The organism is Mycobacterium mantenii (assembly GCF_001667865.1).
Classification (GTDB): domain Bacteria; phylum Actinomycetota; class Actinomycetes; order Mycobacteriales; family Mycobacteriaceae; genus Mycobacterium; species Mycobacterium mantenii_A.
Window position 1 is genome coordinate 57337 of record NZ_LZJP01000102.1, and the last position, 55358, is coordinate 112694.

General features: G+C 68.7%; 62 protein-coding genes (2 of these 62 only partly in view). 37 read left to right on the top strand and 25 right to left on the bottom strand.

Translation table 11 applies throughout. From position 1 onward, the window contains the following. From thyX to A5688_RS19430, 3 genes are all read left to right on the top strand, one after another. On the top strand, positions 1-119 hold the 3' end of the coding sequence (gene thyX / locus A5688_RS19420) for an FAD-dependent thymidylate synthase (RefSeq protein WP_067839764.1). Its footprint begins 634 nt before the window's first position; the window shows 119 of its 753 coding nt (coding positions 635-753); its start codon lies beyond the left edge, outside the window; the stop codon is at positions 117-119. A 70-nt stretch (positions 120-189) separates the two neighbouring features. After that, a complete protein-coding gene (gene dapA, locus A5688_RS19425) occupies positions 190-1092 on the top strand; it encodes a 4-hydroxy-tetrahydrodipicolinate synthase (protein ID WP_067912975.1) in 903 nt (300 codons plus the stop codon). Between the two features lie 19 nt (positions 1093-1111). Next, on the top strand, positions 1112-2788 hold the full coding sequence (locus A5688_RS19430; protein WP_067839769.1) for a ribonuclease J: 1677 nt from the start codon (positions 1112-1114) through the stop codon (positions 2786-2788). A 5-nt stretch (positions 2789-2793) separates the two neighbouring features. On the opposite strand, the gene A5688_RS19435 is transcribed toward A5688_RS19430, so the two are convergent. The 3 genes from A5688_RS19435 to A5688_RS19445 are packed head-to-tail and all read right to left on the bottom strand — an operon-like array spanning position 2794 to position 4816. Beyond that, complete coding sequence (locus tag A5688_RS19435; RefSeq protein WP_082955161.1) at positions 2794-3666, bottom strand: SAM-dependent methyltransferase; 873 nt, start codon at positions 3664-3666, stop codon at positions 2794-2796. Positions 3667-3671: 5 nt separating this feature from the next. Beyond that, on the bottom strand, positions 3672-4502 hold the full coding sequence (locus A5688_RS19440) for a mycofactocin-coupled SDR family oxidoreductase (protein ID WP_067839774.1): 831 nt from the start codon (positions 4500-4502) through the stop codon (positions 3672-3674). After that, positions 4502-4816, bottom strand: a complete 315-nt coding sequence (locus A5688_RS19445; RefSeq protein ID WP_067839777.1) for a putative quinol monooxygenase — start codon at positions 4814-4816, stop codon at positions 4502-4504. The genes A5688_RS19440 and A5688_RS19445 overlap by 1 nt, the downstream gene beginning before the upstream one ends. Here A5688_RS19445 and A5688_RS19450 point away from each other — a divergent pair. Continuing rightward, positions 4791-7487, top strand: coding sequence for an FtsK/SpoIIIE family DNA translocase (locus A5688_RS19450; protein ID WP_120312567.1), 2697 nt, complete (start codon positions 4791-4793; stop codon positions 7485-7487). The genes A5688_RS19445 and A5688_RS19450 overlap by 26 nt on opposite strands. A 184-nt stretch (positions 7488-7671) precedes the next feature. Here the strand turns inward: A5688_RS19450 and A5688_RS19455 are convergent, their stop codons facing one another. Continuing rightward, a complete protein-coding gene (locus A5688_RS19455) occupies positions 7672-8205 on the bottom strand; it encodes an amino-acid N-acetyltransferase (RefSeq protein WP_067839780.1) in 534 nt (177 codons plus the stop codon). Between the two features lie 38 nt (positions 8206-8243). Here A5688_RS19455 and pgsA point away from each other — a divergent pair, with 38 nt between their 5' ends. The 4 genes from pgsA (at position 8244) to pspM (ending at position 11059) form a co-directional block, all read left to right on the top strand. Then, on the top strand, positions 8244-8834 hold the full coding sequence (gene pgsA / locus A5688_RS19460) for a CDP-diacylglycerol--glycerol-3-phosphate 3-phosphatidyltransferase (protein WP_082955162.1): 591 nt from the start codon (positions 8244-8246) through the stop codon (positions 8832-8834). Positions 8835-8950: 116 nt separating this feature from the next. Continuing rightward, positions 8951-9277: a transcriptional regulator ClgR gene (clgR, locus tag A5688_RS19465; protein ID WP_067839786.1), complete on the top strand. Its 327-nt coding sequence runs from the start codon at positions 8951-8953 to the stop codon at positions 9275-9277. A 134-nt stretch (positions 9278-9411) separates the two neighbouring features. Then, positions 9412-10239: a phage shock protein PspA gene (gene pspA / locus A5688_RS19470; protein WP_067839789.1), complete on the top strand. Its 828-nt coding sequence runs from the start codon at positions 9412-9414 to the stop codon at positions 10237-10239. A gap of 10 nt (positions 10240-10249) precedes the next feature. After that, entirely contained in the window at positions 10250-11059 is an 810-nt protein-coding gene (gene pspM / locus A5688_RS19475; RefSeq protein WP_067839792.1) for a phage shock envelope stress response protein PspM, read from the top strand. Between the two features lie 34 nt (positions 11060-11093). On the opposite strand, the gene A5688_RS19480 is transcribed toward pspM, so the two are convergent. Continuing rightward, complete coding sequence (locus tag A5688_RS19480; protein WP_067839795.1) at positions 11094-11525, bottom strand: limonene-1,2-epoxide hydrolase family protein; 432 nt, start codon at positions 11523-11525, stop codon at positions 11094-11096. A gap of 50 nt (positions 11526-11575) precedes the next feature. On the opposite strand from A5688_RS19480, the gene A5688_RS19485 reads away from it, so the two are divergent. Genes A5688_RS19485 through A5688_RS19495 form a run of 3 tightly spaced genes read left to right on the top strand, consistent with a single transcriptional unit; the run spans position 11576 to position 13301 of the window. After that, the gene (locus A5688_RS19485; RefSeq protein ID WP_067912985.1) at positions 11576-12742 is read left to right on the top strand and encodes a glycosyltransferase; all 1167 of its coding nucleotides are present in this window, start codon (positions 11576-11578) and stop codon (positions 12740-12742) included. A gap of 38 nt (positions 12743-12780) precedes the next feature. Continuing rightward, complete coding sequence (locus A5688_RS19490) at positions 12781-13053, top strand: hypothetical protein (RefSeq protein ID WP_067839801.1); 273 nt, start codon at positions 12781-12783, stop codon at positions 13051-13053. Positions 13054-13106: 53 nt separating this feature from the next. Beyond that, positions 13107-13301, top strand: coding sequence for a DUF3046 domain-containing protein (locus A5688_RS19495; protein ID WP_431602678.1), 195 nt, complete (start codon positions 13107-13109; stop codon positions 13299-13301). A 13-nt stretch (positions 13302-13314) separates the two neighbouring features. Here the strand turns inward: A5688_RS19495 and A5688_RS19500 are convergent, their stop codons facing one another. Beyond that, positions 13315-13965, bottom strand: coding sequence for a (2Fe-2S)-binding protein (locus A5688_RS19500; RefSeq protein ID WP_067839808.1), 651 nt, complete (start codon positions 13963-13965; stop codon positions 13315-13317). A gap of 179 nt (positions 13966-14144) precedes the next feature. On the opposite strand from A5688_RS19500, the gene recA reads away from it, so the two are divergent. The 4 genes from recA to A5688_RS19520 all read left to right on the top strand — a co-directional run bounded on the left by recA (position 14145) and on the right by A5688_RS19520 (position 17878). Further along, entirely contained in the window at positions 14145-15197 is a 1053-nt protein-coding gene (gene recA / locus A5688_RS19505) for a recombinase RecA (RefSeq protein ID WP_067839811.1), read from the top strand. Beyond that, on the top strand, positions 15163-15684 hold the full coding sequence (gene recX, locus A5688_RS19510) for a recombination regulator RecX (RefSeq protein ID WP_067912988.1): 522 nt from the start codon (positions 15163-15165) through the stop codon (positions 15682-15684). Before recA ends, recX begins: the two co-directional genes overlap by 35 nt. 77 nt (positions 15685-15761) lie before the next feature. Beyond that, positions 15762-17255 carry a tRNA (N6-isopentenyl adenosine(37)-C2)-methylthiotransferase MiaB gene (gene miaB / locus A5688_RS19515; protein WP_067913062.1) on the top strand — a complete coding sequence of 498 codons (1494 nt, stop codon included), beginning with the start codon at positions 15762-15764 and terminating at the stop codon, positions 17253-17255. Next, positions 17243-17878: an Rv2732c family membrane protein gene (locus A5688_RS19520; protein ID WP_067912992.1), complete on the top strand. Its 636-nt coding sequence runs from the start codon at positions 17243-17245 to the stop codon at positions 17876-17878. The genes miaB and A5688_RS19520 overlap by 13 nt, the downstream gene beginning before the upstream one ends. Here the strand turns inward: A5688_RS19520 and A5688_RS19525 are convergent. Next, positions 17875-19203 (bottom strand): DUF349 domain-containing protein, encoded by a 1329-nt coding sequence (locus A5688_RS19525; protein WP_067912995.1) that lies wholly within the window; start codon positions 19201-19203, stop codon positions 17875-17877. The two genes, A5688_RS19520 and A5688_RS19525, sit on opposite strands and share 4 nt — an antisense overlap. 590 nt (positions 19204-19793) lie before the next feature. On the opposite strand from A5688_RS19525, the gene A5688_RS19530 reads away from it, so the two are divergent. The 7 genes from A5688_RS19530 to A5688_RS19560 all read left to right on the top strand — a co-directional run bounded on the left by A5688_RS19530 (position 19794) and on the right by A5688_RS19560 (position 29050). Continuing rightward, entirely contained in the window at positions 19794-20771 is a 978-nt protein-coding gene (locus tag A5688_RS19530) for a DMT family transporter (RefSeq protein ID WP_067839823.1), read from the top strand. 63 nt (positions 20772-20834) lie between these two features. Further along, complete coding sequence (locus A5688_RS19535) at positions 20835-21527, top strand: hypothetical protein (protein ID WP_067912998.1); 693 nt, start codon at positions 20835-20837, stop codon at positions 21525-21527. 8 nt (positions 21528-21535) lie between these two features. Further along, the gene (gene miaA, locus A5688_RS19540; protein ID WP_067913065.1) at positions 21536-22495 is read left to right on the top strand and encodes a tRNA (adenosine(37)-N6)-dimethylallyltransferase MiaA; all 960 of its coding nucleotides are present in this window, start codon (positions 21536-21538) and stop codon (positions 22493-22495) included. 4 nt (positions 22496-22499) lie between these two features. After that, on the top strand, positions 22500-23372 hold the full coding sequence (gene dapF, locus A5688_RS19545; RefSeq protein WP_067913001.1) for a diaminopimelate epimerase: 873 nt from the start codon (positions 22500-22502) through the stop codon (positions 23370-23372). Positions 23373-23418: 46 nt separating this feature from the next. Then, positions 23419-24858: a GTPase HflX gene (gene hflX, locus A5688_RS19550; protein ID WP_067913005.1), complete on the top strand. Its 1440-nt coding sequence runs from the start codon at positions 23419-23421 to the stop codon at positions 24856-24858. A 153-nt stretch (positions 24859-25011) separates the two neighbouring features. Next, entirely contained in the window at positions 25012-26172 is a 1161-nt protein-coding gene (locus tag A5688_RS19555) for an acyl-CoA dehydrogenase family protein (protein WP_067839836.1), read from the top strand. Between the two features lie 667 nt (positions 26173-26839). Then, a complete protein-coding gene (locus A5688_RS19560; protein ID WP_067839839.1) occupies positions 26840-29050 on the top strand; it encodes an LGFP repeat-containing protein in 2211 nt (736 codons plus the stop codon). Positions 29051-29065: 15 nt separating this feature from the next. On the opposite strand, the gene lexA is transcribed toward A5688_RS19560, so the two are convergent. Then, positions 29066-29764, bottom strand: a complete 699-nt coding sequence (lexA, locus tag A5688_RS19565) for a transcriptional repressor LexA (protein WP_067839842.1) — start codon at positions 29762-29764, stop codon at positions 29066-29068. Between the two features lie 312 nt (positions 29765-30076). On the opposite strand from lexA, the gene A5688_RS19570 reads away from it, so the two are divergent. From A5688_RS19570 to A5688_RS19580, 3 genes are all read left to right on the top strand, one after another. Continuing rightward, positions 30077-30571, top strand: a complete 495-nt coding sequence (locus tag A5688_RS19570) for a hypothetical protein (RefSeq protein WP_067913007.1) — start codon at positions 30077-30079, stop codon at positions 30569-30571. Positions 30572-30718: 147 nt separating this feature from the next. After that, positions 30719-31183, top strand: a complete 465-nt coding sequence (nrdR, locus tag A5688_RS19575; RefSeq protein ID WP_067839848.1) for a transcriptional regulator NrdR — start codon at positions 30719-30721, stop codon at positions 31181-31183. Between the two features lie 124 nt (positions 31184-31307). Beyond that, positions 31308-31793, top strand: coding sequence for a peroxynitrite isomerase (locus A5688_RS19580; protein ID WP_067839851.1), 486 nt, complete (start codon positions 31308-31310; stop codon positions 31791-31793). A 25-nt stretch (positions 31794-31818) separates the two neighbouring features. Here the strand turns inward: A5688_RS19580 and A5688_RS19585 are convergent, their stop codons facing one another. The 3 genes from A5688_RS19585 to A5688_RS19595 form a co-directional block, all read right to left on the bottom strand. Beyond that, a complete protein-coding gene (locus tag A5688_RS19585) occupies positions 31819-32505 on the bottom strand; it encodes a PhzF family phenazine biosynthesis protein (protein ID WP_067839854.1) in 687 nt (228 codons plus the stop codon). A gap of 45 nt (positions 32506-32550) precedes the next feature. Then, positions 32551-33582, bottom strand: coding sequence for an alpha/beta fold hydrolase (locus tag A5688_RS19590; protein WP_067913010.1), 1032 nt, complete (start codon positions 33580-33582; stop codon positions 32551-32553). Positions 33583-33645: 63 nt separating this feature from the next. Further along, the gene (locus A5688_RS19595; protein WP_067839860.1) at positions 33646-34617 is read right to left on the bottom strand and encodes a proteasome assembly chaperone family protein; all 972 of its coding nucleotides are present in this window, start codon (positions 34615-34617) and stop codon (positions 33646-33648) included. A gap of 217 nt (positions 34618-34834) precedes the next feature. On the opposite strand from A5688_RS19595, the gene A5688_RS19600 reads away from it, so the two are divergent. Further along, positions 34835-35671 carry a trypsin-like serine peptidase gene (locus A5688_RS19600; RefSeq protein WP_067913013.1) on the top strand — a complete coding sequence of 279 codons (837 nt, stop codon included), beginning with the start codon at positions 34835-34837 and terminating at the stop codon, positions 35669-35671. Between the two features lie 51 nt (positions 35672-35722). Here the strand turns inward: A5688_RS19600 and sthA are convergent, their stop codons facing one another. After that, positions 35723-37138, bottom strand: a complete 1416-nt coding sequence (sthA, locus tag A5688_RS19605; protein ID WP_067839865.1) for a Si-specific NAD(P)(+) transhydrogenase — start codon at positions 37136-37138, stop codon at positions 35723-35725. A gap of 112 nt (positions 37139-37250) precedes the next feature. Between sthA and A5688_RS19610 the strand changes: the two genes are divergently transcribed. Further along, positions 37251-38309, top strand: a complete 1059-nt coding sequence (locus tag A5688_RS19610) for a DUF4192 domain-containing protein (RefSeq protein ID WP_067839868.1) — start codon at positions 37251-37253, stop codon at positions 38307-38309. A gap of 21 nt (positions 38310-38330) precedes the next feature. Here the strand turns inward: A5688_RS19610 and A5688_RS19615 are convergent, their stop codons facing one another. The 3 genes from A5688_RS19615 to A5688_RS19625 form a co-directional block, all read right to left on the bottom strand. Next, positions 38331-39020, bottom strand: a complete 690-nt coding sequence (locus A5688_RS19615) for a metal-dependent transcriptional regulator (RefSeq protein ID WP_067839871.1) — start codon at positions 39018-39020, stop codon at positions 38331-38333. 130 nt (positions 39021-39150) lie between these two features. Next, positions 39151-40110, bottom strand: coding sequence for a sigma-70 family RNA polymerase sigma factor SigB (gene sigB / locus A5688_RS19620; protein WP_067839874.1), 960 nt, complete (start codon positions 40108-40110; stop codon positions 39151-39153). Positions 40111-40277: 167 nt separating this feature from the next. After that, the gene (locus tag A5688_RS19625; protein WP_120312304.1) at positions 40278-40724 is read right to left on the bottom strand and encodes a DUF3099 domain-containing protein; all 447 of its coding nucleotides are present in this window, start codon (positions 40722-40724) and stop codon (positions 40278-40280) included. A 57-nt stretch (positions 40725-40781) separates the two neighbouring features. On the opposite strand from A5688_RS19625, the gene A5688_RS19630 reads away from it, so the two are divergent. Then, positions 40782-41021 carry a DUF3039 domain-containing protein gene (locus A5688_RS19630; protein ID WP_064879665.1) on the top strand — a complete coding sequence of 80 codons (240 nt, stop codon included), beginning with the start codon at positions 40782-40784 and terminating at the stop codon, positions 41019-41021. Here A5688_RS19630 and A5688_RS19635 read toward each other — a convergent pair whose 3' ends face one another. Beyond that, positions 41022-42026 carry a YihY/virulence factor BrkB family protein gene (locus A5688_RS19635; RefSeq protein WP_067839880.1) on the bottom strand — a complete coding sequence of 335 codons (1005 nt, stop codon included), beginning with the start codon at positions 42024-42026 and terminating at the stop codon, positions 41022-41024. A gap of 67 nt (positions 42027-42093) precedes the next feature. Beyond that, positions 42094-42279, bottom strand: coding sequence for a DUF7455 domain-containing protein (locus A5688_RS27005; RefSeq protein WP_007774888.1), 186 nt, complete (start codon positions 42277-42279; stop codon positions 42094-42096). A 131-nt stretch (positions 42280-42410) separates the two neighbouring features. Here A5688_RS27005 and A5688_RS19640 point away from each other — a divergent pair, with 131 nt between their 5' ends. Beyond that, positions 42411-42788 (top strand): DUF952 domain-containing protein, encoded by a 378-nt coding sequence (locus tag A5688_RS19640; RefSeq protein ID WP_067913017.1) that lies wholly within the window; start codon positions 42411-42413, stop codon positions 42786-42788. Here A5688_RS19640 and A5688_RS19645 read toward each other — a convergent pair. From A5688_RS19645 to ppgK, 3 genes are all read right to left on the bottom strand, one after another. Beyond that, positions 42722-43150, bottom strand: a complete 429-nt coding sequence (locus A5688_RS19645; RefSeq protein ID WP_067839886.1) for a RidA family protein — start codon at positions 43148-43150, stop codon at positions 42722-42724. The two genes, A5688_RS19640 and A5688_RS19645, sit on opposite strands and share 67 nt — an antisense overlap. A gap of 137 nt (positions 43151-43287) precedes the next feature. After that, positions 43288-44826, bottom strand: coding sequence for an RNA polymerase sigma factor (locus A5688_RS19650; protein ID WP_120312568.1), 1539 nt, complete (start codon positions 44824-44826; stop codon positions 43288-43290). A 176-nt stretch (positions 44827-45002) separates the two neighbouring features. Further along, the gene (gene ppgK, locus A5688_RS19655) at positions 45003-45812 is read right to left on the bottom strand and encodes a polyphosphate--glucose phosphotransferase (RefSeq protein ID WP_067839893.1); all 810 of its coding nucleotides are present in this window, start codon (positions 45810-45812) and stop codon (positions 45003-45005) included. 101 nt (positions 45813-45913) lie between these two features. Here ppgK and A5688_RS19660 point away from each other — a divergent pair, with 101 nt between their 5' ends. After that, a complete protein-coding gene (locus A5688_RS19660; protein WP_067913022.1) occupies positions 45914-46792 on the top strand; it encodes an inositol monophosphatase family protein in 879 nt (292 codons plus the stop codon). A gap of 9 nt (positions 46793-46801) precedes the next feature. Here the strand turns inward: A5688_RS19660 and cei are convergent, their stop codons facing one another. After that, a complete protein-coding gene (gene cei / locus A5688_RS19665) occupies positions 46802-47452 on the bottom strand; it encodes an envelope integrity protein Cei (protein WP_067839899.1) in 651 nt (216 codons plus the stop codon). A 181-nt stretch (positions 47453-47633) separates the two neighbouring features. Here cei and A5688_RS19670 point away from each other — a divergent pair, with 181 nt between their 5' ends. Further along, a complete protein-coding gene (locus tag A5688_RS19670; protein WP_067839902.1) occupies positions 47634-47936 on the top strand; it encodes a DUF4193 domain-containing protein in 303 nt (100 codons plus the stop codon). Positions 47937-47940: 4 nt separating this feature from the next. Here A5688_RS19670 and A5688_RS19675 read toward each other — a convergent pair whose 3' ends face one another. Further along, positions 47941-48426: a DUF3093 domain-containing protein gene (locus A5688_RS19675; protein WP_067913023.1), complete on the bottom strand. Its 486-nt coding sequence runs from the start codon at positions 48424-48426 to the stop codon at positions 47941-47943. A 25-nt stretch (positions 48427-48451) separates the two neighbouring features. Here A5688_RS19675 and dut point away from each other — a divergent pair, with 25 nt between their 5' ends. Together dut and A5688_RS19685 are read left to right on the top strand one after the other, a co-directional pair. After that, positions 48452-48916, top strand: coding sequence for a dUTP diphosphatase (gene dut, locus A5688_RS19680; protein ID WP_067839908.1), 465 nt, complete (start codon positions 48452-48454; stop codon positions 48914-48916). 71 nt (positions 48917-48987) lie between these two features. Further along, positions 48988-49770: a DUF3710 domain-containing protein gene (locus A5688_RS19685; RefSeq protein WP_067913026.1), complete on the top strand. Its 783-nt coding sequence runs from the start codon at positions 48988-48990 to the stop codon at positions 49768-49770. Between the two features lie 5 nt (positions 49771-49775). Here the strand turns inward: A5688_RS19685 and A5688_RS19690 are convergent, their stop codons facing one another. Next, positions 49776-50474, bottom strand: a complete 699-nt coding sequence (locus tag A5688_RS19690) for a hypothetical protein (protein WP_067913027.1) — start codon at positions 50472-50474, stop codon at positions 49776-49778. A gap of 137 nt (positions 50475-50611) precedes the next feature. Between A5688_RS19690 and A5688_RS19695 the strand changes: the two genes are divergently transcribed. Continuing rightward, positions 50612-50980: an OB-fold nucleic acid binding domain-containing protein gene (locus tag A5688_RS19695; protein ID WP_067346731.1), complete on the top strand. Its 369-nt coding sequence runs from the start codon at positions 50612-50614 to the stop codon at positions 50978-50980. A gap of 53 nt (positions 50981-51033) precedes the next feature. Further along, positions 51034-51690, top strand: a complete 657-nt coding sequence (locus tag A5688_RS19700) for a DUF3159 domain-containing protein (protein WP_067840043.1) — start codon at positions 51034-51036, stop codon at positions 51688-51690. On the opposite strand, the gene A5688_RS19705 is transcribed toward A5688_RS19700, so the two are convergent. Next, positions 51691-52368 carry a potassium channel family protein gene (locus A5688_RS19705; protein WP_067839917.1) on the bottom strand — a complete coding sequence of 226 codons (678 nt, stop codon included), beginning with the start codon at positions 52366-52368 and terminating at the stop codon, positions 51691-51693. A gap of 12 nt (positions 52369-52380) precedes the next feature. Then, positions 52381-53046, bottom strand: a complete 666-nt coding sequence (locus tag A5688_RS19710) for a potassium channel family protein (protein WP_120312186.1) — start codon at positions 53044-53046, stop codon at positions 52381-52383. Between the two features lie 126 nt (positions 53047-53172). On the opposite strand from A5688_RS19710, the gene A5688_RS19715 reads away from it, so the two are divergent. Both A5688_RS19715 and A5688_RS19720 read left to right on the top strand, forming a co-directional pair. After that, positions 53173-55167, top strand: coding sequence for an APC family permease (locus tag A5688_RS19715; RefSeq protein WP_067913030.1), 1995 nt, complete (start codon positions 53173-53175; stop codon positions 55165-55167). Continuing rightward, positions 55164-55358 carry the 5' portion of a class I SAM-dependent RNA methyltransferase gene (locus A5688_RS19720; RefSeq protein WP_067839922.1) on the top strand. The gene runs 1029 nt beyond the window's last position, so 195 of the gene's 1224 nt are visible here — the first part of the coding sequence; the start codon lies at positions 55164-55166; its stop codon lies beyond the right edge, outside the window. The genes A5688_RS19715 and A5688_RS19720 overlap by 4 nt, the downstream gene beginning before the upstream one ends.

Genomic DNA, 55358 nt, shown 5'->3' on the forward strand with positions numbered 1-55358 from the left:
CCATCGAATGCCTGCGCCAGCTGGCGGGTGTGGCGCCCGCGGTGTTCGCCGACTTCGAGATCTCCACCCTGGCCGACGGCACCGAGGTCGCGACCAGCCCGCTGGCGACCGAAGCCTGACCCGTCGTGGCAACGGCGCGCGCTTACGTGGATGCTAAATACCTTGCCGCCGCCAGGTAACCTGAACACCGTGAGCACGGTCGGATTCGACGCCCCAGCGCGGTTGGGAACCGTGCTGACCGCAATGGTCACACCGTTTGGCGCTGACGGCTCCGTCGACACCGCCGCGGCCGCCCAACTGGCCAATCACCTGATCGACGCGGGCTGCGACGGGCTGGTGGTCTCCGGAACCACCGGCGAGTCCCCGACCACCACCGACGATGAGAAGCGAGAGCTGCTGCGCGTGGTGCTGGAGGCGGTCGGCGACCGGGCCCGCGTCATCGCCGGCGCCGGCACCTATGACACCGCCCACAGCGTGCGGCTGGCCAAGGCCTGCGCGGCCGAGGGCGCCCACGGGCTGCTGGTGGTCACGCCGTACTACTCGAAGCCTCCCCAGAGCGGGCTGATCGCCCACTTCACCGCCGTCGCCGACGCGACCGAGCTGCCGGTGCTGCTCTACGACATCCCGCCCCGTTCGGTGATCCCGATCCAGCCCGAGACCATCCGTGCGCTGGCCGCCCACCCCAACATCGTCGGGATCAAGGATGCGAAGGCCGACCTGCACAGCGGTGGCCAGATCATCGCCGAGACCGGCCTGGCCTACTACTCCGGCGACGACGCGCTGAACCTGCCCTGGCTGGCGATGGGCGCGATCGGCTTCATCAGCGTGATCTCCCACGTGGCGGCGGGGCAGCTGCGGGAGATGTTGTCCGCCTTCAGCTCCGGGGACATCGCCACGGCCCGCAAGATCAATTCCACCGTCGCCCCGCTGTGCGACGCGATGGCCCGCCTGGGCGGGGTGACGATGTCCAAGGCCGGCCTGCGCCTGCAGGGCATCGACGTCGGCGATCCACGGTTGCCGCAAATGCCCGCAACGCCAGAACAACTCGACGCGTTGGCCGCGGACATGCGTGCGGCCTCGGTGCTGCGTTGACCCGAGGAGTTTCCGAGAAGTGGATGTAGACCTCGCCCCGCCAGGCCCTTTGGCCACGGGAGGGTTGCGGGTCACCGCTCTTGGCGGCATCAGCGAAATCGGCCGCAACATGACGGTTTTCGAGCACCTGGGCCGGCTGCTGATCATCGACTGCGGGGTGATGTTCCCCACCCACGACGAGCCCGGCGTCGACCTCATCCTGCCGGACCTGCGCCACATCGAAGACCGGCTCGAAGACATCGAGGCGCTGGTGCTCACCCACGCCCACGAGGACCACATCGGCGGCATCCCGTTCCTGCTCAAGCTGCGCCCCGACATCCCGGTCGTCGGTTCGAAGTTCACCCTGGCGCTGGTCGCCGCGAAGTGTCGCGAGCACCGTCTCAAGCCGGTTTTCGTCGAGGTGGCCGAGGGCCAGAAGAGCAGCCACGGCGTGTTCGAGTGCCAGTACTTCGCCGTCAACCACTCCATCCCCGACGCGCTGGCGATCGCCGTGCACACCGGTGCGGGAACGGTCCTGCACACCGGTGACATCAAGCTCGACCAGCTTCCCCTGGACGGCCGCCCCACCGACCTGCCCGGCATGTCGCGGCTCGGCGACGCGGGAGTGGACCTGTTCCTATGCGACTCAACCAATTCCGAGCACCCCGGCGTGGGGCCGTCGGAAAGCGAGGTCGGCCCGACGCTGCACCGGCTGATCCGCGGCGCCGACGGGCGCGTCATCATCGCGTGCTTCGCCTCCAACGTGGACCGGGTGCAGCAAATCATCGACGCCGCAGTCGCTTTGGGTCGGCGGGTATCGTTCGTCGGCCGATCCATGGTGCGCAACATGGGGATCGCCCGCGAGCTCGGCTTCCTGCGGGTGGCCGACTCGGACGTGATCGACATCGGCGCCGCCGAGATGATGCCGGCCGAGAAGGTGGTGCTGATCACCACCGGCACCCAGGGCGAACCCATGTCGGCGCTGTCGCGGATGTCGCGTGGGGAGCATCGCAGTATCACGCTGACCTCCGGTGACCTGGTGGTGTTGGCGTCGTCGCTGATCCCGGGCAACGAGGAAGCGGTCTACGGCGTCATCGACGAGCTCGCCAAGATCGGGGCCCGCGTCGTCACCAATGCCCAAGCGCGCGTCCATGTTTCGGGTCACGCCTACGCCGGTGAACTGTTGTTCCTGTACAACGGGATTCGGCCGCGCCACGTCATGCCCGTGCACGGGACGTGGCGCATGCTGCGCGCCAACTCAAAACTGGCGGCGAGCACGGGCGTACCGGAGGAGTCGATCCTGCTGGCCGAGAACGGGGTGAGCGTCGACCTGGTTGCGGGTAAGGCCACCATCGCCGGCGCGGTGCCGGTCGGCAAGATGTTCGTCGACGGCCTGATCAACGGCGACGTCGGCGACATCACCCTGGGTGAACGGCTGATTCTGTCGTCGGGTTTCGTGGCGGTGACCGTGGTGGTCGCGCGCGGCACCGGACGCCCGGTCGCCCCGCCGCAGCTGCATTCGCGCGGTTTCTCCGAGGATCCCAAGGCGCTCGAGCCCGCCGTGCGCAGGGTCGAGGCGGAACTGGAAGCGCTGCTCGCCGAGAACATCACCGATCCGGGTCGAATCGCCCAGGGCGTGCGGCGCACGGTCGGCAAGTGGGTGGGCGAAACCTACCGCCGGCAGCCGATGATCGTGCCGACCGTCATCGAGGTCTGACCCCGCTAGGTCTTCTCGGCGTAGGCCGACCACTCCAGTTGCGAGGCCTTGAGTTTGCGGCCGGTGGGCTCGACGTAACGATGGACGAGTTCGTCGGGGCCGGCCTGCTCCACCAGCCGCCAGCCGTACTCGTCGAGGAACGCGGCGACCTCGTCGGGCTGCAGGCCGAAATGCCACAGTTGCCGCCGCTGGCGCACGGTGCGATACAGCGTGCGGGTGCCGTAGCGATTGGTGCCATCGATGAAATCCCTACGGACGTAGGTGAATACCAGACGACTGCCGGGCGCGGCCGCGCGCAGCCCGTCCAGCGTCCGCCGGACGGTCGCCTCGGTGAGGTACTGGGTGACGCCTTCGCAGATGAAGAACACCCGGTAGTCGGTGCGATATCCGTGTTCGGCGAGCGAGGTGAGCAGGTCGTCGTGCTCGAGGTTCAACGCCACCAACCGAACCGACAGCGGCAGCTCGCCGAGCACCCGGCGGACCGTCTTGAATTTCCTGGCGACGTTCACCGGCAGGTCGACCTCGAACACCGGGATGCGGACGCGCCGGGTCAGCTGGTAGGCGCGGGTGTCCAGCCCTGCTCCCAGGATGACGACGGCGTTGATGTCGTCGAGCGACTCGGCGAGCTTGTCGGCGATGAAACGCTTGCGGCAGGCCAGATTCGCCCACAGTCCCGGACCGGTGAACTCCGAGCCGCGGATCATCAGCCGGCGCACCGGCGCCAACCGGGTCGCGCCGACGAGCCACCGCAGCGGGGCGGGCAAGAAGAGCTCGGCGAAGTCGTCGTCGACCAGGCGGCGTCCGGGCGGCTCGTTCTGCTCGACGGCGGCCAGCACCATCGGGCCAAATGCCGTCTGCGCAACCGAGTTTCGTGCCATGACGGCTACTTGTTCAAGAATCCCGCGTCGACCGGCAGGGTCACCCCGGTGATGTAGCGCGCCTGGTCGGACACCAGCCACGCCACCGCGTTGGCGATGTCCTCGACGTCCAGCACCTCCACCGGCATCGCGTTGCCCATGGCCCCCGGCGTGTCGGTCGCGGCGGCCATCTTGGCCAGCCACTCCCGGGTGAACTCGTTGTTGATCATCGGCGTCTCGACGCCGGACGGATGGATCGAATTGACCCGAATCATCTGCCCGGCAAGCAGATTCGCGTATACCCGCATCAGCCCGACCACCCCGTGCTTGGCGGCGGCGTAGCCCACCGACCCGGCGTCCGGGCTGCCGACACCGGCCAGCCCCGCGCTCGAACTGATCAACACGATCGAGCCGCCGGTGCCCTGCTTGACCATGGTGGGAATCGCGACCTTGATGGTGTGGTAGACGCCGGTGAGGTTGACGTCGATGACGTCGCGCCAGCCGTCGTCACCGGATTGCATGGGGGCGATCCCGGCGTTGGCCACCACGATGTCCAGCCGGCCGAACTCGGCCAGGCCGGCCTGCAACGCCGCGGACAGCGATTCGCGGTCGCGGACGTCGCCCTGAGAGGCCACGATGCGTGCGCCGGTGTCTTCCACCAGCTTCACCGTGGCCGCCAGGTCGTCGGCCGTGGCCAGCGAGTAGGGGACGCTGGCGATCTGATCGCACAGGTCGACGGCGATGATGTCCGCGCCGTCGGCGGCCAGCCGCACCGCGTGCGCGCGGCCCTGCCCGCGCGCGGCTCCGGTGATGAAGGCGACCTTGCCCGCAAGCGGGCCTTCCGACGAGCGGGCCATCAGGGCCGCAACTGCCCTTTGGCCGGGTCGCCCGCGGGAACCGGCTGCAGCATCTTGATGTCCGGCGCCCCGGCCAGGTGCTCGCCGGCGGCGGCGAACATGTTGGTGACCGCCGGCGCCGTGCTGTGCGCCTTGAGCGCCTCGGCGTCGGCCCACTGCTCGACGAAGACGAAGGTCTCGCCCGACTGGTGCAGCGAATACACCTGGCAGCCCGGCTCGTCGTGCACCTCTTCGACCGCCCGCGTGAGGATGTCGCGAACGGTGTCGACCGACTCAGGTTTGACGGTCATGGTGGCGACGACGACAACGGGCATTGATGGCCTCCTGGGCGCTCAGCGGATGGGTGACGAGCACGACTTCTCGCAACCGAATGTCACCCTACTCACGCGATTTGGGGCCCGATTCGCCACATGCCCGACAAGCCGGCCCGTTACCAGTGTGGCGGGTGGTGTAGATGATGTCGTTGCGACTACCCTTGCCGTCATGCCCAGTAAGACCGCCGCCCGCTCCGGAAGCCGAACGAGCAGGTCAAAGGCCCCTTCACGCGCCAACGGATCCCGGCGCGCGCGCCCGGCGGCGCCCCGCAAGAAGGTCAGCAAGCCCGCCAGGCGGCGTAACCACGCGCCGCTGGTCGGAGCCGGGCTGACCTGCGGTCGCGCTATGCGCGCCATCTGGATGATGGCCGCCCGCGGGACCGGCGGGGCGGCCCGATCGATCGGGCGGGCCCACGACATCGATCCCGGACACCGCCGCGACGGAATCGCCCTGCTATTGCTGGGCTTTTCCGTGGTGGTCGCGGCGAGCTCGTGGTTCCACGCCGCGGGGCCGGTCGGCACGTGGGTCGACACGCTGCTGCGGACCTTCATCGGCGCGGGTGTGCTGGCGCTGCCGGTCGTCACCGCCGCCGTGGCGGTGACCCTGATGCGCACCGAGCCCAACCCCGATGTGCGCCCCAGGCTGATCCTGGGCGCCAGCCTGATCTCGCTGTCGGTGCTCGGTCTGCGCCACCTGTGGTCCGGTTCGCCCGGAGACCCCGAAGCGCGCCGCCGCGCGGCCGGTTTCATCGGCTTCGCGATCGGCGGGCCGCTTTCGGACGGACTCACCCCCTGGATCGCGGCGCCCCTGTTGTTCATCGGCTTCATGTTCGGGTTGCTGCTGCTGACCGGCACCACCATCCGCGAGGTGCCCGTGGTGATGCGCAACCTGTTCCACACCCGGTTCGTCGACGAGGTGTACGACGACGAGCCCTACGACTACGCCGACGAATTCGACGACCCCGAGGCGGACCGCGACAACCGCTACGACGCCGCGCCTTCCGTGCCCGCCGACGAGCCCCCGGCGTGGTCGCCCGACGACGATGCCCAGGCCGCGCTGCAGGACGACATTCCCACCGTGCCCGAACCCGCCGTGCAGCCCTCGCGGGGCCGCAAGCGCGGACGGTCGGCGGACAAGCACGACACCGTGCAGCTCGACCGCGTCGTCGAGGGCCCCTACACGCTGCCCTCGCTGAACCTGCTGGTGCCGGGGGATCCGCCAAAGAAGCGCAGCGCCGCCAACAACGTCATGGCCGATGCCATCACCGAGGTGCTGACCCAGTTCAAGGTGGACGCCGCCGTCACCGGATGCACCCGCGGGCCGACCGTCACCCGGTACGAGGTCGAGCTGGGACCGGGCGTCAAGGTCGAGAAGATCACCGCGCTGCAGAAGAACATCGCCTACGCGGTGGCCACCGAGAGCGTGCGGATGCTGGCCCCGATCCCGGGCAAGTCGGCCGTGGGCATCGAGGTGCCCAACACCGACCGGGAGATGGTGCGGCTGGCCGACGTGCTCACCGCGCCGTCGACCCGGCGCGATCACCACCCGCTGGTGATCGGGCTCGGCAAGGACATCGAGGGCGACTTCATCTCGGCCAACCTGGCCAAGATGCCGCACCTGCTGGTGGCCGGCTCCACCGGATCCGGTAAGTCCAGCTTCGTCAACTCGATGCTGATATCGCTGCTGGCGCGCGCCACCCCCGAAGAGGTCAGGATGATCCTGATCGACCCGAAGATGGTGGAACTGACGCCTTATGAAGGCATTCCGCATCTGATCACCCCGATCATCACCCAGCCCAAGAAGGCGGCGGCCGCCCTGGCGTGGCTGGTCGAGGAGATGGAACAGCGCTACCAGGACATGCAGGCGTCCCGGGTGCGCCACATCGACGACTTCAACGAGAAGGTCCGGTCCGGGGCCATCACCGCGCCGCTGGGCAGCCAGCGCGAATACCGGCCCTACCCGTACGTGGTGGCGATCGTCGACGAGCTGGCCGACCTGATGATGACCGCCCCGCGCGACGTCGAGGACGCCATCGTGCGGATCACCCAGAAGGCCCGCGCCGCGGGCATCCACCTGGTGCTGGCCACCCAGCGCCCGTCGGTGGACGTGGTCACCGGTCTGATCAAGACCAACGTGCCCTCCCGGCTGGCGTTCGCCACGTCCTCGCTGACCGACAGCCGCGTCATCCTGGACCAGGCCGGCGCGGAGAAGCTGATCGGCATGGGCGACGGCCTGTTCCTGCCGATGGGTGCGGGCAAGCCGATCCGGCTGCAGGGCGCCTACATCACCGACGAGGAGATCCACGCCGTCGTCAGCGCCTGCAAGGACCAGGCCGAACCCGAGTACACCGAAGGCGTCACCACCGCCAAGCCCACCGGCGAGCGCACCGACGTCGACCCCGACATCGGCGACGACATGGACGTGTTCCTGCAGGCCGTCGAGCTCGTGGTGTCCAGCCAGTTCGGCTCGACGTCGATGCTGCAGCGCAAGCTGCGCGTCGGATTCGCCAAGGCCGGCCGGCTGATGGACCTGATGGAGACCCGCGGCATCGTCGGGCCGTCGGAGGGGTCCAAGGCGCGCGAAGTGCTGATCAAGCCCGACGAGCTGGCCGGCACGCTAGCGTTGATCCGTGGTGGCAGCGACGCCGACGGGGGGGACCCCGAGGACTAGCGCCGAGCGTGAACTCAGGGCGAAAAACGGCCCGAATCCCTCCATGAGTTCACGCTCGGCGCGTCTAGCCCGATGGCGGCGATGGCGGCGACCCGCCGCGCCCGGCTGCGCCGCGCTTGCGATCGCCGCTACAACCGATGGCGGCGACCCGCCGCGCCCGGCTTCGCCGCGCTTGCGATCGCCGCTACAACCTCAGCAGCATCCGCGAATTGCCCAGAATGTTCGGCTTGACGTAGCTGAGGTCCAGGAATTCGGCGACACCGATGTCGTAGGAGCGGCACATCTCCTCGAACACCTCGGCGGTGACCGGCGTGCCCTCGATCTCGGTGAACCCGTGCCGGGCGAAGAACTCGGTTTCGAACGTCAGCACGAACAGCCGCTTCAACTGCAGTTCGCGGGCGACCTCGAGCAGCCGATCCACGATCGCGTGGCCGATGCCGTGGCCGGTCATCGCCGGGTTGACCGCGACCGTACGAACCTCACCGAGGTCGGACCACATCACGTGCAGCGCGCCGCAACCGATCACCTGACCCTCGTGCTCGGCCACCCAGAACTCCTGGACGGCCTCGTAAAGCGTCACGAGGTTCTTCTCCAGCAGGATCTTCCCCGCGTAGGTGTCGACCAGATGCTTGATGGCCGGAACGTCGGACGTTCGCGCGCGCCGAACCAGCGGCCGATGGCGCTGCGGACTTTGGGTCACGGGTAACAGTATCGACATCCCGGACGGCTGCGCTGGTCAACCGTTATTCTGTTGCGGTGTCGGGGCAGCCGCAGACGGGTCCGGTGGCAGGCCGCGCAAACATCGCCAATCTCGCCAATACGCTGACTCTGCTGCGGCTGGTGCTGGTGCCGATCTTCCTGCTCGCCCTGTTCGCCGGCGACGGCCACGAAACCGGCTTCCGCGTGGTGGCTTTCGTCATTTTCGCGGCCGCCTGCATCACCGATCGGCTGGACGGCCTGCTGGCCCGCAACTACGGCATGGCGACCGAATTCGGCGCGTTCGTCGATCCGATCGCGGACAAGACGCTGGTGGGGTCGGCGCTGATCGGCCTCTCGATGCTCGGTGAGCTGCCGTGGTGGGTCACCTTGCTGATCCTGGCCCGCGAAGTCGCGGTCACCGTGCTCCGGTTGGCCGTCATCCGCCGCGGCGTCATACCGGCCAGCTGGGGCGGCAAACTCAAGACCGTCGTGCAGGTGCTGGCCATCGGGTTGTTCGTGCTGCCGCTGGCCGGGCCGTTCCGGGTTTTCGCGGCCGTCGTGATGGGCGTCGCGGTCGTGCTGACGGTGATCACCGGTGTCGACTACGTGGTGTCGACCGTCCGGGAAGTACGCCGCACGCCCGGCTGATTCCGCCGAGACCGAACGGGAACCAGACCACCGCCGGCGGCGTTCACCTAGTGAGCACCTGCCGGAGGCAAGCTGAGTTCGTGCCGCGCAGGGCCGACTGGACGAAGGAGGGCGGGATGCCGCCATTGGTGCGCGAGGTCATCGGCGACGTGCTGCGCGAGGCCCGCACGACACAGGGGCGGACGCTGCGCGAGGTGTCCGATTCGGCGCGGGTCAGCCTCGGATACCTGTCCGAGGTGGAGCGCGGCCGCAAGGAGCCCTCCAGCGAGCTGCTGAACGCGATCTGCGATGCGCTGGACGTCCCGCTATCGTCGGTTCTCACTTACGCCGGCGAGCGGATGGCCAGCGAGGAGCGGGCCGCCGTCGGCGCGCCCGCGGACGGGGGGAGCGGCACCAGCATCAAGGTCGTCATCCCGCCGGTGGCGTCGTTGGCGCTGGCCTGAGCATCGGGGACCGATCCCGCGTAAGGGGTGGGGCGATCGGCGCCGACCCACTAAATTGAGCCACAGGCGCCGAGCCCGTTCAGGCCCGTCCGGGGACCATCCGGATCCTCAAGAAGCGAAGGTGGAGCTAACTCATGGCCAATCCGTTCGTCAAGGCGTGGAAGTACCTTGCGGCGCTGTTCAACGCCAAGATCGACGAGCACGCCGACCCCAAAGTGCAGATTCAGCAGGCCATCGAGGAAGCGCAGCGCACGCATCAGGCGCTGACCCAACAGGCCGCGCAGGTCATCGGCAACCAGCGCCAACTGGAGATGCGGCTTAACCGTCAGCTCGCCGATATCGAAAAGCTGCAGGTCAACGTGCGTCAGGCGCTGACGCTGGCCGACCAGGCCACCGCGTCGGGCGACGCCGCCAAGGCCACCGAGTACAACAACGCCGCCGAGGCGTTCGCCGCGCAGCTGGTGACCGCCGAGCAGAGCGTCGAAGACCTGAAAACCCTGCACGACCAGGCGCTCAGCGCGGCCGCGCAGGCCAAGAAGGCCGTCGAGCAGAACGCCATGGTGTTGCAGCAGAAGATCGCCGAGCGCACCAAGCTGCTCAGCCAGCTCGAGCAGGCCAAGATGCAGGAGCAGGTGAGCGCCTCGCTGCGATCGATGAGCGATCTCGCCGCCCCGGGCAACGTCCCCAGCCTGGACGAGGTGCGCGACAAGATCGAGCGACGGTACGCCAACGCGATCGGGGCCGCCGAGCTCGCACAGGGTTCGGTGCAGGGCAGGATGCTCGAGGTCGAGCAGGCCGGGGTGCAGATGGCCGGACACTCCCGGCTGGAACAGATCCGCGCCTCGATGCGCGGCGAGGCCCTGCCGACCGGCGCGACGCCGGCCGCCGGGACCACCCCGGCCACGCCCGCGTCCGCGGAGGGCGCCGGCGGCTCGGTCACCGAGAAGCCGCTTGGTCAGTAGCCCGAGTGTCATGGCGGTGAAAGCGACGCAGCCCGGCCCGTGGCGCGCATTGTTGCACCGGGGACTGGCGACCGCAGCCGACCTTTCCGACCTGGTGGCCCGCAGGATCAGCGCGGCCGCGGATCCCCGCGCACGTCAGCTGCGCCGCCGTCGACGCGCACTGCGCTGGGGCCTGATTTTCAGCGCCGGGTGTGTGTTCTGGGCCGCGGTGACGATGCTGCTCGCGGCCTGGGGCTGGTTCGCGCTGCTGCTGGAAATCACCGGGGGCGTCTCGGTTTTCATGGCGATCCCGGCGACGTTGTTGCTGCTTCGCTATCGCTGGCTGCGGTCCGAGCCACTGCCGGCGCCCCGGACCACCAACGTGCGCAGGCTGCCGCCCCCGGGCTCGGCGGCGCGCCCCGCGATGTACGCGCTGGGCGCCTCGGAGCGCGGATTTTCTTCGTTGGTGGCCGTGATCGAGCGGGGTGCGATGTTGCCGACGGCCGAGATCCGCGATGTCACCGCCGCCGCCACCAGGACGTCGGCCGCCATGGCGTCCACCGCCGCGCAGGTGGTGTCAATGGAGCGGGCGGCGCAGGCCAGCGAGGAATCGCGGTCGTATCTGGTGCCCACCATCAACGCGTTCACCGCGCAGCTCAGCGCCGGCGTTCGCCAATACAACGAAATGGTCACCGCGGCAGCGCAATTGGTGTCCTCGGCGAACGGCGACGGATCGGCCGCGTCGCAGCACTACCGCGCCGAGCTGGCCGGGGCGACGGATCGCCTGGTCGGTTGGGCGCAGGCGTTCGACGAGCTCGGCGGACTGCGCGGGACCGGCTAGCCGCCCGGTCTCCGCGCCCACCCCGGCCCCGGCCCTACAACGTCGCTTTCAGCGACGGCACCACCAGCGCCGCCAGACCCCGCGCGGTGGCCTTGAGCATGTCGAAAAAGTCGAAGTAGTCCCGCCACAACGTGATTCGCCCGTTGTGGACTTCGAATACGCCGCACACCCAGAACTGCAGCCGCAGCGGGCCGAAGATCAGCGCGTCGGTGCGTTCGGTGAGCACCGCGCCGCCGTCGGACGCGATGCGATGGATCTTCACCTCGAAGGCGGCGCGGCCCTCCATCCGGCGAAACAGCTTCATGGCCCTGGCCCGGCCATGGATCGTGGGCAGGCCGACGTTTTCGTAGACGAGATCGTCGGCCAGCGCGGCGTCCGCGGCCTCGTAATCCGCGTCTTGCAGCGCGTTCAGGAATCCTTCGACCGTGCGGGTGTTCGCAACGGTTGTCCCAGTCAGCTCGGTCATCTTGCCAGCGTAGGCGCGTGGCAACCGGGCGCTGTGGCAGGGTAAGCACGATGCGCGTCGCCGTGGTCGCCGGGCCAGATCCCGGGCACTCGTTCCCGGCGATCGCGCTGTGCCGGCGCTTCGCCGAAGCCGGCGATGAGCCCACGCTTTTCACCGGGGCCGAATGGCTTGACACCGCCCGCGGCGCGGGCATCGACGCGGTCGCCCTGGACGGGCTGGCGGCCACCGACGACGACGTCGACGCCGGAGCCAGGATCCACCGCCGCGCCGCGCGGATGGCCGTGCTCAACGTGCCCGCGCTGCGCGAACTGGCGCCCGACCTGGTGGTGTCCGACGTCATCACCGCCGGCGGCGGTATGGCCGCCGAGCTGTTGGGCATTCCGTGGATCGAACTCAATCCGCATCCGCTGTACCTGCCGTCGAAGGGATTGCCGCCGATAGGCAGCGGCCTGGCGCCGGGCACCGGCATCCGGGGCCGGCTGCGCGATGCCACGATGCGCGCGCTGACGGCGCGGTCCTGGCGCGCGGGCCTGCAGCAGCGGGCGAACTCCCGAGTCGAGATCGGCCTGCCCGCGCGCGATCCGGGGCCGCTGCGGCGGCTGATCGCGACGCTGCCCGCGCTGGAAGTGCCCCGCCCGGACTGGCCCGCCGAGGCCGTCGTGGTCGGGCCGTTGCACTTCGAACCGACCGATCGGATCCTCGAGGTCCCGGCCGGTTCCGGGCCGGTGGTGGTCATCGCGCCGTCGACCGCGCTGATCGGGACCGGAGGTCTGGCCGAAGTCGCGCTGGGGTGTTTGACACCGGGGGAGACCCTGCCGGCGGGGTCGCGCCTGCTGGTGTCGCGGCTGGACGGACCGGAACTGACGGTGCCGCCGTGGGCGGCCGTCGGGCTGGGACGTCAGGACGAGCTGCTGGCGCACGCCGATGTGGTGATCTGCGGCGGCGGCCACGGCATGGTGGCCAAGACGCTGCTGGCCGGGGTGCCGCTGGTGGTGGTTCCCGGCGGCGGCGACCAATGGGAGATCGCCAACCGGGTGCTGCGCCAGGGCAGCGCGCGGCTGATCCGGCCGCTGAACCGCGACGCCCTGGTGGCCGCGGTCAACGAGGTGCTGTCGTCGCCCCGCTACCGGGCGGCGGCGCAGGCGGCGGCCGCCGGCATCGCCGACGTCGCCGATCCGGTCCGGGTGTGCCGCGACGCGCTGGCGGTGGCCGGATGATCCGCTGCGCGCCCTTATGCTTCGGCGGGAGGGACCCGATGAGGATCAGGACGACAATCGCCGCCGGCGCCGTGCTGGCGGGCTCGCTGGCCGGTGCGGCAGTCGCGCACGCCGACAGCCCCGAGGAACAGCAGGCATGCCAGTTGATGGACGATCCGGCCGCCGCCCAACAGGGACTCGCGCCGGCCGAATACGCCTTCATGCAGTTGCGCGCCACCATGTCGGCCCAACGCGCGCGCGACGTGATGTCCATTGCGGTTCAAGAGGACTGCCCCAATCACATCATCGATCTGCCGGCCAGCTGGCGATAGGCGGGCGGCCCGCTCCGGTGTCCGATCCATGCGGTCTGGGTATGTTGGCTGACGTGCGGCTAACGGAGTTTCACGAACGGGTGGTCCTGCGCTTCGGCACCACCTACGGGTCCTCGGTCCTGGTGGATCACGTGCTGACCGGCTTCGACGGACGCACGGCCGCCCAAGCCATCGAGGCGGGCATCGAGCCCCGCGACGTCTGGCGCGCGTTATGTGTGGACTTCGACGTGCCTCGGGATCAGTGGTGAGCTCGCCGGCGCGTCACAGCCCGCAGTCCCCGCACTTGGCTCCGGCGGGTGTTCGGTAGAGCAGGCAACAGCTGCGCCGCCGGAATCCGAGACCGATGCCGGTCATCGTGCCGGCGAGCGCGCCGGTGTTCAGCAGCGAACCGGTGAGCGCGACGATCGGCTCGCGTAGGTCGGGCCGCATCGCGAGCAACGCCCGCGCGGTTCCGGCGAGGGCGGACGCGATGTTGCCCGCCAGCAGGTCGGGTGCCACCTTGACTCGCAATCCGGCCGCGAGCGGTTCCATGTGCTGCCGCACGACGACCCGGTACAGCTGCTCCGGCAACGACGAGTCGCGCTCGACCGGGTCTCCGACGGGTTCGGGCAGCCGCAGTTGTGCCCCGTCGTCGGCCCGCTGCAGGTGCGTCAGGTCCGGGACGACGCCGTGTCCCAGGGCGCAGGCCAGGACGGGGGACCACAGCCGGGCGGCGTGGCCGAGCTGAACCAGGGACGCCCCGATCCGGCGCTCCGACGTGCGATAACGCGCGACGGTGGCCTCGATCAGATCGGTGTAGCCGGTGTCGTAGGACCGGCCGACCGGATGCCATCCGGCGGGGTCGCCGCCGACGGTCACCGCGAAGAATCCGCCGTAGGACGATATTTCCGACAGCTCCGCGGAGATGTCCATCTGTTCTGAGGACCGGCCTTTCGCGATGTTGGCATTTCGCGGCGTGTCGAACTTGAATCGAACACCTGTTCGGCTACTGTGGTGGGCGTTCGGCCAGTCAACTTGTCGGTGGCCTTCTCTAGTGTCACCGCCAACCGACCGATACCGGTCAGACGAACACCGACTATAGGAGAGACACCATGGCGCAAGCCCCCGACCGCGAGAAGGCTCTCGAACTGGCGATGGCCCAGATCGAAAAGAGCTACGGCAAAGGCTCGGTGATGCGTCTCGGCGACGAGACGCGGCAGCCGATCTCGATCATCCCGACCGGATCCATCGCGCTGGACGTGGCCCTGGGCATCGGCGGGCTGCCCCGCGGCCGGGTCGTGGAGATCTACGGCCCGGAATCCTCGGGTAAGACCACCGTCGCCCTGCACGCGGTGGCCAACGCCCAGGCCGCCGGCGGCGTCGCCGCCTTCATCGACGCCGAGCACGCTCTGGACCCGGAGTACGCCAAGAAGCTCGGCGTGGACACCGATTCCCTGCTGGTCAGCCAGCCCGACACGGGGGAGCAGGCCCTCGAGATCGCCGACATGCTGATCCGCTCCGGCGCCCTGGACATCCTGGTCATCGACTCGGTGGCCGCGCTGGTTCCGCGCGCCGAGCTCGAAGGCGAGATGGGCGACAGCCACGTCGGGCTGCAGGCCCGGCTGATGAGCCAGGCCCTGCGGAAAATGACTGGCGCGCTGAACAATTCGGGCACCACCGCGATCTTCATCAACCAGCTGCGCGAGAAGATCGGGGTGATGTTCGGCAGCCCCGAAACCACCACGGGTGGAAAGGCTTTGAAGTTCTACGCGTCGGTGCGCATGGACGTGCGCCGGATCGAGACGCTCAAGGACGGCACCAACGCGGTCGGCAACCGCACCCGGGTCAAGATCGTCAAGAACAAGGTGGCGCCGCCCTTCAAGCAGGCCGAGTTCGACATCCTCTACGGCCAGGGGGTCAGCCGGGAAGGCTCGCTGATCGACATGGGGGTGGAGCAGGGCTTCATCCGCAAGTCCGGCTCCTGGTTCACCTATGAGGGCGAGCAGCTCGGCCAGGGCAAGGAGAACGCCCGCACCTTCCTGAAGGAAAACGACGAAGTCGCCAACGAGATCGAGAAGAAGATCAAGGAAAAGCTCGGCATTGGCGCGGTCGTGACCGATGACTTGTCCGATGACGGCGTCCTGCCCGCCCCCGTCGACTTCTGAGCCCTCCCGCGAGGAGCAGGCGCGAGCGCTGTGCCTGCGCCTGCTCACCGCGAGAGCGCGCACCCGGGCAGAGCTGCACGGCCGGCTGGCCAAACGCGGCTATCCCGACGATGTCAGTGAGCGGGTGCTGGACCGGCTGGCCACCGTCGGCTTGATCGACGACGCCGACTTCGCCCAGCAGTGGGTGCAGTCCCGCCGGGCGCACGCCGGCAAGAGCAAGCGTGCGTTGGCCGCCGAGCTGCACACCAAGGGCGTCGACAACGACGTGATCACCGCGACGCTCGCCGGGATCGACGCCGGCGCCGAGCGGGACCGGGCCGAGCAGTTGGTCCGGTCCAAGCTGCGTCGGGAGACGCTCAACGACGACGACGCGCGGGTGACCCGCAGGCTGGTGGGGATGCTGGCGCGCCGGGGCTATAGCCAGAACATGGCGTGCGAGGTCGTTTTCGCCGAGTTGGCCGCCGAGCGGGACCGCCGCCGGGTCTAGTCCGCCCGGCGGCGACCCTGCTAGCTGCGGGTTAATCCGGTGGGCCCCGCTCGCCGTACCATGGCCCCGTGACTTCGATGGTGGCCCGAGATGTTTCGGGGGCGCGTACCTACCAGGTGCGCACCTACGGCTGCCAGATGAACGTGCACGATTCCGAGCGGTTGGCGGGCCTGCTGGAGGCGGCCGGCTACCGGCGGGCAATCGAGGGTGCCGACGCCGACGTGGTGGTGTTCAACACCTGCGCCGTCCGGGAGAACGCCGACAACAAGCTGTACGGCAACCTCAGCCACCTGGCCCCACGCAAGCGCGGTAATCCCGAGATGCAGATCGCCGTCGGTGGCTGCCTGGCCCAAAAAGACCGGGACTCGTTGCTGCGCAAGGCGCCCTGGGTCGACGTCATCTTCGGCACCCACAACATCGGATCGCTGCCCGCGCTGCTGGAGCGCGCCCGGCACAACAAGGTCGCCCAGGTGGAAATCGCCGAGGCGCTGCAGGAGTTCCCGTCGTCACTGCCCAGCGCACGCGAATCCGCTTATGCCGCTTGGGTTTCCATCTCAGTTGGATGCAACAACAGCTGTACGTTCTGCATCGTCCCGTCGCTGCGGGGCAAAGAGGTTGACCGCAGCCCGGACGACATCCTGGCCGAAGTCCGGTCGCTGGTGGACGACGGCGTGCTCGAGGTCACGCTGCTGGGCCAGAACGTCAACGCCTACGGGGTGTCCTTCGCCGACCCGGCGCTGCCCCGCGACCGTGGCGCCTTCGCCCGGCTGCTGCGGGCCTGCGGCGACATCGACGGGCTGGAACGTGTGCGTTTCACCTCACCGCATCCGGCCGAATTCACCGACGACGTCATCGAGGCCATGGCGCAGACGCCCAATGTCTGCCCCGCCCTGCACATGCCGCTGCAATCCGGATCCGACCGGGTGCTGCGCGCGATGCGGCGGTCCTATCGCGCCGAGCGCTACCTCGGCATCATCGACCGGGTCCGGGCCGCCATGCCGCACGCCGCCATCACCACCGACCTGATCGTCGGATTCCCCGGTGAGACCGAAGAGGACTTCGCCGCCACGCTGGACGTGGTTCGCCAGGCCCGCTTCTCCGCCGCGTTCACCTTCCAGTACTCCAAGCGGCCCGGCACGCCGGCCGCCGAACTCGACGGGCAGATACCGAAAGCCGTTGTGCAGGAACGCTATGAGCGGCTCGTCGAACTGCAGGAGGCGATCTCGCTGGAGGGCAATCAGGCCCTGATCGGACAGCCGGTCGAACTGCTGGTCGCCACGGGTGAAGGCCGCAAGGACAACCGCACGGCGCGGATGACCGGGCGGGCCCGCGACGGCAGGCTGGTGCACTTCGCCGCGAACGATCAAGTCAGGCCCGGGGACATCGTGACCACGGTGCTCACCGGGGCCGCACCCCACCACCTCATCGCCGACGCGGGCATCGTCACCCATCGCCGCACCCGGGCGGGTGATGCGCAGGCCGCCGGGCAGCGCCCGCGTGGCATCGGTCTTGGCATGCCCGCCGTCGGGCCGCCCGCCGGCCCGGCCGAACCCCTTGGATGTGCGCTGTGAAAAAAGAGATCAACAACGACGACGTACAACTCGGCGCCCTGCGCACCGAGATCGAGGCCGCCGAACGCCGGGTGGCACGCGGCATCGATCCCGGCCCCCGGGCCTTCTTCGTGTCCATCCTGGTGTTCGTCCTGCTCGCGTCGTTCATCCTGCCCCACACCGGCAACGTCCGCGGCTGGGACGTGCTGTTCGGCAGCCACGGCGCGGGCGCGGCCGCCGTCGCCCTGCCGTCGCGGGTGTTCGCCTGGCTGGCGCTGGTGTTCGGCGTGGGGTTCTCGATGCTGGCGTTGGTGACGCGGCGCTGGGCGCTGGCCTGGATTGCGTTGGCGGGGACGGCCATTGCGGGCGCCGCGGGCATGCTGGCAATCTGGTCACGCCAGACCGTCGCGGCCGGGCACCCGGGGCCGGGCTGGGGCCTGATCGTCGCCTGGCTCACCGTGCTCGCACTCACCTACCACTGGGCCCGCGTGGTCTGGTCGCGCACCATCGTGCAACTCGCCGCCGAGGAGCAGCGTCGCCGCGTCGCGGCGGCCCAGCAGTCGGTCACGCTGCTGGACGGCCTGGACGCCCCGCCCGCGCAGGACACCCCCGACGAGCCGGGCGCCGCCAAGGGATCCGGCTAGGGCTTGCGGGTCAGGGCGTCGACGGCCGCCTGCGCCCACTGCCGCCACTGCTCGGCGTTGGCTTTGGCCTCTTCGGCTTCCTTGGTCCGGCCCGCCGCCGCGGCCTTCTGAGCCTGCTGTTCGTATTGCTCGGCGCGGGCCTGGAACTGCTCGGCCCGGGCCTGCGCCTGCGGGTCCGACCAGCCCACGTCGCCGGCGTCGCGCACCTTCTTCTCGACCGCGCGCAGCCGGCGCTCCAACTCGGCGGACCGCTCGCGCGGGACCTTGCCGATCGCATCCCACTTCTCGGTGATCGAGCGCAGCGCCGCGCGGGCGGCGTCGTGGTTGCTGGTGTCCAGCTTCTCCGCCTCGGCAAGCAGCGCCTCCTTGGCGGTCGCGTTGGCGTGGAACTCCGCGTCCTTTTCCGCCGTCACCGCGTTGCGCGCGGTGAAGAACACGTCCTGGGCCGCCTTGAAACGCCGCCACAGGGCGTCATCGACCTCCCTGGTCGCCCGTCCGGCCGCCTTCCACTCGGTGAGTAGCTTGCGGAATTCCGCGCTGGTCGCGGCCCAGTCGGTCGAGTCGGACAACGCTTCGGCCCGCTCGCACAGGCGTTCCTTGGCTTGCCGGATGCCCGATCGCTCCCGGTCCAACTCGGCGAAATGGGCGCCCCGCCGCCGGTTGAACGCCTCGCGGGCCGCGGAGTAGCGCTTCCACAGTGCGTCGTCGACCTTGCGGTCCACACCGCTGATCGTCTTCCACTCATCGAGGATCGCGCGGAAGCGGTCGCCGGCCGCCTTCCATTGCGTCGAGTTGGCGGCCAAGTCCTCGGCCTCTGCGGCCAGCGCCTCCTTGCGCGCGGTCTGGGTGGCCCGATGTTCGTCGCGCCGGGAGCGCTCCGCGGCGACGGCCGCCTCGGCGTGTTCGGCGATGCTGGTCAACCGGCCCGCGAGCGCGTCGACATCGCCCAGGACGGCGGCCGTCGGCAACGCTTCGGCCAGCTCGGCCGCGTGCCCCTTGATCTTGCGCGCGTCACCGGTCCCGGACGTCAGGCGCTCCTCCATGAGCGTGACCTCGGTGGCCAGGTCATCGAAGCGCCGGCCGAAATGGGCGAACGCGGCTTCACGATCGCCGGCCTGCCAGGAGCCGATGATGCGCTCGCCGGCCGCGCTGATCAGCCATACGGTGCCATCGTCGTCGACGCGCCCGAACTGGTGCGGATCGCTGGGCGGCGGCATCACCAGCGGGTGAGCGGTGGTGGGCCGCGGTGTCGGCCGGGGACCGGGCCGCGGTCCCGGACGCGGCGCGGGCCGAGCTGAATCGTCGCGAGGCTCGTCAGCCGTCATGCGCTCGTCACTACCCTTTCCAGCCCTCCGCGCGGTCCGTGTCCCGCGCGCCTGCCGCGCGAAGCGGCACCGTCTCCTGCCGCTGCCGGACGCCCCGGGGCCGGGTTGTGCCAACAGCTGCTTTAACAGTATTCAAGCAGCTTGCTCCGCCACCTTGCTATTCCCAACCGGTCCGGCGGCCGGGCGGCGCCGTTGCGGTGTCCGCGCGGACGAGCACCGGCGCGTCGCCGCGTCGCCGCGTCGGGGTCGGCCCGGCCCGCGGTGGGCCCGCATCGGTAGCCGAGGCCGGCGGCGCGGTGGTCGATCGGACGGGGTTGTGACGCTGATCTCAGTGAGCGCGGTGGCCGACGTGGAAGATGCTGGCCGCGACGGGCTTCGCCAGCGCCCCCAGCTAGCTGTGTGTACTTCTCTTAGAGTTATCCCACGCGTTACATAGGTTGCTGCCGTAGTACTTGAACGGTTACCAGCGGCGCTATTGGCAACGTGTGCAACGTCATAGATTTGTAGTTGAACTGAACGCAAATTGTGCGTGTATTTGCTTGCGCCGCGGGGAAAGCTGGGTCGAACGGGCGTGAGGCGGAGGGGTCGTTATGTCGAAGGTTGATGTCGCAGCGTTACTCGCGGTGTGCGCCGCGCTGGCATCGGCTGTCGGCGATGTGATCCGCCAGCGATCCGCGCACGAGATCACCGACCGGCCAGTGGGCCACCTGGAACTGTTCCGCATGTCGCTGCGGGACACCCGGTGGTGGCTGGGCGGCCTGGCCGCGATCACCAACTACAGCCTGCAGGCCGCCGCCCTGGCCTGGGGCTCGGTGGTGCTGGTGACCGCATTGCAGGTGACCGCGTTGCTGTTCGCCCTGCCCATCTACGCGCGGCTCGCTCATCACCGGGTCAAGCCCCGCGAGTGGATGTGGGCGCTCATACTGGCCGCCGCGCTGGCGGTGGTCATCATCGTCGGTGACCCGGCGGCCGGTCATCAGCGCGCGCCGCTGCGAACCTGGATGGTCGTGGCCGTGATCATCGTGCCGCTGCTGGTGGCCTGCGTGGCGGTGGCACGGCTGCGGGCCGGCAGCCCGTTCTCGGCCGTGCTGCTCGCCGTGGTGGCGGGATCCTCGCTGGCGCTGTTCGCGGTGCTGACCAAGGGCGTCGTCGAGATGTCCGAGTACGGCCCGGTGGCCGTGCTGACCTCGCCGGAGTTCGTGCCGTGGATCCTGGTGGCCCTGTGCGGGATGATCTTCCAGCAATCGGCGTTCCGGGCCGGCGGGCTGACCGCATCCCTGCCGACGATGACGGTGGCCAAGCCGGTGGTCGCCGGCCTGCTCGGGGTTCTGGTGCTGGGTGAGACGCTGAACGCCACCGGCCCCGAGGCGTTTGTACTGATCGGGGCGGTGGCCGTGGTCATCGTCGCGACGATAGCGCTGGCCCGCGGCGAGGCCGCCACGATCGACCAGGCCGAGCAGGGGCCGGGTGGTGCCCCGCGAGAAATACCGGCCCAAGAAATAACCGAAGACGACGACTTCGGCCCCTTCAGCGGCCGCCTGGCTGTGGCGGACAGCTTCCCCCGGTGACTTCCGGCGCGCGGGCGCCGAGCACACCGAACCAGCGCCGGGCCGCCGGGTTAGTTTGGTGGCGTGCTGAGCGCCATTGCGATCGTCCCGTCGGCACCGGTCCTCGTGCCCGAACTGGCCGGAGCGGCCGCCGCCGAGGTGGCCGACCTGGCCGCGGCCACCATCGCCGCGGCCGCACTGCTGCCCGAACGCTGGGTGGTGATCGGCACGGGCTCCGCCGACCAGGTGTTCGGTCCGGACGTGGTGGGCACCTTCGCGGGTTTCGGTGCTGACGTCCGCGTCCGGTTCTCCCCGCAGGCGGACGAGGCCGCGGCGCCGGCCGCACTCCCCGTCTGCGCGCTGCTGGCCGGCTGGGTGCGCGGCCAGGCACAGCCGGACGCCAGCGCCCAGGTCCGGGTCTACCGCGCCGACCACGTGGCCGGTGCCGCGCTGCGCCGCGGCGGACACCTGCGCGCCGAGATCGATCGACTGCCCGAGCCGGTCGGGGTGCTGGTGGTGGCCGACGGCGCTAACACCCTGACACCGTCCGCGCCGGGCGGATACGACCCGGACAACGCCGCCGCCCAGGAGGCCCTGGACGACGCGCTGGCCGGCGGCGATGTCGCCGCGCTGAGCCACCTGCCACACCAGATCCTGGGGCGGGTCGCATTTCAGGTGCTGGCCGGGTTGGCCGGACCCGGACCCCGATCGGCCAAGGAGCTGTACCGCGGAGCGCCCTACGGGGTGGGCTACTTCGCCGGCGCCTGGCAGCCGTGACGGACGCCGTGCGGCCCCTGGCGATCATCGGTCCCACCGGCACCGGCAAGTCGCAGCTGGCCCTCGACGTCGCCGAACGGGTCGAACGGCTCGGCGTCCGCGCCGAGATCGTCAACGCCGACGCGATGCAGCTCTACCGCGGCATGGACATCGGCACCGCCAAGCTGCCCGTCGAGGCCCGCCGCGGCATCCCGCATCACCAGCTCGACGTCCTCGAGGTCACCGAGACCGCGACCGTCGCCCGCTACCAGGGCGCCGCCGCGGCCGACGTCGAAGCGATCGCGGCCCGGGGGGCGCTGCCGATCATCGTGGGCGGCTCCATGCTCTACATCCAGTCGCTGCTCGACGACTGGTCGTTTCCCGCCACCGATCCCGCGGTGCGCGCACGCTGGGAGCGTCGACTCGCCGAGATCGGGGTGGGCGAGCTGCACGCCGAACTGGCCCGTCGCGATCCCGCCGCGGCCGCATCCATCCTGCCCACCGACGCCCGGCGCACGGTGCGTGCCCTGGAGGTGGTCGAGCTGACCGGGCAGCCGTTCGCCGCGTCCGCACCACAGATCGGCGCCCCGAGGTGGGACACCGCCATCGTCGGATTGGACTGCGACACAACCATTCTCGATGAGCGGCTGGCCCGGCGCACCGACGCGATGTTCGAGCAGGGTCTGGTCGGTGAGGTGATCGCGCTGCTGGACAAGGGCTTGCGTGACGGCGTCACCGCCTCGCGCGCGCTGGGCTATGCGCAGGTGCTCGCGGCGCTGGACGCGGGCGGTCCGGCGGGCCCCAGCGCCGAGCAGCTGCGGGACGCCCACGAGCAGACGTTCTTCGGCACCCGGCGCTATGTGCGACGCCAGCGGTCCTGGTTCCGCCGCGATCACCGCGTGCAGTGGCTCGACGTCGGCGCGGCGACCCCGGCCGAGGGCGCCGACGTCGTCGACGCCGCCGTGCGGGCGTGGCGCCACGTATCCTGAGCAGGTGCATTTCGCAAAGGGCCACGGCACCCAGAACGACTTCGTGGTGCTGCCGGACCCGCAGGCCGAGCTGTGTCTGACCGAGCCGGCGGTGGCCGCGCTCTGCGACCGGCGGCGCGGCCTGGGCGCCGACGGGGTGCTGCGGGTGACCACCGCCGGTGCGGCGCTGGCGGCCGGCGTGCTCGACCGGGCGCCCGACGGTGTGGCCGCCGACGACTGGTACATGGATTACCGCAACGCCGACGGGTCCGTCGCCCAGATGTGCGGCAACGGCGTGCGGGTCTTCGCGCACTACTTGCGGGTCAGCGGCATGGAGTCCCGCGACGAATTCGTGGTCGGGTCGCTGGCCGGTCCGCGGCCGGTCGCCGTGCATCGCGTCGACGCGACCACCGCCGACGTCAGCGTCGACATGGGCAAGGCCAACACGCTGGGCCCCGGTGACGCCGTCGTCGGGGGCCGGCGGTTTTCCGGCCTGGCCGTCGATGTGGGCAACCCCCACCTGGCCTGTGTCGACCCGCGCCTGACCGTCGAGGCGTTGGCGGCGCTGGACGTGGCCGGGCCGGTGAGCTTCGATGCCGCCCAATTCCCGGACGGGGTGAACGTCGAGGTTCTCACCGCACCGGCCGGCGGGACGGTGCACATGCGTGTCCACGAGCGCGGAGTCGGCGAGACACGCTCGTGCGGCACCGGGACGGTCGCGGCCGCGGTCGCCGCGCTGACCGGCGCCGGTGCGGCCACCGGCACCCTGACCGTGTGCGTGCCCGGTGGCGAGGTCGTCGTCACCATCACCGACGCCACCAGCTTCCTGCGCGGACCGTCGGTGCTGGTGGCCCAAGGAGAACTCAGCGAGGAATGGTGGCGCGAGCAGCAGCGTTAAATCAGGTGCACGACGCCGATTTGCCGTGCATCATCTTGTATTGCCTATGACAGAACCTGAATTTCGCGACCACGCTCCGGCAATCCCGGAGCCCAGCACGGGCGAACTCGCCCTCGAAGACCGGTCGGCGCTGCGCCGCGTCGCCGGTCTCTCCACCGAACTCACCGACGTCTCCGAAGTCGAATACCGCCAGCTGCGGCTCGAGCGGGTCGTCCTGGTGGGCGTGTGGACCGACGGCACCGCCGCGGACAGCGAAGCCAGCATGGCCGAGCTGGCCGCGCTGGCCGAGACCGCGGGCTCGCAGGTGCTCGAGGGGCTGATCCAGCGCCGCGACAAGCCCGACCCGTCGACCTACATCGGCTCGGGTAAAGCCCAGGAACTGCGCGAAGTGGTGCTGGCGACCGGCGCCGACACCGTCATCTGCGACGGTGAGCTGTCCCCGGCGCAGCTGACCGCACTGGAAAAGGCGGTGAAAGTCAAGGTCATCGACCGGACCGCGCTGATCCTGGACATCTTCGCCCAGCACGCCACCAGCCGGGAAGGCAAGGCGCAGGTATCGCTGGCCCAGATGGAATACATGCTGCCGCGGCTGCGCGGCTGGGGTGAGTCGATGTCGCGGCAGGCCGGTGGCCGGGCCGGCGGTAGCGGGGGAGGCGTGGGCCTGCGCGGTCCCGGTGAAACCAAGATCGAGACCGACCGGCGGCGCATCCGCGAGCGCATGTCCAAGCTGCGCCGCGAGATCAAAGAGATGAAGCAGGGCCGCGACACCCAGCGCAGCCGCCGGCTGCACAGCGACCTGTCCTCGGTCGCCATCGTCGGCTACACCAACGCCGGCAAGTCGAGCCTGCTCAACGCGCTGACCGGGGCCGGGGTGCTGGTGCAGGACGCGTTGTTCGCCACCCTGGAACCCACCACCCGGCGCGCCGAGTTCGAGGACGGCCGGCCGTACGTGGTCACCGACACCGTCGGGTTCGTCCGGCACCTGCCCACCCAGCTGGTCGAGGCCTTCCGCTCCACGCTGGAGGAGGTCGTCGACGCCGACCTGTTGGTCCACGTAGTCGACGGCTCCGACGTCAATCCCGTGGCGCAGATCAACGCGGTCCGCCAGGTGGTCTCCGAAGTCTTCGCCGATTACGGGGCCGACCACGACGGTGCGCCGCCGCCCGAGCTGTTGGTGGTGAACAAGGTCGACGCCGCAAGCGATCTGACGCTGGCCAAGCTTCGTCACGCCCTGCCCGGGGCCATGTTCGTCTCGGCGCGCACCGGCGACGGTATCGATGCCCTGCGCCGCCGGATCGCCGAGCTCGCCGTTCCCGCCGACACGGCCGTCGATGTGGTGATCCCATACCACCGCGGCGATCTGGTGGCCCGCCTGCACGCCGATGGGCGAGTCCAGCAGGAGGAGCACAACGCCGAGGGCACCCGCATCAGGGCTCGGGTCCCGGTGGCCCTGGCCGGTCGGCTGCGCGAGTTCGCGGCTCGCTGAACGGGCATTCGCGCCGCGTAACCGGGGGATCGGTGCGGCGCACGACCGCTTGCGACGGCGAAGCACGACGGTAGCCGACCCCCGCCAGCTGCCTACCAACCGTCCGGTTGGTATATGTTGGGCTGCAGAAATCCCAGCCGCCGGAGGTCTTCCATGAGCAGCGCCATCAAATACCAGCGCACTCTTTTCGAGTCAGAGCACGACCTGTTCCGGGAGTCCTACCGGGGCTTCCTCGAGCGCCACGTCGCGCCGTACCACGACGAGTGGGAGAAGGCGAAGATCGTCGACCGCGGTGTCTGGCTGGAGGCGGGTAAGCAGGGCTTTTTGGGGATGGCGGTGCCCGAGGAGTACGGGGGCGGCGGCAACCCCGATTTCCGGTACAACACGATCATCACCGAGGAGACCACGGCCGGCCGCTACAGCGGCATCGGCTTCGGCCTGCACAACGACATCGTGGCGCCCTACCTGTTGGCCCTGACCACCGAGGAGCAGAAACAGCGCTGGCTGCCGAAATTCTGTACGGGAGAGCTGATTACGGCGATCGCGATGACCGAGCCGGGAACCGGCAGCGACCTGCAGGGCATCAAGACCCGCGCGGTCAAGCAGGGTGACCACTATGTGCTCAACGGATCAAAGACGTTCATCACCAACGGAATCAACTCCGACCTGGTGATCGTGGTCGCGCAGACCGACCCGGAGAAGGGTGCGCAGGGCTTCTCGCTGCTCGCCGTCGAGCGGGGCATGGAGGGCTTCGAGCGCGGGCGCCACTTGGACAAGATCGGGCTCGACGCGCAGGACACGGCCGAGCTGTCGTTCACCGACGTCAAGGTGCCGGCCGAAAACCTGCTGGGCCAAGAGGGTATGGGCTTCATCTACCTGATGCAGAACCTGCCGCAGGAACGGATCTCGATCGCCATCATGGCGGCCGCGGCGATGGAGCAGGTGCTCGAGCAGACCCTGCAATACACCAAGGAACGCAAGGCATTTGGCAAGCCGATCGGCAGCTTCCAGAACAGCCGCTTCGTGCTCGCCGAGCTGGCGACGGAAGCGACCGTGGTGCGGATGATGGTCGACGAGTTCGTTCGCCTGCACCTGGACCACAAGCTCACGGCCGAACAGGCCGCGATGGCCAAGTGGTACTGCACCGAAAAGCAGGTGCACCTGATCGATCGCTGCCTGCAACTGCACGGTGGCTACGGCTACATGCGTGAATACCCCGTTGCCCGTGCCTATTTGGATGCGCGGGTGCAAACGATCTACGGCGGCACGACCGAGATCATGAAGGAAATCATCGGCCGCAGCCTCGGCGTATAGCGTTTCGTTTGCTGGACAGCGGTCCGCGACCGCTAACGCCCGCGGGCGACAACGGCACGGGAATGTCCGGCAATCACAGGGCGCGACGGACATTCGGCGGTCGACTGGCGCCGCGCTATTGCCGGTGAGCGACAAACCGGCCGGTGCGCGTGATTGGTCCGTCGCGCCGGGGTAGGGCGTGAATGCGTCGACCGCTGACGTACCGTCGGCACATGTGTTTCGGGTGTGCCGACCGCGCCATCGCGCATAGTCAGGCCCGTGATCGCGTCGCCGGTGGCGGCGTGCGCGCCCCGCGCCACCGCGACCGGCGCAATTCTGCTGTGCGAGTCGGCAGTCCGGCGGCGCGCCCCGATCCCGCGTTGCCCTCCCCTTTCTCTGTGACACCCGCAACCTCGGGTGAACGGTGGCACCGTTGGTCGCAATTGGGCCGTGGCCCGGCATCATTTCGACATCGGTGTGGTATCCGTTTTTGTAAAATTTGTAATTTGAGTTCGCATTTCTTGTTGGCTGGAGCAAAGTTATGCGAGCCCGGCGATAAGGCTGATCGCGTGCGGGTCTCTTTCCCGCGCACACCCGGCCCGCTCGCCGGCTATGCAGGTAAGGGCATAGCCGCAGATAGAGCCATATCCGCCGGCTGGGAGGCTTGGTGAAGGTGCAGAGAGGTCACATGCGCAGGCTGATCGGAAGCGCGCTGGTCAGCTTGACGACCACCGCACTGGCCGCCGTATTGCTGGCCCCCACGGCGGTAGCGAGTCCGATCGGCGACGCCGAGGCGGCGATGATGGCCGCATGGGACAAGGCCGGCGGTGACACGTCGCCACTGGGCGCCCGCAAGGGCGATGTCTACCCCGTCGGCGACGGTTTCGCCCTGGACTTCGACGGCGGCAAGATGTTCTTCACCCCGGCCACCGGGGCCAAATTCGCCTACGGGCCCGTCCTGGACAAGTACGAGTCGCTCGGTGGGCCGGCGGGCAGCGATCTGGGCTTCCCGGCCATCAACGAGGTGCCCGGCCTCTCCGGTCCGGACAGCCGGGTAATCACCTTCTCGGCCAGCGACAAGCCGGTCATTTTCTGGACGCCCGAGCACGGCCCGCACGTGGTGCGCGGCGCCCTCAACACCGCCTGGGACAAGCTCGGCAGCTCCGGCGGGGTGCTCGGGGTGCCCGTCGGCGACGAAACCTACTCCGGCGAGGTGTCCTCGCAGAAATTCAGCGGCGGCCAGGTGTCGTGGAACCGGCAGACGAAGCAGTTCACCACCGAACCTCCGGGGCTGGCCGACCAGTTGAAGGGCCTGCAGGTGGCGATAGATCCCACCGCGGCGATCAACACGGCCTGGCGCGCGGCCGGCGGACCCACCGGACCGCTCGGCGCCAAGCAGGGCGGGCAATATCCCGTCGGCGGCGACGGCATCGCCCAGAACTTCGCCGGCGGCAAGGTGTTCTTCACCCCGGCCACCGGCGCAAACGCCGTCGAGAGCGACATCCTGGCCAAATACGAGTCGCTCGGCGGACCGATCGGCAGCGACCTGGGATTCCCCACCACCAACGAAACCGACGGCGGCATCGGGCCCTCCAGCCGGATCTGCACTTTCTCCGCCGCCGACAAGCCGGTCATCTTCTGGACCTCCGACCACGGCGCGTTCGTCGTGCGCGGGGCGATGAGGGCGGCGTGGGACAAGCTGCGCGCCCCCGCCGGCAAACTGGGTGCGCCGGTCGGCGACCAGGCCGTGAACGGCGACGTGATCTCGCAGCAGTTCACCGGCGGCAAGATTTCGTGGAACCGTGCGAAGAACACGTTCAGCACGGAACCGGCCAACCTGGCGCCGTTGCTGTCGGGCCTGCAGGTGTCGGGTCAGAATCAGCCGAGCACTTCGGCCGTGCCGGCGCATCCCAAGAAATTCACCTGGCACTGGTGGTGGCTGATGGCCGCGATTCCGGTGCTGGCGCTGCTCGTGGTGTTGGTGTGGGTGCTGTTCGTCTGGCGCCGGCGCCGGCCCGGGCACGAGGAGGCCGCCGGCTACGCGCCCGAGCACGGCGGGGACTTCGGCTATGACGCCGAAGGGCCCTGGGGGCGGGACGATTCCGACCTCGACGCCGAGCCGCTCCGGCTGAGCGCGCCGCAGCAGCCCGAGCCGGAACCGGAGGCCGCGCGGGTCAGCTGGCAACGTCAGGCTCCGGCCGAGAGTGATTACGGGTTCACCGACGATGATCCCGACGCGATCGACACCGACTCCATCCCGGTCGTCTCCGAGGAGATGCTGTCGGAGGCCGACTATGCCGATGCCGAAGCCGACTACACCGACTACACCGACGCCGTTCCCGAGGTCGCCGAGTCCGAGACGGCCGACGACGCCGCTTACGTCGACGCGGATGAATACGACGCCGGCTACGCGGACACGGAGTATGCCGACGACGAGTATGCCGACGTCGCCGTTCCCCACACCCCGCCGGACACCGAAGCGGTGACCGCCGCCCTGGAAACCGCCGAGCCCGAGGACGAATACCTCGAGCTCGCAACGCCGGAGCAGGACGTCGAGCCCCGGGAGGAGACCCCCGCGGACGCCGGGACGGGAGCCGGCGTGGCCGCGGCCGTGGCCGCCGGTGCGGTCGCGGCCGGGACACCGGCACGCGGCGGCCGGCACGCCGCGGACGACGAGGACGGCTCGGAAAGCGGTTTGGCGGGCCCGGACGGGCGCCCCACGATTCACCTGCCGCTCGACGACCCGTACCAGGCGCCCGAGGGGTACCCGATCAAGGCCAGCGCTCGTTACGGCCTGTATTACACGCCGGGCAGCGACCTGTATCAGGACACGCTCGCCGAGATCTGGCTGTCGAGCGAAGAGGTCGCTTTGGCCAACGGCTTCACCAGGGCCGACTGACTCGGCCCTGGCGCGTCACACCTTGCGGATGACCGTGACAACCTTGCCCAGCAAGCTCGCGTCGTTGCCGGGGATGGGGTCGAACGCCGGGTTGTGCGGCATCAGCCACACCTGACCGCCGGCGCGTTTGAACGTCTTGACGGTGGCCTCGCCGTCGAGCATCGCCGCGACGATGTCGCCGTTGTCGGCGACGTTCTGCTGACGCACCACCACCCAGTCGCCGTCACAGATCGCGGCCTCGACCATCGAGTCGCCGACCACCTTGAGCAGGAAAAGCGTTCCCTCGCCGACCAATTCGCGCGGCAGGGGAAAGACATCTTCGACGGCCTCTTCGGCGAGGATGGGGCCGCCGGCCGCGATGCGCCCGAGCACAGGGACAAACGTGGGTTCCGGCAGGGCGTCCGACCCGGCCACCTCGGTGGCGGGCGTCGTCACGTCGTCGTCGGCCCCGCGGACGTCGACCGCACGCGGGCGGTTCGGGTCGCGGCGCAGGTACCCCTTGCGCTCCAGGGTGCGCAGCTGGTGGGCCACCGAGGACGTCGACGTCAGACCGACGGCGTCGCCGATCTCCCTGATGCTCGGCGGGTAGCCGCGGCTGGTGACCGAGGCGCGGATGACATTCAGAATGGTGCGCTGCCGTTCGGTCAGCGAGGTATCGACGGAGTGCAACCGACCGTCGGGGTCGGCCGATGAAATGTCGTTGCTGTCGCCCATGGCACTGAATGTAGCGGTACCGCGAACAAGAATCAAACATGTGTTCGAGTAGCGTGTCGCGCGGGGCGCATGAGGGCCGAAAGTCCCTGCCGCTGGTGGATCAAGACCCTATAGCCGGTGAATCACACGTGTGTAACTTTTGCGGATATCGGGTATTTGAGCTGCATGCCCAACAGTGACCGGCGAAGTTTGTCGGTGGTGTGATCTAGCGTTTGCTCGTGCGACACGCTTCGCTCAAATGTTCGGGTTTCGAACATACAAGCGATTAGAGTCGAACACACGAGCGAGAGTTAGTTGACCGGAGGAACGAAGATGACAGTCATCCACACGCCTGCGCCGCGTACCAGCAGTCTTCGGCGCCCGATCAACGGACCCGTCCAGGGTGGTCGATATGGGCGGGACGGCCTGACCCGGCCCCGCAGGCCCGCGCCGGCGCGGCCGGCGGGTGCGGCGACGCGCTACCACGGCACCGGGGTGGCAATGTCCGTCGCTCCCCACCGCAGGCGTTCGGCCACCTGGGCGTCGACCATCGGGTTGGCACTGGCCGCCGGGGCGATCACGCTGTGGCTGGGTCTCGTCGCGAACGTCGGCCAGGCGCTCAACGGCGACTCCACGACGTCGGCGGCGCACGTCCCGGACCGGCTCGCCGTCGTCCGTGTCGACGCGGGGGAGTCGCTTCAGGAGTTCGCGCACCGGGTGGCGCCCGACGCGCCGACCACTCAGGTCGCCGACCGCATCCGTGAACTCAACGATTTGCACTCGCCCACCCTGTTGGCGGGTCAGGCGCTGATCGCCCCGGTCGGCTGACAACCGGTGTGCGAAAGCGGCTCTGGACCGGCGTCCCCTGGACGCGACTGGTGAGGCCGTGGGCCGGGCGGCTCCATTAGCCGTGCAGGTCAGCGCGCGGGTACGCTCAGAGTCCTGCGGTACCTCGTCACGGTGTAAGGAGCGGTCATGCATTGTCCGTTCTGCCGTCATCCCGACTCCCGGGTGATCGACTCGCGCGAAACCGATGAAGGGCAGGCCATCCGGCGCCGCCGATCCTGTCCCGAGTGCGGACGACGTTTCACCACCGTGGAGACCGCCGTCCTGGCGGTGGTGAAGCGCAGCGGCGTCACCGAACCGTTCAGCAGGGAGAAGGTCATCAGCGGCGTCCGCCGGGCTTGCCAGGGCCGTCAGGTCGATGACGACGCGCTGAATCTGCTGGCCCAGCAGGTCGAAGACACCGTGCGTGCCGCGGGCTCGCCGGAGATCCCCAGCCATGAGGTCGGCCTGGCCATTCTGGGGCCGCTGCGCGACCTGGACGAGGTGGCGTACCTGCGGTTCGCCTCGGTGTATCGGTCCTTTGAGTCCGCGGACGATTTCGAGCGCGAGATCCAGGCGCTGCGCGAGCACCGGGGAGTGGCAACCCCGGGCTGACGAAAATGCGGGCCCGGCTCCTCAGCGGGCCGTCGGGCCCGCATCGTCACCGGGCTAGGTCAGAATTGCCCGGCTCCTCAGCGGGCCGTCGGGCCCGCATCGTCACCGGGCTAGGCTCGGTTCCATGCCCACTGACTTGCATCCCGACCTCGCGGCGCTGGCCCCGCTGCTTGGGACCTGGTCCGGCCAGGGCGCGGGTAAGTATCCGACGATCCCGCCCTTCGACTACCTCGAAGAAGTCGTGTTCTCCCATGTCGGCAAACCGTTTCTGGCGTACGGGCAGAAAACCAAGGCGGTAGCCGACGGCAAGCCGTTGCACGCCGAAACCGGCTACCTTCGGGTGCCCCAGCCGGGCCACGTCGAACTGGTTCTGGCGCACCCCAGCGGCATCACCGAAATCGAGGTCGGCACCTACTCGGTCACCGGTGATCGCATCGAAATGCAGATGTCGACCACGACCGTCGGGTTGACTCCCAGCGCCAAAGAGGTGACGGCGCTGGGTCGTTCCTTCCGCGTGGACGGCGACGAGCTCTCCTACACGGTGCAGATGGGTGCGGTCGGGCAACCGTTGCAGGACCACCTCGCCGCGGTGCTGCACCGGCAGCGCTGAGCCCTCGCGAGGGCGTGCCACCCCGTCAGTCCAGGTGTCTCACACCGTCATTGACGACCCGCCCGGCCACCCGGACCCAGCCTTCGGCGCTCCACGTCGTGTCGATGACCGAGCCCCTGCCCTGGGTGATCCGCAGGCTCTGGCTCAGGTAATCGGTGATCCGCATCGCCGCCGAACCGGTCGCCTCGTCCTCGACCACACCGAGGTTGGCGGCGAACATGCGCACCCGCAGCGACCCGGCCGCGCGGTCGGCCCAAGCCCACAGGTAGTGGGAGGCATCGTCGGGAAAGTCCGCCGGGTCGGCGGCGAGAACCTCGTCGGGCGAAGCGAATTCGTGCAGGGCGAAGTCGGGTGCCCACTGTGCGCGGGCGTTGATGCTGGCGCGGTGTTCGTCGTAACCTACCTGCACGAGCCCGGCCGGCACCTGCAGCGTGTTGATCGGCGAACCGACCTCGCGCAGCCACCACGCCGCCCCGACGGTCGGGTGTCCGGCGAACGGCAGTTCGGTTCGCGGCGTGTAAATGGTGGCGTGCGCGGTGGCGGAGCCGGCCCGCGGCAGGTCGACGAAAACCGTCTCGCTGTAGCCCAATTGGGTCGCGAGCCGCTGTCGGAGCGCCGGCTCGACCTGGCGGGCGTCCACCACGCCCAGGGGGTTACCGAAGTTGCCGTCCGAATCGGTGAACACCCGCAACGCCGTCACGTCGATCCCCATGGCCCGACTGTACGTCGCCGAAGCCGGTTGCCCCGATCGAGGTGATCAGGTGGCGCTGCGCTCGTCGGATCCCATGGCGTTCAGCACGGCGACGCGAGTGGGAGCGGGGCCCGAGACGGCCCGCTCGCCGCCGCCGGTGCGCAGCAACCCGCGAAGGTTGGCCTGGTCGTATTCGGCGGGATCGGTGGAGTCGATGAAGCGCTCGACGACGTCGATGAAGCGTGCCGGGTCGTCGTGAAAGGGGAAGTGGCCCGAGCCTTCGAAGATTTCGAGGCGGGAGCCGGGCATCGCGGCATGCGCCATCCACGCGTGCCGGACCGGAACCACCACATCCTTTGTGCCCCAGACGATCTGTACCGGGATGGCCTCGGTCAAATAGCAGCGGTCGAGCATGGTGACGATTTGTCCGCGCCAGTCCACCACCGCGCGCAGCGTCCGGCTGAATGCCGCGGACGCCGTCGGTTCGGGCAAATCGTCGAGGATCCGCAGTACGTTGGGCAGGTCGCGGCCCAGCCCGCTGCTACCCAACGCCATACCCAGGACGCGTCCCATGAGCTGAACCGCGGGCAGCACCAGCGGCAACCGCAGCAGGGCGATCGCCTCGCTGCCCATCGGCAGCGAGGCCCAGCGCAGAACGAAGTTGACGTCCTTGGTCACGCCGCCGGCACCGACCAAAATCAGCCGTTCCACCAAATGCGGGAATTGGTACGCGAATTGCATGGCCACGCCGCCGCCCAGCGAGTGACCGATGAGGGTGACCCGCTCGATGTCGAGCACGCTGAGCAGGTCACGCATCCCGTTCGCATAGGCCGCGATCGAGTAGTCGGCGCGTGGCTTGTCGGATCGCCCGTGGCCCAGCAGATCCGGGGCGATCACCGTGAAACGCTGGGCGAGCTTGGCCTGCACGGTGTTCCACGTGGTGGAGTTGTCGCCGATGCCGTGGATCAGCAGGATCGCCGGCCCGGAGCCGGCGATGCGGTAGGCCCGCTTGTAGCCGTGGATGGTGCGGAACTCGAGTTTGGGTGCGGTCACTTCACGCACCGGGCGGAGCGTGTTTTTGCGCTTCCGCTCGGTCATATCGCCAACCTTGGTGTCGGGCCGGGGTAGGGGCGGTGTGGCTAGGGACTGTTGCTTAGTCGGTCAGGCATGATCGTCGTCGTCGAACTTCTTCTCCGCCTGCTGGGCCAGAAATCGCTCAAACTCTGCGCCTAGCTCGTCGCCGCTAGGCAGATCCTCGTCGCGAGCTAGTAACGATCTGTTCTCCTGAGCGTCGATGAAGGCATCGTACTGGCGCTCAAGCGCGGCCACCACTTGAGCGACCTCCGCGCTCGCTTCGACCTGCTCGTCGATCTTGGCCCGAATCACCTCGGCCGCCTCCGTCAGCGCCGTCAGCGGCAGCTCCAGCGACGCGGTCTTGGCGACTTGCTCGAGCAGCGCCTGCGCGGCGGCGGGGTAATCGGTCTGCGTGAGGTAGTGCGGGACGTGCACGGTATACCCGACGACCTCATGGCCGTGCTGGCCCATTCGGTACTCCAAAAGGTTGGACGCGCTGCCCGGGACTTGGATCTCCGAGATCCACGGCTGGAAGTTAGCGATCAGCTCGGGGTTGTTCGAGTGCGCGGTCATGGTGGTCGGCCGGGTGTGCGGGACAGCCATCGGGACGGTGCCCAGGCCGATGGTCTGGCGCACGCCGAGGCGCTCGGCCAGCAGCCGCACCGCGGTGATGAAGCGCTCCCACTTGAGGTCCGGTTCCATGCCGGACAGCAACAGGAACGGCGTGCCGACCGTGTCGCGCATCGCGTACAGGCTCAGCTCGGGATCCTCGTAGTGCGTGAAGTGGTCGGTCTTGAACGTCATCAGCGGGCGCCGCGAGCGGTAGTCCAGCAATTCGTCGATCGCGAAGGACGCGACCAGCTCGGTGTCCAGCACCGCCTTGAGATGCGTGGCCGCCAGCTTGATGGCATGACCGGCGTCGGAAAACCCCTCGAGGGCATGCACCAGTACGGGACCGCGGCCGTCGGACGTCGACAACTGCGGCGCCGGCAGCTCGAGCTCGTACATGCCAGCCTGCCCCGGCTGGTACTGATCACCTGGGTCTTGATGGTGAGCCATCTCCGATCGCCTCCTCTCGGCAATCTCTTCAGGGTGCCCTACCAAGTGTCCCCCGAATCAGGCGGCACCAATATCTATCAGCAAATTTCGTGCCCACGCTGTTAGCTGAAACGCGATGACTCCCGGGCGTAATCCGGGATCACCGCACCGGGTGCGCCGGCCACCGCGGTGGCGCACCGCGACGCATGGAAGTCGGCTTGCCGGCGGCCGGTCAGGCATGATGAAGGCGATGCGCATTCGGATCCTGATGCTGTGCTCGGTGGTGGGGGTGGCGACGTCGTTGACGTCGTGTCACCGTCCCATCGAGCAGGTGACGGGTGCTCCGGTGTCCGCTCCGCGCGTCGGTGGCCCGGTGCAGCGGCTCAGCCAGCCCGAGCAGAAGGCCGTCGCGGGCCCGGTCGAGCCGGACCGGCGCATCGGCGCGATCTTCATCGACGGCGGGCCGCTGCACGTCTGCACCGGATCGGTGGTGCATTCGACGGGCGGCAACCTGATCATGACCGCCGCGCACTGCCTGGCTGGAGCCTCGCTGATCACCTTCGTTCCCGGTTTCGCCGGGGACGCCGCACCCGGCCCCGCCGATGTGTGGAAGGCCGACGCGGTCTATCTCGATCCACGCTGGACGGCCAGCAAGGACCCGCACGCCGACTACGCGATCGCGCGGGTCAGCAACGAATCCGGCGCTCCCGTCGAGTCCCGGGTCGGCCTGGCGCTGACGCTGGGTGTGACGCCTCCGCCGGGCAGCCGCGTCACCGTGCTGGGCTATCCCGCGGGCGTGGGCGGCTCGCCCATCGGGTGTCAGGCCAACACGTCGGTCACCGACACCGGCTTCCCCGCATTGGCGTGCGAAGGGATGGTGGACGGCACCAGCGGCGCGCCCTGGGTCAGCGGCACCACGCTCATCGGCCTGATCGGCGGTCTCGAGCGGGGCGGATGCGCCGCGAACATGTCGTATTCGGCACCGTTCGACGCGCACACCGCGGAGCTGCTGATCCGTGCCGAGGCCGGCGGGCCCGGCGATCCGGTCTCGGGCGACCTCCAAGACGCCTGCTAGTGGCGATCGCCAGCGCGGCGGAGCCGGGCGCAGCGGGTCGCCACAATCGGGTTAGTGGCGGAACTGGTTGAGCGCCCGGACTTTGTTCATCACGTCCAGCGCCGCCACCTTGTAGGCCTCGGAGAACGTTGGGTAGTTGAACACCGCGTCCACCAGGTACTCCACCGTGCCGCCGCAGCCCATCACGGCCTGCCCGATGTGCACCATCTCGGTGGCGCTGGTGCCGAAGATGTGCACGCCGAGCACCTTGAGGTCCTCGGTGGACACCAGCAGCTTGAGCATGCCGTAGGAGTCGCCGGCGATCTGGCCGCGGGCCAGTTCCCGGTACCTGGCCACGCCGACCTCGTAGGGGATCGCGTTCTTCGTCAGCTCGACCTCGGTGGCTCCGACGTAGGAGACCTCGGGGATGGAGTAGATGCCGATCGGCTGCAGCTCGGTAATGCCGTCGCACGCTTCCCCGAACGCGTGGTAGGCGGCCAGCCGGCCCTGCTCCATCGACGTCGCGGCCAGCGCGGGGAAGCCGATCACGTCGCCGACGGCATAGATATGGGGCACCTTGGTCTGGAAATTGTCGTCGACAAAGATCCGCCCGCGGTTGTCGGCTTCCAGCTCGGCGTTGTGCAGATCGAGGTGATCGGTCTGGCCCTGCCGCCCTGCCGAATACATCACCGTCTCGGCGGGAATCTGCTTGCCGCTGGCCAGGGTGGTGACGGTGCCCGCCGACCCGACGTCGACCGCGGTCACCTCCTCGCCGAACCGGAACGTCACCGCCAGGTCGCGCAGGTGGAACTTCAGCGCCTCGACGACCTCGGGGTCGCAGAAGTCGAGCATGTCGTTGCGCTTTTCCACGACGGTGACCTTGGTGCCCAGCGCGGCGAACATCGAGGCGTACTCGATGCCGATGACGCCGGCGCCGACCACCACCATCGAGGCAGGCAGCGACTTGAGATCGAGAATGCCGTCGGAGTCGAGCACGCGGTGTTCGTCGAACTCGACGCCGGAGGGCCGCGCCGGGCGGGTACCCGTGGCGATGACGACGTATTTGCCACTGATGGTTATCTTTTCGCGCCGCGACGGGTCTTCGACCTCGATGGTGTGCGGGTCGACGAAACGGCCGTGGCCGATCAACAGGTCGATGCGGTTGCGCATCAGCTGGCTGCGCACCACGTCGACCTCCTTGCCGATCACGTGCTGGGTGCGGGCCAGCAGATCGGCCGGGGTGATCTTCTCCTTGACGCGGTAGCTCGCGCCGTAGAGTTCGCGCTGGCTCATCCCGGTGAGGTAGAGGACCGCCTCGCGCAACGTCTTTGACGGGATGGTGCCGGTCTGGACGCACACGCCGCCGAGCATCTGGCCGCGTTCGACGACGGCGACCGACTTACCGAGCTTGGCCGAGGCGATGGCGGCCTTCTGTCCGCCGGGCCCGGACCCGATGACCACCATGTCGTACTCTTGCGCCGAACTCATGGCTTAAACAGTAAGGCAGCACAACGCACAGTGCTGGGTTCATGCACAGGTCGGCCGCGGCACCCGTTCTCGTGCGCACCGGCTGACGGTGGGGCCCGTCAGCGTGGTGCCCATGACCACGCATCGACCCGACTTCAAACTGAACCGACCCGGCGCACTCATCGCCGCGCTGCCAGCCGTTCTCGGCTTCGTTCCCGAAAATTCATTGGTACTGGTGTCTTTGGAGGGTGGCGACCTCGGCGCGGTGATGCGGGTCGACCTCTCCGCTGAGCTCGCCGCGCGGGTCGGACACCTCGCGGAGGTCGCCGCCGCGGCCCGGCCCGACGCCGCGATCGCGGTGATCGTCGACGCGGAGGGGGCGCACTGCCCATGCTGCAACGAGGATTACCGGCTGGTGTGCGACGCGCTCGCAAAGTCGTTGTCCGAGCACGACATCGAGCTATGGGCCGCACACGTGGTCGACCGGGTTGCCCTGGGTGGGCGCTGGCACTGCGTGGACGGTTGCGGTTCGAGCGGGCTCGTCGACGACCCGTCGGCGTCACCGTTGGCGGCCGCGGCGGTGCTCGACGGCAGGCGGCTGTACGCGCGCCGGGCCGACCTGCAGGCTCTCATCGCGGTTGAGGACATGGCGCGCAGCGCGAAATTGACCGCCGTGATCGAACGGCAGGAGGCCAGGCGCCGGGCCGCCCACCGGGCGGATCCGGCTCGCTGCGCCCGCGCCGACGTGAAGCACGCGATGGCGGCCGCGTCCCGAGTTGCCGCGGGCCAGGCGCTGACCACGGCCCAGCTGGCCAAGCTGGGCTGCGCGCTCAGCGACGCGCAGGTGCGCGACATCCTGTACGCACTGGCGGTCGGTGAGCGCGCCGATGAGGCGGAGTCGTTGTGGGCGCTACTGGCTCGCACCCTGCCCGCGCCCTGGCGGGCAGAGGCGCTGGTGTTGCTCGCGTTCAGCGCCTACGCGCGGGGCGACGGGCCGCTGGCCGGGGTGTCGCTGGAGGCAGCGCTGCGCTGCGAGCCCGGGCATCGGATGGCGGGCATGCTGGACACCGCTCTGCAATCGGGTCTGCGGCCCGAGGACATCCGGGACCTGGCGCTCACCGGGTACCGGCTGGCCGAGCGGTTCGGTGTGCGGCTACCACCGCGAAGGCCGTTCGGCCGCAGGGCGGGATAGGCGGGTGGGAACGGGCTCGCGTCAGACCTTCTCGACCTTGACCGCGTGCGCCATCTCGTGCGGCAGGGTGACGTTCTCGTGGCCCGGAATGACGATAGTCACCCCGGCGGAGCTGGTCTCCACGGTGACGCGTGCGTTGGGGACGACGCCGGCGTCCTTCAGGCGAGAGATCAGGTCGATGTCGCCCTGGACGTGTTCGGTCAACTGCCGCACCACCACGGCCACCGGGGCGCCGGCGGGCAGCTCGGTCAGCCGGACCAAAGGGCCGTCCTCCGACCAGGACTCCGGGCCCACGCCCAGGTCCAGCAGCCCGGGGATCGGGTTGCCGAAGGGCGAGGTGGTCGGGTTGTTGAGCACCTTCACCAGCCGCCGCTCGACGTCCTCGCTCATCACGTGCTCCCAGCGGCACGCCTCGGCGTGGACCTCTTCCCAGGGCAACCCGATGACGTCGACCAGCAGCCGTTCGGCGAGGCGATGCTTGCGCATCACGGAAATGGCCAGCGCGCGGCCCTTGTCGGTGAGCTCGAGGTGGCGGTCGCCGGCCACGTGGAGTAAACCGTCCCGCTCCATGCGCGAAACGGTTTGGCTGACAGTCGGCCCGCTCTGATCGAGGCGCTCGGCGATTCGGGCACGCAGGGGCGTCACGCCCTCTTCTTCGAGATCGTAGATGGTCCGCAAGTACATCTCGGTGGTGTCAACCAGGTCGTTCATTCAGCACCCTCCGTCGACGCTGAGTCTACTTGCCCAGCTGCGCGAATGGTTGTAACGCCTCCCAGGCAAGCAGTATGCCCGCCGCTGACGCGGCGGGCATACCGTCTTGCTACCTAGCTTGAGTGAGGTGTTAGCTCGCGTACGACCGTAGCCGGTCGGCACGCTCGCCGTTGCGGAGTTTCGACATCACGTCGCGCTCGATCTGGCGGACCCGCTCGCGGGACAGGCCGAACAGCTTGCCGATCTGGTCCAGGGTGCGGGGCTGGCCGTCGTCCAGGCCGAATCGCAACCGGATCACCTGGTGCTCACGCTCGTCCAGGGTGGCCAGCACGCTGCGGATGTCGGTGTGCAGCAGCTCGGCGATCACGGCGTTCTCGGCCGACATCGCCTCGGCGTCCTCGATGAAGTCGCCCAGCGGGGCTTCTTCCTCGGAGCCGACCGGCATGTCCAGACTTACCGGGTCGCGGCTGTGCTCGAGCAGGTCGTTGATCTTTTCGACCGGGATGCCGGACTCGGCGGCCAGTTCCTCGTCGGTGGCCTCGCGTCCCAGGTTCTGGTGCATCTCGCGCTTGATCCGCGCCAGCTTGTTGACCTGCTCCACCAGGTGCACGGGCAGCCGGATGGTGCGGCTCTGGTCGGCCATGCCGCGTGTGATGGCCTGACGGATCCACCACGTCGCGTAGGTCGAGAACTTGAATCCCTTTGTGTAGTCGAACTTTTCCATCGCGCGGATCAGTCCGAGGTTGCCCTCCTGGATCAGGTCCAGCAGTGGCATGCCCCGACCCGTGTACCGCTTGGCCAGCGAAACCACCAGACGCAGGTTCGCTTCCAGCAGGTGGCGGCGCGCGGCCTGACCATCACGCACCACGGTCTCCAGATCGCGTTTACGGTTCTCCCCGAGGCGCTTACGCGTCGCAAGCAGATGTTCGGCGTAAAGCCCGGCTTCGATGCGCTTGGCAAGTTCGACCTCGCCGGCAGCGTTCAGCAGTGCCGTCTTACCGATCCCGTTCAGATATACGCGCACCAGGTCCGCTGCGGGGCTTTGAGCATCCAGATCGCCGTCAAATCTGCTCGTGCTGGCGTTCGCCATAGCGACCTCCCGTTCGGCTTTGTTCTGTCATGCATTTCAACGACAGATCAGCTCTGAGAGTTCCCAGCGATTCCCCATCTCACACGTCTTGACGTGCAGAAATGTCCCGCCGACCTGAGAATGTCCTGAGAAGTCTCCGGCGGCGGCACCATCGCCCGCAACGGCGGCTAGCCGTGATCCATTCCGCCGCGCGCGCCGGGAGGCCACTCCGGCTGCGGCTGTCGCGGGGCCTCGATCGCGGGATGTTCGGCCCGGGGGAACAGCGGGGTGCGCTGCCGGGCACTGTCGAACCGGCGCGGCTCGTCGGCACTGCGCGGCGGCCGATCGTTGGCGATCAGCACGGCCATCCAGGGCAACGGGATCGACAGCGCCACGATCGCCAGGGAGATCAGGCCGTTGTGCCACGCGCCGTAGGCGACCGCGGCCAGGATGAGCGCCGGAATCCGGAAGGCCATCAGGGTCAGGTATTTACGGACCCGGGCCCGGTGCTGCTCCTCGTACGAGGTCGCGGCGGCGGTGATGAGCACTGGCCGGCCTTTGTTGCCGTCAAAGTCATCGAACCTGCCGTCGAAACCCGGGTCGGAGCCGTGCTTCATTTCTCCACTGTCCCACAACTAACGGATTCCGGCTCGGGCGGTTTCGGGGCCGCTGGGCAGTGCACAATGTCAGGTATGCAGACCCAAACGATCGAACGCACCGAGACCGACGAACGCGTCGACGACGGGACCGGCAGCGACACCCCTAAGTACTTTCATTACGTCAAGAAGGACAAGATCGCCGAGAGCGCGGTGATGGGCAACCACGTCGTGGCTTTGTGCGGCGAGGTCTTTCCCGTCACCAAGGCGGCCAAGCCGGGCTCACCGGTCTGCCCGGACTGCAAGCAGATCTACGACCGCATGAAGAAGGGCTGATCAGCCCGGCGGTTCGACCGTTGCAACGTCGCGTTGCGCGGTGATGGGATTCGTCGTCACGGGATTGGACAGCGTGTCCGCCGCCTTCGCCAGCGCGGGCGAGCGCGACAGCAGCCATCTGCGCAGCCGGTGCGCATGCGTGCGGGGCGCGGGGAATTCCTCCTGGATGGCGGCGTTGAGTTCGGCGCCGATCATGATCGCGAAGCCCCCGAAGAACGAGAACAGCAGGAATGCGATCGGTGTGGACAGCGCGCCGTAGGTGTAGCCCGTACTGGTGATCCACTGCAGGTAGATCCGCAGGCCCAGGGTGGCGATCACGAACACCGCGGTGGCCAGCGCCGCGCCGAAGATCAGCCGATGCGTCGGCAGCGGCTCGGGCAACGACACGCGGTACAGGATCACCACCCCGAACAGCAGGACGAGGATCAGCGCGGGGTAGTAGCCGTAGCGCAGCACGTTGGCCAGGCTGACCGGAATGTGCTCACCCACCTTGCGCGGCCCCAGGACCACCAGCGGCGCCGTCGCCACCACGAACACCAGCCCCACCACGTAGAGGAACAGCGCGAAGAGCCGCTGGCGCACCGGATGGCGCAACGGCGTTTGGTCGTGCGCCTCCACCACGGAGTCGACGAACGACGAGATGGCCGACGACCCCGCCCACAACGAGATGATGAAACCCAGCGATACCACCTCGCCGCGGGCGTGGTTGGCGATGTCGCGCACCGTCGGCTCGATGATCTCGTTGACCACGCTGCGGGAGAACACGCTGTGCGCCGTCGAGATCAGCTGGCGCAGGATGCTGGGCAGCATGTCGGGGCCGAACAGCGGCGCCACATAGGCCAAGGTGCCCAGCAGCCCGAGCAGCAGCGGCGGCAGGGACAACGCCGACCAAAAACCGGCCTGGGCCGACTCCGAGAAAATCGAGTCGTCCCAACTCTTGGAAAGAGTCCTCCGAGTGATTCGCCAAATGTGGTGGCGCGACGGTTTTGCGACCTGCTCGCTCATACCCGTCCAGCATTACCGAAGATTGCTCGCACCGCCCACATTGGCGATGGGCGAGTTCGGCGCCGGGTTAGCTTTCGCTGAACTCCAGCACGGCGTCCAGCTCGGTCAGCTTCGCCTCGTGCTCGTTCGCGTGATGCTGGCAGAAGAGAAGCTCTAGTCCGGAAGGCAGCTTGGCGCGTACTCGAGCTGCCGCACCGCAGCGGTCGCAGCGGTCGGCTCTGGTTAGTTCGGGACTCGTCAGAGTTGCATTCATGGCTTCTCCGTTCTCGTACATTCACTTTCTCAGACGTATGGCGTTTTCGCCTTGTTCCCCGATCGTTATCGGGTGTGTCGTTTCTCACGGCCTGGTCAGGTTTGGTTTAGGCGGTCTCTAGGGTCGAAGTTGTGACCTTCGTTCCCGACTTCCTGGTGCATCTGTGCGGAACCGAGCGGTGGGCGCAGGCCCGTGAGCAGGGCGGCATCCACCCAAACGCCGGCGGTGCGGCCTTCATTCATCTGTCGGCCCCCGAGCAGGTTCACCTGCCGGCCAACCGGCTCTACCGCGGGCGGCGCGACCTGGTCCTGTTGCACCTCGACCCGGCCCGGCTGACCGCGCCGGTGCGGTGGGAGCCGGGGGTAGCAACCGATCCGGCGTCGATGTTGTTCCCGCATCTGTACGGCCCGCTGCCGGTGGCCGCTGTGGTCCGGGTCACCGCCTACCCGCCGGCCGACGACGGCACCTTTCCGCCGCTCGCCGGCGACGAGGCCGGGGAGTCGACGTAGGCGTCGGCTTCGATCTCCACCAGCAGCTCGGGTGCGATCAGCGCCGAGACTTCGACCATGGTGGCCGCGGGGCGTATCGCACCGAAGACACGCTCGTGCGCCGCTCCCACCTCGCGCCAGCGCGAGATGTCGGTGACGTAGATGCGGGTGCGCACCACGTCGGTGAGCGCGGCGCCCGCCTCATGCAACGCAATCTCGATGCGGCGCAGAGCATCTCGTGTCTGAGCGGCGATGTCGCCGGGCGGCCCGACTCCGGTTGTCCCGGCCACCGACACATGCGGACCTATCCGCACCGCGCGCGAATAACCGACCACCGACTCGTAGGCGGATTCTGACGAGACGAGGGTGCGGTCCGCGGACATGGGTGTCACGGTACGACGACGGCGCCGGCGGCGCAGCCGAATTTCCCGACGGCCGAGCTTGTTTGACTTACCGTCCCACGGCGTGCATCGAAAACGCCTGCACGCCAACCGTTCTGAGGTGAATGGCCGAATTTCGCCTAGTCGAGGTAGTCGCGCAACACCTGGGAGCGGCTGGGGTGGCGCAGCTTCGACATCGTCTTGGACTCGATCTGACGGATGCGTTCGCGGGTCACGCCGTAAACCTGTCCGATTTCGTCCAGGGTGCGGGGCTGGCCGTCGGTGAGGCCGAAGCGCAGCCGTACCACGCCGGCCTCGCGCTCCGACAGGGTTTCCAGCACCGACTGCAGCTGATCCTGAAGCAACGTGAAGGACACCGCGTCGACGGCCACCACGGCCTCGCTGTCCTCGATGAAGTCACCCAGCTGGCTGTCGCCCTCGTCGCCGATGGTCTGGTCCAGCGAGATCGGCTCGCGGGCGTATTGCTGGATCTCCAGCACCTTTTCGGGCGTGATGTCCATTTCCTTGGCCAGCTCTTCGGGCGTGGGCTCGCGGCCCAGGTCCTGCAGCAGCTCGCGCTGGATACGGCCCAGCTTGTTGATGACCTCGACCATGTGCACCGGGATGCGGATGGTGCGGGCCTGGTCGGCCATGGCGCGGGTGATGGCCTGGCGGATCCACCACGTCGCGTAGGTGGAGAACTTGTAGCCCTTGGTGTAGTCGAACTTCTCGACCGCGCGGATCAGGCCCAGGTTGCCCTCCTGGATGAGGTCCAGGAACGCCATGCCGCGGCCGGTGTAGCGCTTGGCCAGCGACACCACCAGACGCAGGTTGGCTTCGAGCAGATGGTTCTTCGCGCGGTCGCCGTCGCGGCAGATCCACATCATGTCGCGGCGCTGCGCGGCGGGCAGTTTGTCGCCGCGCTCGGTCAGCTCGGTCATCAGCTGCGTGGCGTACAGGCCGGCCTCGATCCGCTTCGCCAGCTCGACCTCTTCCTCTGCGTTGAGCAGCGCGACCTTACCGATCTGCTTGAGGTAGGCGCGAACCGAGTCGGCGGAGGCGGTGAGCTCGGCGTCCTTGCGGGCCTGGCGCAGCGCCTCGGACTCGTCCTCGTCCCAGACGAAATCGCCGGAGGCCTTGTCCTTTTCGCTGGGTTCGGCGATCTCCTCCTCGTCCTCCGCGGCGGGCGCGCCGGCTTTGGCGGGCTTGGCCGCGGCCTCTGCCTCGCCGTCGGCCTCGTCGGACTCTTCGCCCTCGCCCTCGTCGGGGTCGTCGCCCGCGGACGCCACGTCGTCCTCGAGGTCGTCGAGGCTGAGGTCGGTGTCGATCTCGATGTCGTCGCCGGGCTCACCCTCGAGGTCGGGTTCGGCGTCCAGATCCTCGACGGCACCGTCGGAATCGAGGGCCTCAGAATCGGCCGGGCCGCCCTTGGCCGCCTTGGCTCCACGCGCCGTCGGCGCCTTGGCGTCGGAGCCCTTGGCCGCGGCGCGGCCCTTTTTGGGCTCGGCGGCGTCGGCCTCGGACTTGGTGGACGGCGATGCGGCCTTGGCGGCGCGCTTCGCGGGTGCTGAGCCGTTCGCGGCCTTGGCCGCCGGCCGTTTGGCGGGGGAGGACGAAGACTTCGTGGCGGTGCGTTTCACCGGCCCATCCGTTGCCGGGCTTGCTTTGGTCGCTGCCACTTACACCCCTTCGTTTGGGCTCACCTTCGGTGGGTAGTGGGCATGGTTAACCGAAAGTGTCTGCTATGTCGATGTCGGCGTTGGTATCAGCGTGACTGGTCGCACGCTATCGGTTGGGCGTTCGCCGAGGACCATTGTAACGACAGTGCGTGGGTCCTACGGCTCTGCCGGGCAAATCAGTGGGTCACGTCCGAGGTGGCGGCCATGGCCGCGCCGACGATCCCGGCGGTGTTGAGCAGGGCCGCGGCCACCACCGGGGTGCGGTTCGTCAGCAGCGGCAGCCATTTGTCGGCCTTGCGGCTGATTCCGCCGCCGGCGATGAACAGATCCGGCCATACCGCATTCTCGATGCTGACCAGCACCCTGGTCACCTGCTTGGCCCACTTTTCGTAGGACCAGTCGTTCTTCTCCTTCACCGAGGACGCCGCGCGCTGCTCGGCCTCCTTGCCCCCGACCTCGAGATGGCCGAACTCGGTGTTCGGGATCAGCGTCCCGTTGTGAATCACCGCGGAGCCGATCCCGGTGCCGAACGTCAGCAACACCACCAGGCCCGACTGGCCCTTGCCCGCCCCGTAATGCTCCTCGGCCAGCCCCGCCGCGTCGGCGTCGTTGAGGACGATGACGTCCTGACCGTCCAGCTCGGCGCTGATGATGTCGCGCGCGTTGGTGCCGATCCACGCCTTGTCCACGTTGGCCGCCGTCTGCACGACGCCGTGCGTGACGACCCCGGGATAGGTCACCCCGAGCGGGCCGGTCCACTCGAACGCGTTGACCACCTGGGCGATGGTCTTGGCCACCGCCGAGGGCGTCGCGGGCTGCGGAGTCAGCAGCTTGACCCGCTCACCGATCAACTGCCCGGTGTCCATGTCGACGATGCCGCCCTTGATGCCACTGCCACCGACGTCGATGCCGAACCCGCGCCGCTGTGGCGTGCCGTCACCGGCGGCGATGCCGGGCGTGTCCGTGGTCGAGTCGGTGCTGGTCATCGAATCTCCTGCGCGTGACTGGGCTGTCCGCCCACCTTAGCGCCGCGACGGTGTCGCCCGCGGCGTCTACGCGGCCGTGGCGACTGTGATGCGATAGAGCCGTGACCCCTTCCGATGACGAGCTCGCAGGGCTGCGCTCGGTCGCCGAAACCTTGGCCGCGGAGGCCGCCGCATTCGTGAGGCGTCGGCGGGCAGAGGTTTTCGGCGCCGACGCGGGCAGCCCGAACGCCCAGGACGGTGGCGCGGTGCGATCGAAGAGCACCCCGACCGATCCGGTGACCGTGGTCGACACCGAAACGGAGCGGCTGTTGCGCGACCGGTTGGCCGAATTACGGCCCGGGGAACCAATTCTCGGCGAGGAAGGCGGCGGCCCCACCGACCCGGCGGCCACGCCGGCCGGATCGGTCACCTGGGTCCTCGATCCCATCGACGGCACGGTGAATTTCGTCTATGGCATCCCCGCCTACGCCGTGTCGGTCGGCGCTCAGGTCAACGGCGAGTCGGTGGCCGGGGCCGTCGCCGACGTGGTCGGGCGCCGGGTGTACTCGGCGGCCCTCGGCCTGGGCGCGCATGTCACCGACGACGAGGGCACGCAGCCGTTGCAGAGTTCCGCCGTCGACGATTTGTCGATGGCGTTGCTGGGCACCGGATTCGGCTATTCGCGGCAGCGCCGCGCGGCGCAGGCGGCGCTGTTGGCGCGCCTGTTGCCGGTGGTCCGCGATGTCCGTCGCATCGGCTCGGCCGCACTGGATCTGTGCATGGTCGCCTCGGGCCGTCTCGATGCCTACTACGAGCACGGCCTGCAGGTGTGGGACCGCGCCGCGGGTGGGCTGATCGCCGCGGAGGCGGGGGCCCGGGTGGTGCTGCCCGCACCCGGGGTGGGCGGGGCCGGTTTGGCGCTGGCCGCCGCGCCCGGAATCGCCGACGAGCTGCTGGCCGTCCTCGAGCGGTTCAACGGCCTGGATCCGATTCTGGACTGACCGCCCGCGTCAGCAGCTGCTGGCGTGAATCTTGGCCAGCAGCGTGGGATCTGAGGGCTCGGTGGCGCCGGGACGCAGGGTGGCGAGCACGGCGTCGATGTCGTCGTTGTGCGCCAGCGCGCTGAAGTCGGTGCCCAGGGACAGGTCGACGGAGTCGTCGGCGCGGTTGTCGTTGAAGAGTTCGGTGCACGGCGCCACCAGCCACACGGCGGCCGCGGTGGCCTGTCCGGCGGTGCCGAACCGGATCTGGCCCTGGCAGGTGAGTCGGGTGCCCGCATAAAGCGGGTCATTGGCGGCGGTCGGTTGCGCGAAGCCGAGGTCCTTCATGGCCCCGGCAACGTCGCCGGCCTGCCCGCCCCGCCCGCTGGCGTTGAGGACGCGGACTTTGGTGTCGGCGAGCTTGGCGGGCGTGACATCCATCATGGCGCTGCGCGATACCTGCTCACCCAGCTGGGCCGGCGCCGAACCGGTCGCCTGCGGCGGGGGATTGCACACCGCGGCCTCGTGCACCTTGGCGGGCCGCGTCAGGGCGATCGTCCAGATCACGCCGGTGGCCACTGCGAGAAGAATCACCACGACGATGGCGGGCTGGGGGTTGCGTCGCCGAAAAGGCCGACCGTGCTTGTCAAAAGCTGTACCCTCGGTGATTTGCGTGACCACAGCTGCACTCTAGCCGCACGCTAAACCCACTGTTCAGAGGCGAGCGCAAGGGTAAGAATGGTCATGTGATGCAAATCACACAGTAATGGGGCGCGATACGGGCACGAATCGTTTGGTGGATGCGTTCGACGCTGGTACAAAGCGATGCTTGGATAACGAGGGCATGTGAGGGGATAGGGCAATGCCTACCGACTACGACGCTCCACGGCGTACCGAAACCGACGATGTTTCGGAAGACTCGCTGGAGGAGCTCAAGGCGCGACGGAACGAGGCGGCTTCGGCCGTCGTCGATGTCGACGAATCTGAAACCGCTGAGAACTTTGAACTGCCTGGCGCCGACCTGTCCGGTGAAGAGCTGTCGGTGCGCGTGATTCCGAAGCAGGCCGACGAGTTCACCTGCGCGAGCTGCTTCCTGGTGCAACACCGCAGCAGGCTGGCCAGCGAGAAGAACGGCGTGATGATCTGTACCGACTGCGCGGCCTGATCGGTCAGCTCCGCAATGCCGACAGCACCCGCTCGGGGTGACGGCAGCTCACCAGCCAATACGGCGTCGGATCGTCCGGGTCGTCGAGTACCGCCAACACCATCGGTCCCACCCATGCCCGGTGCACCACATACGCCGCCGGGTCGAGTTGGCGGCCCAGGGCGGCGGACTTGGCCGAGGGCGCTATCTCAGCGGAGCGGGCGATCACGGTGACCGGCAGATGCGCCTGGCCCGCCCACAGCTGCACTTCCCCCGGCGCGGCGGGGTCGGCGGTCACCCGGATCTCGACGCGCCCCAGCCACAGCAGCGCCGCCGCCGCCAGCGCGAACAGCGTCGCGTACGGCCACCAGGACGACTGGCGGGTGACGCCCATGTTGAACTCGAAAGCGATGATGCCCGCGAGCGCGAACGCCGGTGGCCACCACCACCACGGAACCCACAATCGTTCGCGATACCGCACGTTGTGCGGCGCGACGCGCGTATCGGACACGCAGTCAAGGGTAGTCTGTGGCCCCGTGTCGACCAGTCTGGCCATCGTCCGCCTTGACCCCGAACTTCCGCTGCCCAGCCGCGCCCACGAAGGCGACGCCGGGATCGATCTCTACAGCGCCGAAGACGTCAAACTGGAACCGGGGCGACGGGCCCTGGTGCGAACAGGCGTGGCGGTCGCCATCCCGTTCGGGATGGTCGGCCTGGTGCATCCCCGGTCGGGATTGGCTGCGCGCGTTGGACTTTCGATCGTCAACAGTCCGGGTACCATCGACGCGGGCTATCGCGGCGAGATCAAGGTTGCGCTGATCAACCTGGACCCGACCGAGCCGATCGTCGTGCACCGCGGCGATCGCATCGCCCAGTTGCTGGTGCAGCGGGTCGAATTGGTCGAGCTGGTCGAGGTGTCGACGTTCGACGAGGCCGGGCTGGCCGAAACATCCCGCGGCGACGGTGGTCACGGTTCCTCCGGCGGACATGCGAGTTTGTGATGCGCCGGCGACGATGCAGTGGGGGCCCCTCCCGCTTGCGGGGGACAAGGCGATGAGGAGGAGCGGCGCTGATGGCTGCATTAGGTAAACGCACACGCAAAGACGACAACGAAAACGCCCCCCTCGGGTCTGCGGGCGCCGACGAACAGGCCGCGGCCCTCGACGCCTCCGAACAGGCGCCCGAGGAGCTCGAGGGCCCGTTCGACATCGAGGACTTCGACGACCCCGCCGTTGCGGAATTGGCCCGGCTCGACCTGGGCTCGGTGCTGATTCCCATGCCGGAGGCCGGCCAGCTGCAGGTCGAGCTGACCGAAACCGGTGTGCCGAGCGCGGTCTGGGTCGTCACGCCCAACGGGCGCTTCACCATCGCCGCCTACGCCGCGCCCAAGACGGGCGGCCTGTGGCGCGAGGTGGCCGGCGAGCTCGCCGAGTCGCTGCGCAACGACTCGGCCCAGGTCAGCATCAAGGACGGCCCGTGGGGTCGCGAAGTGGTGGGCACCGCCACCGGCGTGGTGCGCTTCATCGGCGTGGACGGCTACCGCTGGATGATCCGCTGCGTCATCAACGGTCCGCACGAAACAATGGAAGCCCTGGAGCAGGAGGCGCGAGCGGCCTTGGCGGACACCGTGGTTCGGCGCGGTGACACCCCGCTTCCGGTGCGCACCCCGCTGACCGTGCAGCTGCCCGAGCCGATGGCGCAGCAGTTGCGCGAAGCCGCCGCGGCGCAGCAGGGCGCCCAGCAGGACGACGCCCAGCAAGCCGAGGGGCAACAGGCACCGCCCGGCGAGCCGGCCGCGCGCCGCAGCGTCGACGGGTCGGCGATGCAGCAGCTGCGCACCACCACCGGCGGCTGAGCCGGCTACAGGTCGGCCAGCGCGCTCAGGCAGGCCGCACCGAGGGCGGCGGGATCCGCCCCGATCTGCTCCAGCGTCACGGTGCGCAGCGCCGCGCGCGGCGCTGCGGCGACCCAGTCGACCCCGGCCTGCAACGGGTGGATCGGATCGTCGACCGCGGACGCCACCCCCAGCGGCGCGGCCAGGCCGGCCAGCTCGTCGCAGCTCGGCGCGATGTAGGCGGCGGCTTCGTCCATCGCGTCGGGCAGATGTGGCCACTGAGCGGCCCACGACCGGGTCAGCTCGTCGGCCAGCCACGGGGGGCTGGACGCCCGCATCTGGGTCGTGGTCGACGCCAGCCCGTCGGCACGCAACTGTGACGCCGAATACCGCGCAGCGAGCGCCGCGGGCGCCGTTCCGGGCGCGCCCGCCCAGGCCGGCAGGGCGGCCAGCACTGCGACCGCCCGACCGGGATGGGCCAACGCCCAGGCGACCGCCACCGCGGCGCCGATTGAGACGCCGCCCACAGCGATCGGCCCCTCGCGCGCCGCGCTGTCCAACGCCGCAAGGTAGCCCTCGACCAACCGGTCGGGCCGCGGCGGCGGGGTCACCGGCACCGCGCCGACCTCGGCTAACGGGCCCGAAAACGCCCGGTGAACGTAGTCGTCGTCGGAGCCGGTTCCGGGCAACAACACCGTCGCGACACCGCGCAGATCGACCGCCATCTCTCGATAGTGCCCCGCCGTTTACTCGCCCTCCAACACGAAGTTTGAGTCGGTTGGCGCCGGGGAACCAAGAGGTCTACGGTGTCCGTTGGCATAAATGGAAGCATCGAGGCTTATCAGCATTGTCAGGAGTGGCCATGGGGGCCCAAGGGTATCTGCGCCGGCTCACCCGTCGGTTGACGGAGGATCCGGAGCAACTCGACTCGGAGGAACTCTCCGACGAGGTCGCAAGCACCGGCGCGCAACGCGCCATCGATTGCGAGCGTGGCCAGGAGGTCACGATGGTGGGCACGCTGCGTAGCGTCGAGTGCAACGGCAGGGCCTGCGCCGGCGGAGTCCGCGCCGAACTGTTCGACGGTAGCGACACCGTCACACTCGTCTGGTTGGGACAGCGCCGCATCCCCGGCATCGACTCGGGACGCACCCTGCGGGTGCGTGGCCGCCTCGGCAAGCTGGAGAACGGAACCAAGGCGATCTACAACCCGCACTACGAAATTCAGCGGTGACCGATCCCGACAATCTGGGGGCAACCCCGCGGGAGTCGGGCTCGTCGGAACGATTGACCACCAACCGCATCTCCCCGGAACGTCTGCTGGCACAGGCAGGCGGGGTCGGCGGTGTCATCTACTCGTCGCTTCCGGTGGTGGTCTTCGTCATCGCGTCGAGCGTGTCGGGATTGGTTTCCGCGATCGTGGCCGCGCTGGCCGTCGCCGCGCTGATCCTGGCGTGGCGGCTCATTCGGCACGATTCCGCACAGCCGGCGATTTCCGGCTTCTTCGGCGTCGCCCTGTGCGCGCTGATCGCCTACGTGTTGGGGGAGTCCAAGGGCTATTTCCTACTGGGCATCTGGATGTCGCTGGTGTGGGCGGTGGTCGTCGCCGTGTCGGTGGTGATCCGCCGGCCCCTGGTCGGCTACGCGTGGAGCTGGATCACCGGGCGCGGTGACGGCTGGCGCCGGGTGCCCCGCGCCGTCTACGCGTTCGACGTCGCGTCGGTGGCCTGGGTGCTGGTGTTCGCGGCCCGGTTCGTGGTTCAGGGGCTGCTGTACCACGCCGACCGGACGGGTTGGCTGGCGGTGGCACGGATCGGGATGGGCTGGCCGCTGACCGTGTTGGCCGCGTTGGCCACGTACGCGGCGATCAAGGCGGCGCAGCGGGCCATCGCCGCCACCACTGGCCCCGCGGTCGACATGGGACCCGGCGCCGTTACCGACTGACTAGTCGGCGGCCGGACTGTGACTGCCCAGTAGCAGCTTCTGCAGGTTCTCCTCCGCATCGGCGACCGCGACGAACAACAGCTCGTCGCCGCCTTCGAGCGGCTCGTCCTCCTCGGGCACGATCACCCGCGGGCCGCGCAGGATCGTCACCAGCGAGGTGTCCCGCGGCAGCTGCAGTTTGCGCACCGGTTTGCCGCCCCACGGGGTGTCGTCGGGCAGGGTGATCTCGACGAGGTTGGCCTGACCCTTGCGGAATTCCATCAGCCGCACCAGATCGCCGACGGCGACTGCCTCTTCGATGAGCGACGCCAGCATGCGCGGCGTCGACACCGCCACGTCGACCCCCCAGGCGTCGGTGAACAGCCATTCGTTGCGCGGATCGTTGACCCGGGCGACCACGCGCGGCACCGCGAATTCGGTTTTGGCCAAGAGGCTTAACACGACGTTGGCCTTGTCGTCGCCGGTCGCGGCCACCACCACGTCGAACTCCTGCAGGTGCACCGACTCCAGCAGGCTCAGTTCGCAGGCGTCACCGAGCCGCCAGTGCGCGGCCGGGATCGCGTCGACGTCGACGTGATCCGGGTTGCGTTCGATCAGCGTCACGTCGTGGCCGTTGCCGATGAGTTCCCGAGTGACCGAGCGGCCGACGGCGCCGGCCCCGGCAACAGCTACCTTCATGTGCGCCGCTCCTTAGAGATCTTCGCTCGGTGGTAAGGCGGCGATGGCCACCGCCTCGGCGGCGCGGCCGGAGATGGCGGCGACGTAGACCTGGTCGCCGGCCTGGATCACCGATTTGGGCTCCGGCAACACACCGGCCCCGAAGCGGATCAGAAACGCGACCCGGGCTCCGGTGGCCTGCTCGAGATCGGTGACGCGATGCCCGATCCAGTCCTCGTGCAAGACCACCTCGGACACCGCGACGGTGCCGGTCGGGTCGCGCCACTTGGCCGTCTCCGTCTCGCGCAGCAACGCGTTCAGCAGCCGGTCGGTGGTCCAGGGCACGGTCGCGATGGTCGGAATGCCCAGCCGCTCGTAAACCTCGGCACGCTTGGCGTCGTAGATGCGGGCCACGACCCGCTTGACGCCGAAGGTCTCCCGCGCCAACCGCGCCGAGATGATGTTGGAGTTGTCGCCCGAGGACACCGCGGCGAACGCGTCCGCCTCCTCGATGCGGGCCCTCAGCAGGACGTCCCGGTCGAAGCCCTGCCCCAGCACCCGCTCGCCGGCGTATTCGGGGCTGAGCCGGTTGAAAGCGGTGCTGTCACGATCGATGACCGCGACATCGTGACCGATGCGGGATAGCCCGTCGGCGACCGAGGAACCGACCCGGCCGCAGCCCATCACCACTACTCGCAACTTGAGGTCCTCTCGACCGCGTCCTGCGCCCTTCACCGGCATCCCACGTCGGCCAGCCGTTTCGGTCGGCGAACATTCTCCTACGAACGCTACCGCCAAACCCGTCTGGGCTTACTCTTGGCTCTCGTGTCCAAACTTTCAACCGCCACCCGTCGGTTGCTTATCGGTCGGCCGTTTCGCAGCGACCGGCTGAGTCACACGCTGCTGCCCAAGCGGATCGCCTTGCCGGTGTTCGCCTCCGACGCGCTGTCCTCGGTTGCGTATGCGCCCGAGGAGGTCTTCCTGATGCTGTCGGTGGCCGGGGTGACGGCGTACGCGCTGACGCCGTGGATCGGGCTCGCGGTGGCCGCGGTCATGCTCGTGGTGGTGGCCAGCTACCGCCAGAACGTCCACGCCTACCCGTCCGGCGGCGGCGACTACGAGGTGGTCACCACCAATCTCGGCGACACCGCGGGGCTCGTCGTCGCCAGCGCGCTGATGGTGGATTACGTTCTCACCGTTGCGGTCTCGACGGCGTCGGCGATGGCCAACATCGGCTCGGCGATCCCGATCGTGGCCGAACACAAGGTGTTCTTCTGTGTGGTGTCCATCCTGCTCGTGATGGCGCTGAACCTGCGTGGGGTCCGCGAGTCCGGCTTGGCGTTCGCCATCCCGACCTACGCGTTCATCATCGGTGTCCTGGTGATGATCGGCTGGGGGCTGTTCCGGATCTTCGTGTTGGGTAACCCGCTGCGGGCCGAGTCCGCCGGTTTCCAGATGCACGCCGAACACGGCCAGGTCGTCGGGTTCGCCTTGGCGTTCCTGGTGGCGCGGTCGTTCTCCTCGGGGTGTGCGGCGCTGACCGGTGTCGAGGCGATCAGCAACGGGGTGCCGGCGTTTCAGAAACCCAAGTCGCGCAACGCGGCGACCACCCTGTTGATGCTGGGCGGAATCGCGGTGACCCTGCTGATGGGGATCATCGTGCTGGCGCAGAAGATCGGGGTCCAGCTCGTCGAGGATCCCGCGCGGCAACTGGGCGGGGCGCCCAAGGGCTACTACCAGAAGACACTGGTCACCCAGCTGGCGCAAACGGTGTTCGGCAGCTTTCACATCGGGTTCCTGCTGATCGCCACGGTGACCGCGCTCATCCTGGTGCTGGCGGCCAACACCGCGTTCAACGGGTTCCCGGTGCTCGGCTCGATCCTGGCGCAGCACAGCTACCTACCGCGCCAATTGCACACCCGCGGAGACCGATTGGCGTTCTCCAACGGAATCCTGTTTCTGTCCGGGGCGGCGCTGCTGGCGATCATCGCGTTCCGCGGTGAGGTCACCGCGTTGATCCAGCTGTACATCGTGGGCGTGTTCATTTCCTTCACGCTGAGCCAGATCGGCATGGTCCGGCACTGGACCCGGTTGCTGCGCACCGAAACCGATCCGCGGGTGCGGCGCAAGATGATGCGTTCGCGCGTGGTCAACACGGTCGGGTTGCTGTCCACCGGTGCGGTGCTGCTGGTGGTCCTGGTGACCAAGTTTCTCGCCGGGGCGTGGATCGCCCTGTTCGCGATGAGCCTGCTGTTCGGAATCATGAAAATGATTCACCGGCACTACAACACGGTGAACCGCGAGTTGGAGGAGCAGGCCGCCGCCCAGGAGCAGGTGGTGTTGCCCAGCCGCAACCACGCGGTGGTGCTGGTGTCCAAACTGCACCTGCCGACCCTGCGGGCGCTGGCCTACGCCAGGGCCACCCGGCCCGACGTCCTCGAGGCCGTGACGGTCAGCGTCGACGATGCGGAAACCCGCGACCTGGTGCACAAGTGGGAAGAAAGCGATATCAGCGTCCCGCTCAAGGTCATCGCCTCGCCGTATCGCGAAGTCACCCGTCCCGTCTTGGAATATGTCAAACGTGCCAGGGAGGAGTCGCCGCGCACGGTGGTGACGGTGTTCATTCCCGAGTACGTGGTGGGCCACTGGTGGGAGCAGGTGTTGCACAACCAGAGCGCCCTTCGGCTCAAGGGACGGCTGCTGTTCATGCCGGGTGTCATGGTGACGTCGGTTCCGTGGCAATTGAGTTCGTCGGAGCGCCGCAAGACCTTGCAGCCGCACATGGCGCCGGGTGACGCTCGTCGGGGGATCTTCGATTGACCCGCGAGTCGACACGCGCACGGGACGAGGCGGCGCCCCCGGTCGGGGAGCTGACCCTGACCACCGGCGCCCCGGCCAACGGCGGCAGCTGCGTCGCACACCACGAAGGCCGCGTGGTGTTCGTCCGGTACGCGCTGCCCGGCGAGCGGGTGCGGGTTCGGGTCACCGCGGATCGCGGATCCTATTGGCAC

Coding starts and splice junctions, on each gene's coding strand:
- A5688_RS19435 (WP_082955161.1), bottom strand. CDS start 3,666: ATGGCACGAAACTCGGTTGCGCAGACGGCATTTGGCCCGATGGTGCTG.
- A5688_RS19440 (WP_067839774.1), bottom strand. CDS start 4,502: ATGGCCCGCTCGTCGGAAGGCCCGCTTGCGGGCAAGGTCGCCTTCATC.
- A5688_RS19450 (WP_120312567.1), top strand. CDS start 4,791: ATGGTGGCGACGACGACAACGGGCATTGATGGCCTCCTGGGCGCTCAG.
- A5688_RS19445 (WP_067839777.1), bottom strand. CDS start 4,816: ATGCCCGTTGTCGTCGTCGCCACCATGACCGTCAAACCTGAGTCGGTC.
- A5688_RS19455 (WP_067839780.1), bottom strand. CDS start 8,205: ATGTCGATACTGTTACCCGTGACCCAAAGTCCGCAGCGCCATCGGCCG.
- clgR (WP_067839786.1), top strand. CDS start 8,951: ATGCCGCCATTGGTGCGCGAGGTCATCGGCGACGTGCTGCGCGAGGCC.
- pspA (WP_067839789.1), top strand. CDS start 9,412: ATGGCCAATCCGTTCGTCAAGGCGTGGAAGTACCTTGCGGCGCTGTTC.
- pspM (WP_067839792.1), top strand. CDS start 10,250: ATGGCGGTGAAAGCGACGCAGCCCGGCCCGTGGCGCGCATTGTTGCAC.
- A5688_RS19480 (WP_067839795.1), bottom strand. CDS start 11,525: ATGACCGAGCTGACTGGGACAACCGTTGCGAACACCCGCACGGTCGAA.
- A5688_RS19485 (WP_067912985.1), top strand. CDS start 11,576: ATGCGCGTCGCCGTGGTCGCCGGGCCAGATCCCGGGCACTCGTTCCCG.
- A5688_RS19490 (WP_067839801.1), top strand. CDS start 12,781: ATGAGGATCAGGACGACAATCGCCGCCGGCGCCGTGCTGGCGGGCTCG.
- A5688_RS19500 (WP_067839808.1), bottom strand. CDS start 13,965: ATGGACATCTCCGCGGAGCTGTCGGAAATATCGTCCTACGGCGGATTC.
- recA (WP_067839811.1), top strand. CDS start 14,145: ATGGCGCAAGCCCCCGACCGCGAGAAGGCTCTCGAACTGGCGATGGCC.
- recX (WP_067912988.1), top strand. CDS start 15,163: ATGACGGCGTCCTGCCCGCCCCCGTCGACTTCTGAGCCCTCCCGCGAG.
- miaB (WP_067913062.1), top strand. CDS start 15,762: ATGGTGGCCCGAGATGTTTCGGGGGCGCGTACCTACCAGGTGCGCACC.
- A5688_RS19520 (WP_067912992.1), top strand. CDS start 17,243: ATGTGCGCTGTGAAAAAAGAGATCAACAACGACGACGTACAACTCGGC.
- A5688_RS19525 (WP_067912995.1), bottom strand. CDS start 19,203: ATGACGGCTGACGAGCCTCGCGACGATTCAGCTCGGCCCGCGCCGCGT.
- A5688_RS19530 (WP_067839823.1), top strand. CDS start 19,794: ATGTCGAAGGTTGATGTCGCAGCGTTACTCGCGGTGTGCGCCGCGCTG.
- hflX (WP_067913005.1), top strand. CDS start 23,419: ATGACAGAACCTGAATTTCGCGACCACGCTCCGGCAATCCCGGAGCCC.
- A5688_RS19555 (WP_067839836.1), top strand. CDS start 25,012: ATGAGCAGCGCCATCAAATACCAGCGCACTCTTTTCGAGTCAGAGCAC.
- A5688_RS19560 (WP_067839839.1), top strand. CDS start 26,840: ATGCGCAGGCTGATCGGAAGCGCGCTGGTCAGCTTGACGACCACCGCA.
- lexA (WP_067839842.1), bottom strand. CDS start 29,764: ATGGGCGACAGCAACGACATTTCATCGGCCGACCCCGACGGTCGGTTG.
- A5688_RS19570 (WP_067913007.1), top strand. CDS start 30,077: ATGACAGTCATCCACACGCCTGCGCCGCGTACCAGCAGTCTTCGGCGC.
- nrdR (WP_067839848.1), top strand. CDS start 30,719: ATGCATTGTCCGTTCTGCCGTCATCCCGACTCCCGGGTGATCGACTCG.
- A5688_RS19580 (WP_067839851.1), top strand. CDS start 31,308: ATGCCCACTGACTTGCATCCCGACCTCGCGGCGCTGGCCCCGCTGCTT.
- A5688_RS19585 (WP_067839854.1), bottom strand. CDS start 32,505: ATGGGGATCGACGTGACGGCGTTGCGGGTGTTCACCGATTCGGACGGC.
- A5688_RS19590 (WP_067913010.1), bottom strand. CDS start 33,582: ATGACCGAGCGGAAGCGCAAAAACACGCTCCGCCCGGTGCGTGAAGTG.
- A5688_RS19595 (WP_067839860.1), bottom strand. CDS start 34,617: ATGGCTCACCATCAAGACCCAGGTGATCAGTACCAGCCGGGGCAGGCT.
- A5688_RS19600 (WP_067913013.1), top strand. CDS start 34,835: ATGATGAAGGCGATGCGCATTCGGATCCTGATGCTGTGCTCGGTGGTG.
- sthA (WP_067839865.1), bottom strand. CDS start 37,138: ATGAGTTCGGCGCAAGAGTACGACATGGTGGTCATCGGGTCCGGGCCC.
- A5688_RS19610 (WP_067839868.1), top strand. CDS start 37,251: ATGACCACGCATCGACCCGACTTCAAACTGAACCGACCCGGCGCACTC.
- A5688_RS19615 (WP_067839871.1), bottom strand. CDS start 39,020: ATGAACGACCTGGTTGACACCACCGAGATGTACTTGCGGACCATCTAC.
- sigB (WP_067839874.1), bottom strand. CDS start 40,110: ATGGCGAACGCCAGCACGAGCAGATTTGACGGCGATCTGGATGCTCAA.
- A5688_RS19630 (WP_064879665.1), top strand. CDS start 40,782: ATGCAGACCCAAACGATCGAACGCACCGAGACCGACGAACGCGTCGAC.
- A5688_RS19635 (WP_067839880.1), bottom strand. CDS start 42,026: ATGAGCGAGCAGGTCGCAAAACCGTCGCGCCACCACATTTGGCGAATC.
- A5688_RS27005 (WP_007774888.1), bottom strand. CDS start 42,279: ATGAATGCAACTCTGACGAGTCCCGAACTAACCAGAGCCGACCGCTGC.
- A5688_RS19645 (WP_067839886.1), bottom strand. CDS start 43,150: ATGTCCGCGGACCGCACCCTCGTCTCGTCAGAATCCGCCTACGAGTCG.
- ppgK (WP_067839893.1), bottom strand. CDS start 45,812: ATGACCAGCACCGACTCGACCACGGACACGCCCGGCATCGCCGCCGGT.
- A5688_RS19670 (WP_067839902.1), top strand. CDS start 47,634: ATGCCTACCGACTACGACGCTCCACGGCGTACCGAAACCGACGATGTT.
- A5688_RS19685 (WP_067913026.1), top strand. CDS start 48,988: ATGGCTGCATTAGGTAAACGCACACGCAAAGACGACAACGAAAACGCC.
- A5688_RS19690 (WP_067913027.1), bottom strand. CDS start 50,474: ATGGCGGTCGATCTGCGCGGTGTCGCGACGGTGTTGTTGCCCGGAACC.
- A5688_RS19695 (WP_067346731.1), top strand. CDS start 50,612: ATGGGGGCCCAAGGGTATCTGCGCCGGCTCACCCGTCGGTTGACGGAG.
- A5688_RS19705 (WP_067839917.1), bottom strand. CDS start 52,368: ATGAAGGTAGCTGTTGCCGGGGCCGGCGCCGTCGGCCGCTCGGTCACT.